The 57,671-nt window shown below is 40.9% G+C and carries 51 protein-coding genes (2 of these 51 only partly in view); 20 read left to right on the forward strand and 31 right to left on the reverse strand.

What is annotated here, in order from left to right:
* The 4 genes from G529_RS0105825 to G529_RS0105845 all read right to left on the reverse strand — a co-directional run.
* Positions 1-364, reverse strand: partial view of a DUF58 domain-containing protein gene (locus G529_RS0105825; RefSeq protein WP_026914647.1) — the 5' portion only. It extends 566 nt beyond the left edge of the window; only the first 364 of its 930 coding nucleotides appear in the window; it begins with the start codon at positions 362-364; its stop codon lies off the left edge, out of view.
* 79 nt (positions 365-443) lie between these two features.
* A complete protein-coding gene (trxA, locus tag G529_RS0105830; RefSeq protein WP_026914648.1) occupies positions 444-761 on the reverse strand; it encodes a thioredoxin in 318 nt (105 codons plus the stop codon).
* Positions 762-965: 204 nt separating this feature from the next.
* Positions 966-5,351 carry a DNA polymerase III subunit alpha gene (gene dnaE, locus G529_RS0105835; RefSeq protein ID WP_026914649.1) on the reverse strand — a complete coding sequence of 1,462 codons (4,386 nt, stop codon included), beginning with the start codon at positions 5,349-5,351 and terminating at the stop codon, positions 966-968.
* A gap of 270 nt (positions 5,352-5,621) precedes the next feature.
* The gene (locus G529_RS0105845; RefSeq protein ID WP_026914650.1) at positions 5,622-6,068 is read right to left on the reverse strand and encodes a ferritin-like domain-containing protein; all 447 of its coding nucleotides are present in this window, start codon (positions 6,066-6,068) and stop codon (positions 5,622-5,624) included.
* A gap of 261 nt (positions 6,069-6,329) precedes the next feature.
* On the opposite strand from G529_RS0105845, the gene G529_RS0105850 reads away from it, so the two are divergent.
* Positions 6,330-6,920 carry a 30S ribosomal protein S16 gene (locus G529_RS0105850; protein ID WP_026914651.1) on the forward strand — a complete coding sequence of 197 codons (591 nt, stop codon included), beginning with the start codon at positions 6,330-6,332 and terminating at the stop codon, positions 6,918-6,920.
* Between the two features lie 11 nt (positions 6,921-6,931).
* A complete protein-coding gene (gene rimM, locus G529_RS0105855; protein WP_026914652.1) occupies positions 6,932-7,459 on the forward strand; it encodes a ribosome maturation factor RimM in 528 nt (175 codons plus the stop codon).
* On the opposite strand, the gene ald is transcribed toward rimM, so the two are convergent.
* The 3 genes from ald to G529_RS0105870 all read right to left on the reverse strand — a co-directional run bounded on the left by ald (position 7,456) and on the right by G529_RS0105870 (position 12,545).
* Positions 7,456-8,556: an alanine dehydrogenase gene (ald, locus tag G529_RS0105860; RefSeq protein ID WP_026914653.1), complete on the reverse strand. Its 1,101-nt coding sequence runs from the start codon at positions 8,554-8,556 to the stop codon at positions 7,456-7,458. The genes rimM and ald overlap by 4 nt on opposite strands.
* Before the next feature lie 102 nt (positions 8,557-8,658).
* Positions 8,659-11,472 (reverse strand): leucine--tRNA ligase, encoded by a 2,814-nt coding sequence (gene leuS / locus G529_RS0105865; RefSeq protein ID WP_026914654.1) that lies wholly within the window; start codon positions 11,470-11,472, stop codon positions 8,659-8,661.
* A gap of 137 nt (positions 11,473-11,609) precedes the next feature.
* Entirely contained in the window at positions 11,610-12,545 is a 936-nt protein-coding gene (locus G529_RS0105870) for a ketopantoate reductase family protein (protein ID WP_026914655.1), read from the reverse strand.
* Between the two features lie 164 nt (positions 12,546-12,709).
* Here G529_RS0105870 and G529_RS0105875 point away from each other — a divergent pair, with 164 nt between their 5' ends.
* Genes G529_RS0105875 through G529_RS0105900 form a run of 6 tightly spaced genes read left to right on the forward strand, consistent with a single transcriptional unit; the run spans position 12,710 to position 16,692 of the window.
* Positions 12,710-13,588, forward strand: coding sequence for a cell division protein FtsX (locus tag G529_RS0105875; RefSeq protein ID WP_026914656.1), 879 nt, complete (start codon positions 12,710-12,712; stop codon positions 13,586-13,588).
* Positions 13,589-13,591: 3 nt separating this feature from the next.
* A complete protein-coding gene (locus tag G529_RS0105880) occupies positions 13,592-13,855 on the forward strand; it encodes a DUF3098 domain-containing protein (RefSeq protein ID WP_026914657.1) in 264 nt (87 codons plus the stop codon).
* Positions 13,856-13,861: 6 nt separating this feature from the next.
* Positions 13,862-14,656 carry an undecaprenyl-diphosphate phosphatase gene (locus G529_RS0105885; RefSeq protein ID WP_026914658.1) on the forward strand — a complete coding sequence of 265 codons (795 nt, stop codon included), beginning with the start codon at positions 13,862-13,864 and terminating at the stop codon, positions 14,654-14,656.
* The gene (truB, locus tag G529_RS0105890; RefSeq protein WP_026914659.1) at positions 14,646-15,362 is read left to right on the forward strand and encodes a tRNA pseudouridine(55) synthase TruB; all 717 of its coding nucleotides are present in this window, start codon (positions 14,646-14,648) and stop codon (positions 15,360-15,362) included. Before G529_RS0105885 ends, truB begins: the two co-directional genes overlap by 11 nt.
* 19 nt (positions 15,363-15,381) lie before the next feature.
* Positions 15,382-16,095, forward strand: a complete 714-nt coding sequence (locus G529_RS0105895; RefSeq protein WP_026914660.1) for a hypothetical protein — start codon at positions 15,382-15,384, stop codon at positions 16,093-16,095.
* A 3-nt stretch (positions 16,096-16,098) separates the two neighbouring features.
* Positions 16,099-16,692, forward strand: a complete 594-nt coding sequence (locus G529_RS0105900) for a DNA-3-methyladenine glycosylase I (protein ID WP_026914661.1) — start codon at positions 16,099-16,101, stop codon at positions 16,690-16,692.
* A 12-nt stretch (positions 16,693-16,704) separates the two neighbouring features.
* On the opposite strand, the gene aat is transcribed toward G529_RS0105900, so the two are convergent.
* From aat to G529_RS0105915, 3 genes are all read right to left on the reverse strand, one after another.
* Complete coding sequence (aat, locus tag G529_RS0105905) at positions 16,705-17,343, reverse strand: leucyl/phenylalanyl-tRNA--protein transferase (RefSeq protein WP_026914662.1); 639 nt, start codon at positions 17,341-17,343, stop codon at positions 16,705-16,707.
* Between the two features lie 79 nt (positions 17,344-17,422).
* The gene (locus tag G529_RS0105910) at positions 17,423-17,794 is read right to left on the reverse strand and encodes a DUF3127 domain-containing protein (protein ID WP_026914663.1); all 372 of its coding nucleotides are present in this window, start codon (positions 17,792-17,794) and stop codon (positions 17,423-17,425) included.
* 7 nt (positions 17,795-17,801) lie between these two features.
* Complete coding sequence (locus G529_RS0105915; protein ID WP_026914664.1) at positions 17,802-18,674, reverse strand: flavin reductase family protein; 873 nt, start codon at positions 18,672-18,674, stop codon at positions 17,802-17,804.
* 112 nt (positions 18,675-18,786) lie between these two features.
* Between G529_RS0105915 and G529_RS0105920 the strand changes: the two genes are divergently transcribed.
* A complete protein-coding gene (locus tag G529_RS0105920; RefSeq protein ID WP_026914665.1) occupies positions 18,787-19,935 on the forward strand; it encodes a sensor histidine kinase in 1,149 nt (382 codons plus the stop codon).
* On the opposite strand, the gene G529_RS0105925 is transcribed toward G529_RS0105920, so the two are convergent.
* The 3 genes from G529_RS0105925 to greA all read right to left on the reverse strand — a co-directional run bounded on the left by G529_RS0105925 (position 19,932) and on the right by greA (position 21,316).
* Positions 19,932-20,345, reverse strand: a complete 414-nt coding sequence (locus G529_RS0105925; protein WP_026914666.1) for an acyl-CoA thioesterase — start codon at positions 20,343-20,345, stop codon at positions 19,932-19,934. The genes G529_RS0105920 and G529_RS0105925 overlap by 4 nt on opposite strands.
* Positions 20,342-20,737, reverse strand: a complete 396-nt coding sequence (locus G529_RS0105930) for an HIT family protein (protein WP_026914667.1) — start codon at positions 20,735-20,737, stop codon at positions 20,342-20,344. The genes G529_RS0105925 and G529_RS0105930 overlap by 4 nt, the downstream gene beginning before the upstream one ends.
* Before the next feature lie 102 nt (positions 20,738-20,839).
* The gene (gene greA / locus G529_RS0105935) at positions 20,840-21,316 is read right to left on the reverse strand and encodes a transcription elongation factor GreA (RefSeq protein WP_026914668.1); all 477 of its coding nucleotides are present in this window, start codon (positions 21,314-21,316) and stop codon (positions 20,840-20,842) included.
* Between the two features lie 249 nt (positions 21,317-21,565).
* Here greA and G529_RS0105940 point away from each other — a divergent pair, with 249 nt between their 5' ends.
* Positions 21,566-21,994, forward strand: a complete 429-nt coding sequence (locus G529_RS0105940; protein ID WP_026914669.1) for a Rieske (2Fe-2S) protein — start codon at positions 21,566-21,568, stop codon at positions 21,992-21,994.
* A 64-nt stretch (positions 21,995-22,058) separates the two neighbouring features.
* Here G529_RS0105940 and G529_RS0105945 read toward each other — a convergent pair whose 3' ends face one another.
* The gene (locus tag G529_RS0105945) at positions 22,059-24,440 is read right to left on the reverse strand and encodes a TonB-dependent receptor (RefSeq protein ID WP_026914670.1); all 2,382 of its coding nucleotides are present in this window, start codon (positions 24,438-24,440) and stop codon (positions 22,059-22,061) included.
* Between the two features lie 280 nt (positions 24,441-24,720).
* Here G529_RS0105945 and G529_RS0105950 point away from each other — a divergent pair, with 280 nt between their 5' ends.
* On the forward strand, positions 24,721-27,156 hold the full coding sequence (locus G529_RS0105950) for a hybrid sensor histidine kinase/response regulator (protein WP_026914671.1): 2,436 nt from the start codon (positions 24,721-24,723) through the stop codon (positions 27,154-27,156).
* Here G529_RS0105950 and G529_RS0105955 read toward each other — a convergent pair.
* The 9 genes from G529_RS0105955 to G529_RS0106005 form a co-directional block, all read right to left on the reverse strand.
* Positions 27,146-28,504, reverse strand: a complete 1,359-nt coding sequence (locus G529_RS0105955) for a sigma-54-dependent transcriptional regulator (RefSeq protein WP_026914672.1) — start codon at positions 28,502-28,504, stop codon at positions 27,146-27,148. The genes G529_RS0105950 and G529_RS0105955 overlap by 11 nt on opposite strands.
* A gap of 315 nt (positions 28,505-28,819) precedes the next feature.
* Positions 28,820-29,155, reverse strand: a complete 336-nt coding sequence (locus G529_RS0105960; RefSeq protein ID WP_026914673.1) for a hypothetical protein — start codon at positions 29,153-29,155, stop codon at positions 28,820-28,822.
* Between the two features lie 455 nt (positions 29,156-29,610).
* On the reverse strand, positions 29,611-30,012 hold the full coding sequence (arfB, locus tag G529_RS0105970) for an alternative ribosome rescue aminoacyl-tRNA hydrolase ArfB (RefSeq protein WP_026914674.1): 402 nt from the start codon (positions 30,010-30,012) through the stop codon (positions 29,611-29,613).
* The gene (locus tag G529_RS0105975) at positions 30,012-31,550 is read right to left on the reverse strand and encodes a DUF4301 family protein (protein WP_026914675.1); all 1,539 of its coding nucleotides are present in this window, start codon (positions 31,548-31,550) and stop codon (positions 30,012-30,014) included. Before G529_RS0105975 ends, arfB begins: the two co-directional genes overlap by 1 nt.
* A complete protein-coding gene (locus G529_RS0105980) occupies positions 31,547-32,119 on the reverse strand; it encodes an AAA family ATPase (protein ID WP_026914676.1) in 573 nt (190 codons plus the stop codon). Before G529_RS0105980 ends, G529_RS0105975 begins: the two co-directional genes overlap by 4 nt.
* On the reverse strand, positions 32,080-32,712 hold the full coding sequence (pnuC, locus tag G529_RS0105985; RefSeq protein ID WP_026914677.1) for a nicotinamide riboside transporter PnuC: 633 nt from the start codon (positions 32,710-32,712) through the stop codon (positions 32,080-32,082). Before pnuC ends, G529_RS0105980 begins: the two co-directional genes overlap by 40 nt.
* Entirely contained in the window at positions 32,696-32,956 is a 261-nt protein-coding gene (locus G529_RS0105990; RefSeq protein WP_026914678.1) for a thiamine-binding protein, read from the reverse strand. Before G529_RS0105990 ends, pnuC begins: the two co-directional genes overlap by 17 nt.
* 501 nt (positions 32,957-33,457) lie before the next feature.
* A complete protein-coding gene (locus G529_RS0106000) occupies positions 33,458-34,159 on the reverse strand; it encodes a phosphoglycerol geranylgeranyltransferase (protein ID WP_026914680.1) in 702 nt (233 codons plus the stop codon).
* Positions 34,156-34,806, reverse strand: coding sequence for a 4'-phosphopantetheinyl transferase family protein (locus G529_RS0106005; RefSeq protein ID WP_026914681.1), 651 nt, complete (start codon positions 34,804-34,806; stop codon positions 34,156-34,158). Before G529_RS0106005 ends, G529_RS0106000 begins: the two co-directional genes overlap by 4 nt.
* A gap of 63 nt (positions 34,807-34,869) precedes the next feature.
* On the opposite strand from G529_RS0106005, the gene ahcY reads away from it, so the two are divergent.
* Together ahcY and G529_RS0106015 are read left to right on the forward strand one after the other, a co-directional pair.
* Positions 34,870-36,186, forward strand: coding sequence for an adenosylhomocysteinase (gene ahcY / locus G529_RS0106010; protein ID WP_026914682.1), 1,317 nt, complete (start codon positions 34,870-34,872; stop codon positions 36,184-36,186).
* A 200-nt stretch (positions 36,187-36,386) separates the two neighbouring features.
* Complete coding sequence (locus G529_RS0106015) at positions 36,387-37,406, forward strand: hypothetical protein (protein WP_026914683.1); 1,020 nt, start codon at positions 36,387-36,389, stop codon at positions 37,404-37,406.
* A gap of 73 nt (positions 37,407-37,479) precedes the next feature.
* Here the strand turns inward: G529_RS0106015 and G529_RS0106020 are convergent, their stop codons facing one another.
* The 4 genes from G529_RS0106020 to G529_RS16350 all read right to left on the reverse strand — a co-directional run bounded on the left by G529_RS0106020 (position 37,480) and on the right by G529_RS16350 (position 39,471).
* The gene (locus G529_RS0106020; RefSeq protein ID WP_026914684.1) at positions 37,480-37,887 is read right to left on the reverse strand and encodes a hypothetical protein; all 408 of its coding nucleotides are present in this window, start codon (positions 37,885-37,887) and stop codon (positions 37,480-37,482) included.
* A gap of 106 nt (positions 37,888-37,993) precedes the next feature.
* On the reverse strand, positions 37,994-38,227 hold the full coding sequence (locus tag G529_RS0106025) for a hypothetical protein (protein ID WP_026914685.1): 234 nt from the start codon (positions 38,225-38,227) through the stop codon (positions 37,994-37,996).
* Positions 38,228-38,311: 84 nt separating this feature from the next.
* On the reverse strand, positions 38,312-39,292 hold the full coding sequence (locus G529_RS0106030; RefSeq protein ID WP_245566896.1) for an HNH endonuclease: 981 nt from the start codon (positions 39,290-39,292) through the stop codon (positions 38,312-38,314).
* A complete protein-coding gene (locus G529_RS16350; protein ID WP_340139878.1) occupies positions 39,289-39,471 on the reverse strand; it encodes a hypothetical protein in 183 nt (60 codons plus the stop codon). The genes G529_RS0106030 and G529_RS16350 overlap by 4 nt, the downstream gene beginning before the upstream one ends.
* Before the next feature lie 220 nt (positions 39,472-39,691).
* Between G529_RS16350 and dinB the strand changes: the two genes are divergently transcribed.
* Both dinB and G529_RS0106045 read left to right on the forward strand, forming a co-directional pair.
* Positions 39,692-40,912: a DNA polymerase IV gene (gene dinB / locus G529_RS0106040; protein WP_026914687.1), complete on the forward strand. Its 1,221-nt coding sequence runs from the start codon at positions 39,692-39,694 to the stop codon at positions 40,910-40,912.
* 34 nt (positions 40,913-40,946) lie between these two features.
* Entirely contained in the window at positions 40,947-43,928 is a 2,982-nt protein-coding gene (locus tag G529_RS0106045) for a DNA polymerase III subunit alpha (RefSeq protein WP_035695686.1), read from the forward strand.
* A 108-nt stretch (positions 43,929-44,036) separates the two neighbouring features.
* On the opposite strand, the gene G529_RS0106050 is transcribed toward G529_RS0106045, so the two are convergent.
* Positions 44,037-45,614 carry an NAD(P)/FAD-dependent oxidoreductase gene (locus G529_RS0106050; protein ID WP_026914689.1) on the reverse strand — a complete coding sequence of 526 codons (1,578 nt, stop codon included), beginning with the start codon at positions 45,612-45,614 and terminating at the stop codon, positions 44,037-44,039.
* A 107-nt stretch (positions 45,615-45,721) separates the two neighbouring features.
* On the opposite strand from G529_RS0106050, the gene G529_RS0106055 reads away from it, so the two are divergent.
* Positions 45,722-46,156 carry a retropepsin-like aspartic protease gene (locus G529_RS0106055; RefSeq protein WP_026914690.1) on the forward strand — a complete coding sequence of 145 codons (435 nt, stop codon included), beginning with the start codon at positions 45,722-45,724 and terminating at the stop codon, positions 46,154-46,156.
* A 239-nt stretch (positions 46,157-46,395) separates the two neighbouring features.
* Here G529_RS0106055 and odhB read toward each other — a convergent pair whose 3' ends face one another.
* From odhB to G529_RS0106070, 3 genes are all read right to left on the reverse strand, one after another.
* A complete protein-coding gene (gene odhB, locus G529_RS0106060; RefSeq protein WP_026914691.1) occupies positions 46,396-47,679 on the reverse strand; it encodes a 2-oxoglutarate dehydrogenase complex dihydrolipoyllysine-residue succinyltransferase in 1,284 nt (427 codons plus the stop codon).
* A gap of 50 nt (positions 47,680-47,729) precedes the next feature.
* The gene (locus G529_RS0106065) at positions 47,730-50,501 is read right to left on the reverse strand and encodes a 2-oxoglutarate dehydrogenase E1 component (protein WP_026914692.1); all 2,772 of its coding nucleotides are present in this window, start codon (positions 50,499-50,501) and stop codon (positions 47,730-47,732) included.
* Between the two features lie 175 nt (positions 50,502-50,676).
* On the reverse strand, positions 50,677-51,651 hold the full coding sequence (locus G529_RS0106070) for a polyprenyl synthetase family protein (protein WP_026914693.1): 975 nt from the start codon (positions 51,649-51,651) through the stop codon (positions 50,677-50,679).
* 139 nt (positions 51,652-51,790) lie between these two features.
* Between G529_RS0106070 and G529_RS0106075 the strand changes: the two genes are divergently transcribed.
* The 4 genes in view from G529_RS0106075 to G529_RS0106090 are tightly spaced (at most 15 nt apart) and all read left to right on the forward strand, a layout consistent with a single transcriptional unit that may run on beyond the window.
* Positions 51,791-52,396 (forward strand): TetR/AcrR family transcriptional regulator, encoded by a 606-nt coding sequence (locus tag G529_RS0106075; protein WP_026914694.1) that lies wholly within the window; start codon positions 51,791-51,793, stop codon positions 52,394-52,396.
* Positions 52,386-53,819, forward strand: coding sequence for a TolC family protein (locus G529_RS0106080; RefSeq protein ID WP_026914695.1), 1,434 nt, complete (start codon positions 52,386-52,388; stop codon positions 53,817-53,819). The genes G529_RS0106075 and G529_RS0106080 overlap by 11 nt, the downstream gene beginning before the upstream one ends.
* 15 nt (positions 53,820-53,834) lie before the next feature.
* The gene (locus G529_RS0106085) at positions 53,835-55,001 is read left to right on the forward strand and encodes an efflux RND transporter periplasmic adaptor subunit (protein ID WP_026914696.1); all 1,167 of its coding nucleotides are present in this window, start codon (positions 53,835-53,837) and stop codon (positions 54,999-55,001) included.
* A gap of 6 nt (positions 55,002-55,007) precedes the next feature.
* Positions 55,008-57,671: the 5' portion of an efflux RND transporter permease subunit gene (locus G529_RS0106090; protein ID WP_026914697.1), read on the forward strand. 846 nt of this gene lie beyond the right edge of the window; only the first 2,664 of its 3,510 coding nucleotides appear in the window; the start codon lies at positions 55,008-55,010; the stop codon falls past the right edge of the window.

The following is a 57,671-nucleotide window of genomic DNA, read 5'->3' on the forward strand; positions in this document are numbered from 1 at the left end:
AAATCTCCATAAGACAGGCTGAAGCCAGCACAGAGAAGCCGATCTTATTCAGGTGATGCCTGTTCTGCTTTTCGATCCTGGGATAATGCATGGATGCTGAATTATCGATAATTAAATGACAACGCAGGTTAGTTTCCTCTTCATAGCGCCGGGTATACAGTTTCTCAGACTTCGCGAACAATTTCCAGTCAATATGCCGGGTACTCTCTCCATTATTATAGATCTTATGTTCTGCAAACTCTGCTGAGAATCCATGAAACGGACTCTTATGCATCCCTGAAATATAACCTTCAACCACCTGTTTGGCCAAAAGGTCAAGGTTTAAAAAACCTCCGGTGTTATGCAGCTCCTTCTTAATTTTCATTGCAGTCTGAAAGTAGGCATAGTTTTGCAATAAAAAAAGCCCCGCGATTGCGAGGCTTCAGTATATTGATCATTGCTTATTACAACAACTGGTCGATAGCATCAGCATAAGTTTGCTTTGGAGCAACACCTACCTGGCGACCTACCACTTCACCGTTTTGAAATACAAGTACGGTTGGGATATTTCGAACACCATACTTAGCAGCAAATTCCTGATTTGCATCTACATCAAGCTTACCAACAACAGCTTTCCCATCATATTCAGAGCTAATCTCATCGATGATTGGTCCAACCATTCTACAAGGTCCACACCATGCAGCCCAGAAGTCCACCATTACCGGCTTATCACTTTTTAGTACTTGTTCTTCGAAATTCGCATCGGTTATTTCAATAGCCATAATATCTTTAATTTTATTTGTTTAATATTCGATTCGTAAAAGTAGTCAATAATATAAAGAATCCTTACAGGCTCTATATTGCATTTGACTATAAGTATATTGTCTGGTTTTATAAGGGAGCCTCACGCTTGTCGCGTGACCGCGCTTTCGGCGCTACACGGTAGCTTGCCTCAATCGCTGGCTCAAAAACTCAAAAATACGAATCTAATTCAATTTATACATATACTGTTCTTTCTCAAGCTCCTCGATGAGTTCCTGGGAGATCTGCACTTTTCGTTTACGACTGGGCATTTTAAGTTTTACCTGCTCTGCCATATCATACACTATAAATTGTAATTGACAATCTCCTTTATGCGTGTTGAAAGTTTCGTTAAGCCACTGGATCTTTTCAGCTTTCAAATCCTGAACGTCAAGCTGGATAGTTAGTTTCTTCGCATTCTTATCCATGATATCATGCAGCAAACTAATATCCCGAAACTGTATTCTTGGCTCTCCTTTCTTGCCTGTATCTTTATTGGTCCAGCCCTCCTTAACAAATATCTTTAGATGAATAAAATTGTTAGGAACAAAGAAATGCTTCATTCGCAGGTATTCCTCTCCAAATATTTTGAACTCGTAGGACTCATCGTAATCCTCTACCGTAAATATTGCCCAACCCTTGCCATTTTTGGAAACCCGGTGTTGAACATCCACTACTACACAGCCAATGGTTAGTTCTCTGTTCACAATGTTTTCCAGTTCCCGGCAATCTGATAGTTTACCATTGCAGAAATAGCTCATTTCTATTCTAAAGTCATCCAGTGGATGACCAGAAATATAAATTCCAACCACTTCCTTTTCTCTTCGTAACTTCTCCATAGTTCCCCATTCACTACAAGGTGGAACTTCCGGCTCTGGAATCTGCACATCGCTTGCTTCCCCAAACAGACTTACCTGGGAGGAATTCTGACTCTCCTGGAATTTCTGAGCATACTTCACTACCTTTTCCAGGAAACTCATCCCGTTGCCATCGTCATGAAAATACTGAGCCCGGTGCGTGCCACCAAATCCATCGAATCCTCCGGCGAGGGCAAGATTTTCAAAAGCTTTTTTATTCGCAGCTCGAAGATCTATCCTTTTAGCCATGTCGAAAATAGAACGATATGGACCTTCCTTAGATTTACGGTTTTCTACAATGGTAGCAACTGCTCCAGATCCAACACCTTTGATGGCACCCATTCCAAATCTTACTGCGTTCTCTTTATTTACAGAGAACTTGTAATAGGATTCATTCACATCAGGTCCAAGAACATTCAGTTTCATTCTTTTGCATTCTTCCATAAAGAAAGTGACCTGCTTGATGTCATTCATATTATTAGATAGCACTGCTGCCATATATTCCGCAGGATAATGCGCTTTTAAATAAGCGGTTTGGTAGGCGATCCAGGCATAACAGGTAGAGTGAGATTTGTTGAACGCGTATGACGCAAAGGCTTCCCAGTCTTTCCAAATTTTCTCCAGCACCTCGGCCGGGTGACCTTTCGCATTCCCGCCATCAATAAATTTCGGTTTTAATTGCGCCAGTAAGGCAACCAGTTTTTTTCCCATCGCCTTTCGTAGCATATCAGCTTCACCCTTACTAAATCCTGCCAGCTTCTGGGATAGCAGCATTACTTGCTCCTGGTATACGGTAATCCCGTAAGTTTCTTCGAGATATTCTTCCATCTCCGGCAGGTCATAGGAAATTTCTTCATCTCCATGCTTCCTGGCAATGAAACTTGGAATATATTCCATTGGCCCGGGTCTGTAAAGAGCATTCATCGCGATAAGATCATCGAAAACGGTTGGCTTTAGGGCCTGCATGTGTTTTTGCATACCCGGAGATTCATACTGGAATATCCCAACAGTTTCTCCTCGCTGGAATAATTTATAGGTTTCTTCATCGTCTAGCGGGAAACTATCTGGATCAAGATCTATATCATGCCGGCCTTTAACGATCTTCACGGTATCCTTGATTAGCGTCAAAGTTTTGAGCCCCAGGAAATCCATTTTTAGAAGTCCGGCACTTTCTACTACAGAGTTATCGAACTGCGTGACATAAAGCTCCGAATCTTTAGCTACGGAAACCGGTACATAATTGGTAATATCGCCGGGAGTAATAATCACCCCGCAGGCGTGAATCCCTGTATTTCTAACCGAACCTTCGAGGATTCTGGCCTGGTTCACAGTTTCTGATTCCAGGTCGTCTCCTTCAGCAATATTTAGAAGCTCATTGATTTTCTCAATTTCATCTCCACGAAATTTAGACCGAATGGTCTTCTCATCCATGGCAAACAATTTTCCAAGCTTCGTATTCGGAATAAGTTTCGCGATCCTGTCTGAATCCATAAGCGGCAGATCCAATACCCTTGCGGTATCACGAATGGAGGATTTTGCGGCCATGGTTCCGTAGGTGATGATCTGCGCCACCTGGTTCGCACCATATTTTTCTATTACATAATCCATGACCCGACTTCGTCCTTCATCATCGAAATCAATATCAATATCGGGCATACTTACACGATCCGGGTTCAGGAATCTCTCAAAAAGCAGATCATACTTGATAGGATCTATATTGGTGATCCATAAACAATAAGCTACTACAGATCCCGCAGCAGACCCACGACCAGGTCCCACCGAAACACCCATGGCACGGGCGGCTCTTATAAAATCTTCCACAATAAGGAAATAACCCGGATAACCGGTGTTTTCGATGACCGACAGCTCAAAATTGAGACGCTCTTCTATTTCAGGAGTTATCTCTGGATATCTTTTTCTAGCTCCTTCAAAAGTGATGTGCTTTAAGAAAGCATTTTCCCCTCGCTTCCCTCCATCTACAAGATCTTCTTCGCTCTGAAACTCTTCTGGAATCTCAAATGCCGGAAGTAAAACGTCTCTTGCCAGTTCAAAAGGTTCAATTTTATCTACGATTTCCTGGATATTACTAATCGCATCGGGAAGATCCTTAAACAGTTTCTTCATTTCATCCCCGGACTTGAAGTAGTATTCTGTGTTAGGCAAACCATAACGATATCCTCTACCCCTACCAATAGGAGTGGATTGTTTCTCCCCGTCTTTTACACATAATAAAATATCATGCGCGTTGGCATCCTCCTGTTTCCAGTAATATGTATTATTGGTAGCGATCAATTTTACGTCGTGCTTCCTGGCAAATTCAACCAGAACCGGGTTCACCCTGTTCTCATCTTCCTGGTCATGGCGCATCAATTCGATATAAAGATCTTCACCAAATTCTTCTTTCCACCATAGCAAGGCTTCTTCCGCCTGTTTTTCACCAACATTCAGAATTTTACTGGGAACTTCTCCGTAAAGATTTCCGGTAAGTACGATGAGATCCTCCTTATATTGCTTAATTACTTCCTTATCTATACGAGGCACATAATAGAATCCATCGGTATAGGCTTTGGAGGACATCTTTGCCAAGTTATGGTAACCCTTTTTGTTCTTGGCCAGAATGACGACCTGGTACCCATTATCCTTTCTGCTCTTGTCCAGGTGGTTTTCACAAACAAAGAACTCACATCCAAGAATACCCTTTAATGGCTTTTTAATTTCATCGCCATTCTCTTCTGCTGTCGCATTATGCTCGGCGATCTTTTTATTGTAAGCTCCAATTTCTTTAACAAAGTGAAAAGCCCCCATCATGTTCGCATGATCGGTTAACGCAACAGCGCTCATATCTTCTTCTGCCGCAGCGGCGACCAGATCAGGTATGCTAATGGTAGATTGTAATACTGAAAACTGGGAGTGATTATGAAGATGAGCAAAACGTATTTCATCAAGCTTTTCAAGGTTCTCCTGAATTTCTTCATTTGAAATATCCTCTGTAGGCTGTTGCTTTTCCAGCCTCTTTCTTATTCGATCTGAAGCTTTTTTTAAGTTAATATGTTTCAGACCTATCAACTCTATCTTCGCCGGGTTCTCTTCTGAAAAATTTTCAAAATACCCTGCCGGAACATCCAGTTCATCCAGGGTATAGATTCTCTGCCTGATAAGCTCCAGGAAACAGCGCGTAGTAGCTTCAACATCTGCGGTGGCATTGTGCGCCTCGGCAAACGGTTCATCAAATAAAAATTCATGAAGTTCTGTAAGCGTAGGTAATTTAAATTTTCCTCCACGCCCACCAGGAATTTTGCACAGCTCAGCGGTTTTCTCGGTACAGGTATCCAGAACCGGCATCTCCTGTAGGGAATTTTCAAAACTCTTTCTAATGAATTCGGCTCCCATGATATTGAGATCGAAACCTACATTCTGACCAACGATAAATTTCGATTTCTTAATGGCAATATTGAACTTCTCCAGCACCTCATCCAGGGAAACTCCCTGCTCAATTGCGAGATCTGTTGAAATCCCATGAATTCTTTCAGAATCATAAGGAATATCAAAGCCTTCTGGCTGTATCAGATAATCCTGATTCTCGATAAGGTTTCCCATTTCATCATGCAACTGCCAGGCGATCTGTATACAGCGTGGCCAGTTATCAGAATCGGTTAATGGGGCATCCCATCGCTTAGGTAAACCGGTGGTTTCAGTGTCAAAAATCAGGTACATTCCTTGGTATTTAGAGCCTTAAAAGAAGATAATCAGTCGGTTGCTTTTCGCCAACCTTCCGCGCTAAATTAATGAACTTTGAGGCTGATAAAAAACTTTGTTTTAAGGAATTATTAACCATAAAAAAAGCCTCACAAAATTCTGAAAATACAGAAATTCTGTGAGGCCTGATACGAACACAAAAAACTACTACTACTTCAATCAAACATGGTTCGCATCATTATCTTCAACAAAAGATCAGACCGGTTCATTTCTGATCTTCAGTCATTCTTAGGCGATATCTTCTAACGCCTTTACTTCGTTAAGAGATGCTACGATCGCATTCTTTTGCTTCATCAATACATTTCCTGTACTTGCTGGAACTTCAGAATCTTTTAAGATCTCTTCATACTCTTCTACTGCAGCTTTTTCTCCTCTAATGGCTTCTTCAAGAACTGCCTCATCTTTATCTCCGGACAAGCTTGCTTTTAAATTCATCCATCCTCTATGCAGATCTCCCGCGATGCTGGTTCCTTTGTCTGGAGTTTCACCAAAATTGCTGATCTCAGCTTTCAATTCATGTCCAAAATCGTAACGTTCCTGAGCACGTGCAGAGAAAAAACTTTTTAATCGTTGGTTATTTACTTTTTCAGCTGCCAGTTTATATCCTTTCTCAGCGTCATAATTCTTTTCTAGTAACTCATTAAGTTTCTTAGATACATTTTCTGAATAACTCATTGCTTTATTTTTTTTCATATTAGTTACCCAAAGATATGCTGCGAAAACCTCGATAACAACCTATTTAACAGGGTTTAGCACTAATTAACCTCTTTTAACAGCAAACCTATTTTTTAACGAAAATTACTCCCAAATCAAGATTTTTACCACGCCAAATCAGCCATTTTAAATTATAGAGCTAAAGTATTCAGAATTAGAAAAATGTAGTATCTTTGCAGCCTTATTAATAATCGGGGTCGAGAACCTCAAAATTTAATTTTTATGCCAGTAAAAATAAGATTACAAAGACACGGTAAAAAAGGAAAACCTTTTTTCTGGATCGTAGCAGCGGATACACGCGCTAAAAGAGATGGTAAATTTCTTGACAAATTAGGAATTTACAATCCAAACACAAATCCTGCAACTATCGAATTAGATGTTGATGGAGCTGTAAAATGGCTACAGAACGGTGCTCAGCCAACTGACACTGCTCGTGCAATTCTTTCTTACAAAGGAGCTTTACTTAAGAAACACCTTGCAGGTGGAGTTAAGAAAGGTGCTTTAACTGAAGAGCAGGCTGAAGAGAAATTCAACGCCTGGTTGGAAGAGAAAGAAGGAAAAGTAGACGCAAAGAAAGATTCTTTGACGAAAGCTCAGGAAGCTGAAAAAGCGAAAGCTCTTGAAGCTGAAAAAGAAGTAAATGCCAAGCGTGAAGCAGAAGCTCAGGAAGCTGCAGATGCTGAAGCAAAAGCTGCTGCTGAAGCTGCTGCAACTGCAGAAGCTACAGACGAGGCAACTGTTGAAGCCGCTGAAGAAGAACTGGGAGCTGCAACTGCAGAAGAAGCTAATACTGAAGACAAGAAAGACGCTTAAAACAGTAGACGATGACGAAGGAAGAATGTTTCTACCTGGGGCGCATCGTCGCAAAATTTAGTTTTAAAGGTGAGGTGCTCATTAAACTGGACACCGATGAACCTGAACTTTACACAGAAATGGAATCGGTTTTCGTTGAATACAACGAAAACCTGGTTCCATTTTTTATTGAAAGATCTTATCTCCATAAAAGCACGCTATTAAGAGCCAAGATCGAAGACATCGATACCGAGCAGGATGCGGAAGATATGATTGGAGCAGAACTCTATCTGCCTCTCGAACAGTTACCAGAACTTCCCGACGATAAATTTTATTTCCATGAAATAATAGGTTATGATGTTATCGATCAACAGCATGGGAATATCGGAAAAATCGTTTCTATCAACGACTCCACAGCTCAGGCCCTATTCGAAATTGATCAAGCTGGCAAACAGATCCTGATCCCTATGAATGATGAATTTATCGACAAGGTAGATAAAAAGAACAAGGAAATCAGGGTCATCACGCCAGAAGGACTTGTAGCCCTTTACCTCGGCTAAGCATAGCTTTCATTCCAGCCAAAAGCCTCTAAGATTGGCTTATAAACCACATTCCCACCAACGATATTCAAACCTTTCGCCAGTAATTGATCTTCATCACATGCTTTTTTCCAACCGGCATCTGCCAATTTAAGAACATAAGGAAGGGTGACATTGGTTAAAGCAAGCGTAGAGGTATATGGAACCGCTCCTGGCATATTTGCCACGCAGTAATGCACGATATGATCGATAATGTATGCCGGATCCTCGTGGGTCGTGGGTCTCGTGGTTTCAATACACCCTCCCTGATCTACCGCTACATCCACGATTACCGAACCAGGTTGCATTGTCTTCAGCATATCTCTGGTAACCAGTTTTGGAGCCTTTGCTCCGGTAATAAGCACTCCGCCCACAACAAGATCTGTGGTTTTTAGATGCTTCCTGATATTGTATTCATTGGAAAATTCGGTCACCACATGGCTCGGCATGATATCATTCACATACCTCAACTTATGCATGTTCACGTCAAGAACAGTGACCTGGGCACCTAATCCCGCTGCCATCTTCGCTGCCTGTATCCCTACTACTCCAGCGCCAAGAACAAGAACCTTTCCCGGTGGGACACCCGGAACACCCCCAAGAAGCAGCCCTTTACCCTGTACAGGCTTTTCGAGATATTTGGCTCCCTGCTGAATAGCCATCCTTCCAGCTACCTCGCTCATAGGTGTTAATAATGGCAAAGTGCCGTCGCGATCCTCTACCGTTTCATAAGCAATACACACAGAATTACTTCGCATCATGGCTTCTGTGAGGTTCTGGTTGGAAGCAAAATGGAAATAGGTAAACACCACCTGCCCCTCTCTTATAAGATCATATTCCTGCTCGATGGGTTCTTTCACTTTTACGATCATGTCGCTCACCTCGTAAACCCGATCTATAGAAGGAAGTATGGTGGCACCAGCCGCATGATAATCCTTGTCATCAAAACCGCTGGAATCACCCGCAGCGGATTGCACATAGACCTGATGGCCCTTTTTGGAAAGTTCGAGCACCCCTGCTGGAGTTACTCCTACCCTGTTCTCATTATTTTTAATCTCCTTGGGAATTCCAATTTTCATAGTTGATAAATTAGTTTCCGAAAAATAAGAAAGAAAATAAAAAAAGGGGTGTAAAAAGTTATAAATAACTTTTTACACCCCTAACTAATAATTTAAAGGGGGTTATGTTACGATATTTACAATTTTACCTGGGACAACTATCACTTTTTTAGGGGTTGATCCTGAAAGTTGATTCTTTGTTCTTTCATCTTCAAGAACATTTTTCTCAATTTCATCCTTACTCAGGTCCATGGGCAGCTCGATCGTAAATCTCATTTTCCCGTTAAAAGATACCGGATAATTCTTCTTGCTTTCTACAAGATACTTTTCCTCAAATTCCGGATAATTCGCAGTTGTAATGGATTTATCATGACCAAGTTTTTGCCAAAGCTCTTCTGCTATATGCGGTGCATAAGGAGCGATCAATACGGCTAGCGGCTCAAGAACTTCCCTGCTGGAACATTTCTGTGCGGTTAACTCATTTACACAAATCATAAAGGTGGAAACTGAAGTATTGAAACTAAAGTCTTCGATATCTTCTGTTACTTTTTTGATGGTTTTGTGCAAGGACTTCAGAGAATCTGCAGAGGCCTTCTTAGCTGAAACCTGAAAATCTGCCCCATTATGGTACAGCTTCCAGAACTTCTTTAGAAAATTGTGTACACCCGTAATTCCAGCTGTATTCCAGGGCTTTGCCTGTTCCAGTGGTCCCAGGAACATTTCGTACATTCTTAGTGTATCTGCACCATATCTTTCACAGATCTCATCTGGATTCACCACATTATATTTGGACTTGGACATTTTCTCCACTTCCCTGCCCACGATGTAACGACCGTCTTCCAACACGAATTTGGCTTCTGCGAATTCCGGTCTCCATTTTTTGAAACCTTCCACGTCAAGCTCGTCTGAAGCATTCACCAATGATACATCCACATGAATTGGCTGCACATTATTACCCTTGATCTGGGTGGCGGAAATAAAAACATTCTCTCCTTCCAGCCTGTATACAAAAGCACTGGTTCCCAGGATCATTCCCTGGTTGATCAACTTTTTGAATGGCTCTTCAACACTCAGTTTTCCTCGATCGCTAAGAAATTTAGTCCAGAACCTGGAATACAGCAAGTGTCCCGTAGCGTGCTCACTCCCACCAATGTATAGATCGACATTCTCCCAGTACTGCTGAGCCTCTTCAGAAACAAATACATCTGGGTTACCAGCATCCATGTATCTAAAAAGATACCAGCTACTACCGGCCCATCCTGGCATGGTGTTCAATTCCAGCTGAAATACCGTTGAGTTATTGATCTTATCATTAGAAACTACCTCATTTTTTTCAGTATCCCACGCCCAGTTGGTAGCATTCCCTAAAGGTGGTTCGCCAGATTCAGTAGGAAGGTATTTTTCAACTTCTGGCAATCTCAATGGAAGATGCTCAAGATCTATCATTTTTGGCAGTCCATTCACGTAGTAAACAGGAAATGGCTCTCCCCAATATCTTTGTCGGCTAAAGACAGCGTCTCTAAGCCTGTAATTTGTTTTACCATAGCCCTGACCTGTTTTTTCAAGCTCAAGGATCACCCGGTTGAGTGCTTCTTTGTATTCCAGCCCGCTAAGAAAATCTGAATTTGCGATTACCGTTCCTTCTTTCCCCGCATGTGCTTCCTGCGAGACATCAACGTCTTTGAAAATATTAGTTATGGGAAGATCGAAATGCCTTGCAAAATCATGATCCCGCTGGTCCCCGCAAGGAACAGCCATCACGGCGCCGGTTCCATATCCTGCCAGCACATAATCCCCAATCCAGATTGGAATTGGCTCTTTTGTAAAAGGATGTTCTGCATAAGCTCCGGTGAAAGCACCACTAATGGTCTTTACATCTGCCATACGTTCCCGCTCACTTCGTTTCGCTGTAGCCTCGATATAAGCCTCTACTTCTTGCCGGCGATCTTCAGTAGTTATTTTAGATACAAGTTCATGTTCCGGAGCAAGTGTCATAAAATTGACTCCAAAAATGGTATCAGGTCTAGTAGTGAAAACTTCAAATTCTGCATCGCTGTTCATTACTTTGAACGCAACCTGGGCACCTACAGATTTCCCTATCCAGTTACGCTGACTCTCCTTCAGACTTTCGGTCCAGTCCAGTTTATTCAGATCCTGCAGCAATCTTTCAGCGAAAGCTGAGATTCTCATGCTCCACTGAGTCATTTTTTTTCGAATAACCGGGTAACCTCCTCTTTCAGAAACACCATTAACGATCTCGTCATTTGCCAGAACAGTTCCCAGTTGCGGGCACCAGTTCACTTCAGTTTCAGCAAGATAGGTTAGTCGGTATTTTAATAAGATCTGTTCTTTCTCATCTTCAGCATATTGAGCCCAGTCTTCCGCAGAAAATTCAGCAATATCAGCATCACAGGCAGCGTTCACCCGGGTATTCCCTTCCGAAGAAAATAGCTCCACAAGTTCAGACACCGGCCTGGATTTTTCAGCTTCCAGATCATACCAGCTCTCGAATAACTGGATAAATATCCATTGTGTCCATTTATAATAATCTGGCTCGCTGGTACGCACTTCCCGACTCCAGTCAAAGGAAAACCCGATCTTGTCAAGTTGTTCGCGATAACGGGCAATGTTATTTTGTGTTGTAAGCGCAGGATGCTGACCCGTCTGAATCGCATACTGCTCTGCCGGAAGCCCAAAACTGTCGTATCCCTGTGGATGCAACACGTTAAAGCCTTTGTGACGTTTATACCTTGCATAGATATCACTGGCGATATACCCGAGAGGATGCCCTACATGCAGACCTGCTCCGGAAGGATATGGAAACATATCGAGCACATAGTATTTTGGTTTCTCAGAAGTATTGAAAGCTTTGAACGTCTGGTTTTCTGCCCAGTATTTCTGCCATTTCTCCTCAATCTTATTAAAGTGGTAACTCATGTGATATTTGCTTAACTAAATTCTTATGGCCTGCCCGGGAAAGTTTATAAACCCGAGTCACAGACAGCGGGATCTCTCCTGCCATTTTTATATGGACGCAAAAATACAATTTTAAAGGACTTTTATAGCGCTATGAATTAACACTTAAGGGTTTTTCTTGCCTGCTCTTCCATAGGCTTCAGGCATTCGTAGATCATTTTATTCACAGGAGTTTCGATTCCCAGTCGCTCTCCTTCCCTAACGATAAAGCCATTGAAGTTTTCGATTTCTGAAGGTTTTCCCTCCATAATGTCTCTTTGAGTGGAAGCTGTAGTTCCTTCTGGCTGATTTTCGATGATCTGGAACTCTTTTTCAAGGTGCTCCTCATTAAGCGCAATTCCCCGGGCATTGGCAACCTTCCTGATCTCTTCGGAAGTTTTCTTCATAAGATCAAACAGGTAGTCATTACTTCGAATCTTGTCGATACTTACCCGCGTGAGCCCTCCAATCCCGCTGATGGTACAGATAAACAAAAACTTTTTCCAGATCTCCAGTTGAATATTTTCCGGATTAAGAAAATCGATCTTAGCCTCTGAAAACACAGAGCATAATTTCGAAACACGTTCAGACCTGCTGTTATCTGCTTCGCCAAAAACAATCCTTGGCTCAAAAGAGGCGTGTTTGATCTTCCCAGGTTTTTCAATAAAACTTACGATAAAACATAAACCGGCAAGTACATTTTCCTTCGGAAGTACCCTGGTCAATTTCTCGTAATTATCGGCTCCATTTTGTAAAGGCAGCACGATCGTGTCCTTAGTTATGATATTTTTTAATGCTGAAGCAACCTCTGGCAATTGCCAGCTTTTAACTCCCAGCAACACTAGATCGGGTGTTTCAGCTTCACTTACTTTGCTTGTAACTATTTTAGGATACACGGTAATATCACCATTAATGCTTTCCAATTGCAGGCCTGATTCTTTGATCGCCCGCATATGTTCACCACGAGCAATAAAACTTACCCTATGACCCGATTCTGCCAGTCTCGCACCAAAATAACCACCTACACCTCCTGCACCGTAAACTAAGATTTTCATAAATGTGTTTTGCTCAAATGTACTTATTTCAATGCAAGCTGAAAATTAGCCGGCACAAACCCTGAAGCCACTTCTACCACATCCAATATTTTTAAAAGTTTAAACGTTTTAAATATTGAGAAAGCTGAACTTTCTTATTTTTACAAAAAATCTGAAGTCACTATATGACCACATCTTTTGAAAGGTATCAAAAACGCCGACTCATATCCTCCTATTTCTCTGTTGTGATTAGTATTGCACTGGTTTTGTTTCTTTTGGGAATGCTGGGTCTTTTGGTATTGAACACCAAAAAAGTGGCAGATCACTTTAAAGAACAGATAGCGCTAACGGTCTATTTAAAAGACACCGCCAAAGAAGTAGAGATCGAGCAATTGAAGAAAAGCCTGGCGATGGCTGAATATACCAAGACTACTACCTATGTAAGCAAGGAAGATGCAGCGGCAGCTCATAGTGAAGAAATTGGAGAAGATTTCATGGAATTTCTTGGATACAATCCGCTACAGAATTCTATTGATGTCTATATGAATGCCGATTTCGTTTCTTCGGAACAGGTGGATGAAATCGCGGCGGAGCTAACTTCCAAAAATTTTGTAGACGAAGTCGTTTATGACAAGCCGTTGATCGCATTGCTGAACGATAACGTCAAAAAAATAAGTCTTTGGGTGTTAATTGCCAGTACGGTATTTACCTTTATAGCCGTTCTGCTTATAAATAGCAGTATCAGGCTTGCGGTTTATTCCAAACGATTTATCATCAAAACCATGCAAATGGTAGGTGCCACCAAAGGTTTTATACGCAGACCTTTTATCTGGCAAAGTGTAAAACTGGGACTTATCGGGGCAATTCTCGCACTTATAGGAATGGCCGCAGTTTTATACTATCTGGACAACAGTTTTCAGGAACTTAACCTGCTTGGAGATGTAAAAATGCTGGTTATTTTATTTTCCGGGATCTTTTTAATGGGTATCATCATTACCTGGATAAGCACTTTTTTCGCGACATCGCGTTTTCTCAATCTAAAAACAGACGAACTTTACTATTAGGACATGAAAAAAGAGAAAGAAATTCACCAGGGAGGAAGTTTTAATACCGGATTCGTTTTTGGTAAAAGAAATTATATGTTCATGTTTATTGGTCTTGCTGTGATTGCGCTTGGCTTTATATTAATGTCTGGTGGTGGCAGTGAAGATCCCAATGAATTTAATGATGCCATTTACAACTTTCAACGTATTAGACTCGCTCCAACCCTTGTACTCATAGGATTTGCGATCGAAGTTTACGCCATCCTGTTGAACCCACATAAAAAATAATCAAATTTGGATTTATTAGATGCGGTGATCCTCGGGATCATCCAGGGACTCACTGAATTTTTACCGGTTTCCTCAAGCGGACATTTAGAATTAGGAAAAGCCATTCTCGGGGACACCAGTGTTCCGGAAGAATCGCTTCTCTTCACCGTAGTTCTGCATTTCGCAACAGCATTAAGTACCCTGGTAATCTTCAGAAAAGATGTATTTGAGATTATCAAGGGACTTTTTAGTTTTAAATGGAACGACGAAACCCAGTTTTCACTTAAGATCGTTATATCCATGATCCCTGCAGTAATTGTAGGATTACTCTTTGAAGAGCAGCTGGAAGCGCTTTTTGGTGGCAACATTCTGTTTGTAGGCGTCATGCTTCTGGTAACAGCAGTGCTTTTGTGGCTGGCAGACAAAGCAAAGGATACCGGGAAAAAGGTTAGTTATTCCAATGCTTTTGTTATTGGAATAGCACAGGCCATTGCAATGCTCCCTGGAATATCAAGAAGTGGAGCTACCATTTCCACCTCAGTCTTACTGGGAAATGATAAAACCAAGGCCGCGAGATTTTCCTTTCTTATGGTGGTGCCTCTTATCTTCGGAAAAATCGCCAAGGATCTCCTGGGCGGGGAATTGACATCCAGCTCCACAGATCTTACAGCACTTGCCGTTGGTTTTATAGCGGCTTTTGTAGCGGGACTTATAGCCTGCACCTGGATGATAAGCCTGGTTAAAAAAAGTAAGCTTTCCTGGTTCGCTATTTATTGTTTTATAGTGGGAATCGCTGCAATCATATTCTCCTATGCAGGATAAGCAATTCACAGCAGAAGAATTCAAAGCGGGACAAGTACTGCTTTTCGACAAACCATTGAACTGGACCTCTTTCCAGCTGGTCAACAAAGTAAGATGGCTTATAAGAAAGAGCTGCAATATTAAAAAGATTAAAGTTGGTCACGCAGGAACTCTTGATCCCCTTGCTACCGGACTTTTGATTATTTGCACGGGGAAATTCACCAAAACCATTCCCGATCTACAGGGACAGATCAAAGAATACACGGGAACCATTAGTCTTGGTGCCACAACTCCTTCTTTTGATCTCGAAACCGAATTTGATGCAACTTTTGAAACTGCTCATATTACGGAAGAAAAGTTGCTGGAAACCAGCAAAAAATTTATTGGAAAGATCGAACAGACACCTCCTGTTTTTTCAGCTTTGAAAAAAGATGGAAAGCGACTTTATGAATATGCACGGGAAGGGGAAAAAGTTGAAGTCAAAAAGCGACAGATCGAAATAGCTGCGTTTGATATTGAAAATGGTCATTTTCCCGATATAGACTTCAGGGTAGTTTGCAGCAAAGGAACATACATTCGCAGCCTGGCTCACGAGTTCGGGATGGCACTGGATAGCGGAGCACATCTTTCCGCATTGAGAAGAACCGGAATCGGAGACTATTCCGTAGAAAATGCCATGGACATCGAATCTTTCGAAAAATGTTTACCTTCACGGGAGAACAGTTGATAGAGGAAACTCTCGTCCCATGGATTTTTTTGACAAACACAAGGCTTTAATTATTACTTCGCTGCTATTTGCCGTACTTTTCCTCGCGCTGTACAATCTCAACATGGCTAACAAACAAAAAAGAGCCGGAGAAATGCTAGTGGATCTCGAGCAATTTCAAAAGGAAAAAGCTCCGGAAGAAAAACCTGAACAGCAGGAAGAACCACCTCAGCAAAAACAAAGAAATATCCAGACCAACAAGGCTTACAATGAAGATAAGGAAGCGCGGGACGCAGACATGAAAAACAAACTGGATGAGATTTTCCAAAAGAATAGTGCCAGCCAGGAAGCCGAGGAAAGCGAAGACACCCAGGGCGACGGAAATTACCAGGTAAGTAAGAAAACTGCAGATAAAAAGAAAGAGGCTTCTACCGGTGACGATTCCTCTGAAGAGAGCTCTCAGAGATCTGCAGTGTATGACTATAGCAGTATCTCTTTCTCCTTAAAGGGTCGTCGCGCAGTAAAGATCCCAAATCCTGTGTACACCTGTGATGTTGCAGGCAAGATCGTGATCAACATTCAAGTGGATGCGAATGGTTATGTTATTGACACCAGCCTGAATAAGGGCAGTTCTACTTCAGGTAATGAATGCCTGGTGGAAAGAGCGATGGAATATGCGGCTGGCGCAAGGTTTAGCAAGCTTGCAGGCAAGAACGAGCAGCCGGGAACCATCACATACTATTTTAGATCTTAGAATATGGATGAATTAAAACGATGTGGCTGGTGTGTAGGAGATGCACTTTATGAAGCTTATCATGACCAGGAATGGGGAGTCCCGGTTCTGGACGACCGTAATTTATTTGAATTTCTTACTCTGGAAACCTTCCAGGCCGGATTGAGCTGGATTACCGTTTTACGAAAAAGGCAGAATTTCAGGGAAGCCTTCGATGATTTCGATTACAGGAAGATCGCTTTGTACGAAGAACCTAAGATCTCAGAACTAATGGAAAATACCGGGATCATCCGAAACCAGTTAAAAATAAGGGCTGCCGTAAACAATGCGCGGCAGTTCATAAGAATTCAGGATGAGTTCGGAAGCTTTAGCGCCTATAACTGGAATTTCGTAGAGGGCACTCCCGTTCAAAATAAGGTTGAAGATTACAAGCAGGCGCCGGCGACTACAGCTATAAGTGACCAGTTATCAAAAGACCTGAAGAAACGTGGTTTTAAATTTACCGGCTCCACCGTGATGTACGCCCATATGCAGGCAACCGGGATGGTAAACGATCATGAAATTGATTGTTTTCGTTATGATGAAATCAGGAAACTGGGTGAAAAGATGAAGATTTAAAACACCTTCCTATTACTTCAGGTACTCGAGAAACTCTTCTCTAGGGATCTCCTCTGCTCCAAGACTGGATAAATGATCTGTATAAACCTGGCAATCTATCAAACGCACGCCTTCATTCTGAAGTTTTTGCACCATTTTAATTAACCCGAACTTGGAAGCGTTACTTGCCCTGGCAAACATACTCTCTCCGCAGAAAATTTTCTTATCCCGAAGGTAAATTCCGTAAAGACCTCCAACGAGATCATTATTATCCCATACTTCAGCTGAAATGGCTATACCCATTTGATGTAATTCCAGGTAAGACCTTTTGATGTCGGGAGAAATCCAGGTGCCATCCTGACCTTTTCTGAATACTTTTCCGCAGTGATCAATAACCGCTTCAAAATCCTGGTTGAAAGTGACCTGGAATTTGTTTTTGTTCAGATAAGGCCGCATGCTTTTTGATATTTTAAGCTTTTCAGGAAACAGGACCATGCGGGGATCTGGCGACCACCATAGAACCGGCTGACCTTCACTGTACCAGGGAAAGATTCCTGAATGATAAGCTTCCAGAATACGCTTGATCGTTAACTCGCGGGTAACAGCCAGGAAACCATCTTCATCTGCAAGCTCTACCGGCGGAAATTTATCATCTGGACCTATAAAATACACCTTGTTGAAATTGAATTGGACAAATTAAAAAAGTCCGATGAAAAAATCACCGGACTTTTAATTTTTATAAGACTACTGCTTAGAATGGCAGATCATCATAATCTTCTTCATTCAAATCGCTAGCTGGCTCAAACTGGTCTGGTGGTGGAACGTTACCACCTGAAGGTTGCTGAGCGGCGAGGTTCTCAATTCTCCAACCCTGTACAGAATTAAAGTATTTGGTCTCCCCTTGTGGGCTCACCCATTCTCTACCTCTTAGATTGATACCAACCTTAACCGGCTGACCTACTTTAAAAGCATCCAAAAGACTGCATTTATCCTGAACAAATTCGATCATGATATGCTGTGGATACTGCTCTTCTGTTGTTACAACCATCTCTCTCTTCTGAAATCCATTATTTCCGAAGGTTTTGGTCTCACCTATTAATTTGATTTTTCCCTGTACTTCCATTTTATCTCTATTTTGCTAATAATAATTTCCAGGCTTTCAATGGCTCATCCTGTTCAAGATAGCGTTGCGCCTGTTTGTGTATTTTTTCCTGTTCCCTGCTTTCAACTAATTCAGCTACCCCAGCTTCGTGCTGTTTAAAGTTTTCCACCTCAGCATCATCTGGCAGCGCTTCTACATTGCCAAGTTTTCCAAGATCGTTACCTGTTAGTACAGTGCTATTCCTAATCTTTTCTGGCATGGCATCCACGCCAATGCCTAAAGTAGAAAGCGGCTTCGGAACTTCGAACATTCCCGTTCTGGCTCTTGAATACCAATTGCCACCCATACGGGCTACCTGATCTATTTTGTACTGGTCGATATAGCCGTTGTCATCCAAAACTTCTTCCTTTACATGGATCTTCACCACGTGACAGATCACAAGATTTCCTGCTCCACCTTCAGTTCCGGTTTCGATGATATCAACGATTTTACATTCCATTTGAACCGGAGATTCCGCCACGCGGAATGGCTTCACCAGATCAGATTTCAGCATTGTGAGACCTGCTTTCTCAAACTCATTAACGCCTTCCCCATACTCGGTACTGGAAAGAGACATTTGCTGAACAATGTCATAATTTACAACATTGATCACCACCTCATCTACTTTTTTAGCGTTCTCAAAAGTATGTTTGGTCGTATTGTCCCGTCCCCTCCTGGCAGGAGAAAATATAAGAACCGGTGGGTTTGCACCGAATACGTTGAAAAAGCTGAAAGGAGAAAGATTTGGATTGCCTTCCTCATCAATCGTACTAGCAAAAGCTATGGGTCTTGGTCCTATGGACCCCAGTAAATACTGGTGTAATTTACCTGTTCCTATATCTTTTGGCTCTATGCTGAACATATATACTATTTTCGTCAAAGATAAAGAAATGCAGAGGGAATGAAAAGCCAAAGCATTACAATAAAAATCATTTTAAAACGCTTATATTTATTCTATAAAGCCGTAGTAATACATGAATCTACCCGACGAACGCAGCTTTAACCGCTGGTTTATCATTCTTTCCTGTCTTGTGGTTACCGCGCTGGTCCTTTGGAACACCAGCATCTTTTTTCAACGGCTTAAGGAAGACGAAAGAGCAAAGATGAATATATGGGCACAGGCGCAGGAAGAACTAAGTGCTGCTCCTGAAGATGCAGATCTTAGCCTGATTCTCGAAATACTGAATAACAACACGACCATTCCCATCATACACACCAATGAAGATGGCGCGATCGCTTACACGACGAATATTGACCCTGTGATTCTGGAAGATCGCGAAAGATTAGAAGATTACCTCATTGAGTTAAAGGAAGAAAATGAACCTATTGCCGTAGATCTTGGCGAAGGGCAGATCCAGAATCTATACTACGGAAATTCACCCGCACTTAATAAACTTAAATACTACCCAATAGGGCTTACGCTTATAGGCTTCCTATTTATTGGAGTCGTTTATTTTTTCTATACCACTACCAAAAACAGTGAACAAAATAAGTTATGGGCGGGAATGGCGAAGGAAACTGCGCATCAAATCGGGACTCCGCTAAGCTCATTAATCGGCTGGACTGAAATTTTAAAATCTGAAGATGTGGATCCTTCTTATATCAAAGAGATGGAAAAGGATATCGACCGTTTACAAACCATTACTGAAAGATTCTCCAAAATTGGATCGGCTCCCAATCTCAAGGAGATCAATATCGTAGAAGCCACACGGGAAAGCTTTGATTATCTTAAACTGAGAAGTTCCAATCTTATAGACTTCAGTATTCAAACTCCAAGGCAACCCATCTGGGTCATGCTCAATGAACAGCTTTATAGCTGGACCATAGAAAACCTGGTGAAAAATGCGATCGATGCCATGCGGGGCAAAGGGGAACTTATGATCGAGATCAAGCAGGACATCAAGCAGGCCCATATTTATATTACAGATACCGGGAAAGGAATAGACAAGAACAAGTTCAAAGTGATCTTCGAACCTGGACAAACTACTAAAAAACGAGGTTGGGGATTAGGCCTCTCCCTGGCAAGAAGAATTATCGAAGAATATCACCAGGGAAAGATCAGGGTAGCCAGAAGTGAGATAGGTAAAGGCACAACCTTCCAGATTAGCCTTAAAAAGATCTAGAAACTGCTCATTGTATCTTTTAACCAATCTGGTACAGGGGAAGTAGCGTTTTTGTTAAAGTCATACCATACCACAGTATCCAGACCTTCAGCACATATTTGACGCGCGTCGTCCACTACCAGGTGTTTTAGAGAAAAACTGGTATTCCCAATTTTATTCAGCTTCGTTAAAACCCGTGCGGTTCCCGGGTACCCTAAAGGTCTTTTAAAATCACAATTGGTGGAAACGAGCATGGTTCCCACATTTGTTTTCTGGTAGAAATCGTGTATACCTGTAGCCTCCCAGAAATTTACCCTTCCACTTTGCAGAAATCGCATAAATGTAAGATTATTCACGTGCTGGTACATATCCAGATCGCTCCAGTCAATTCGGAGTTCCAAACTCAGTTTAAAATCACGGATGTTTTTCAAAGCTCTACGTTCGCATGAATTTTATCTGCAAGTTCCTGAAATTCCTCTTCAGTCATTTTAACCTTATTAGAGAAGTTCATTTCGTCCATGGTGTTCAACGGAATAAGATGTACATGCGTATGTGGCACCTCAAGACCTATGACGGCCATTCCGACTCTCTTACAGGGAACGGTCTTTTCCAATGCCAGAGCAACACTTCTGGAGAAACGCATTAGCTCCTGGTAGACTTCTTCCTCAAGATCCCAGATCTTATCCACTTCCTTTTTGGGAATGCAGAGCGTATGACCTTTTCCGTTAGGATTCACATCGAGAAACGCAAGAAACTGACTGTTCTCTGCTACTTTGTAAGCTGGCACTTCTCCTCTAACTATTTTTGTAAATAATGTTGACATAATTATGGGTGTGGTTGGTTAGCCTTAAAATTAAAAAATCCTTTTCTCAAATCTTAAGAATAAGATGAAAGAAAAGGATCATATTTTAACTGTAATGAACTTTTATTCTCTCCAGATCTCGATCACGTCGAAAGTAACGGTACCGTTTGGCACTTGAATTTCAGCAGTGTCACCTACCTTTTTACCGAGCAGACCCTTACCAATTGGAGAGTCTACAGAGATCTTTCCAGATTTAAGATCGGCTTCGCTTTGTGCAACCAGCTTGTAGGTCATCTCAGCGCCATTGGTCTGGTTCTTAATTTTCACATGAGAATGCACTAAAACTTTTGAGGTGTCTAATTGAGATTCGTCGATTACTCTTGCGTTGGCTACCACTTCCTCCAGTTTCGAAATCTTTAACTCCAGTAATCCCTGTGCTTCTTTGGCAGCGTCGTATTCTGCATTTTCACTAAGGTCGCCCTTATCCCTGGCTTCGGCGATGGCATTTGATGCTTTTGGTCTTTCTACATCTTTTAAATGGTTAAGCTCATCTCTGAGTTTTTTCAAGCCTTCAGGGGTGTAATAAGATACTTTACTCATAACTTTATCGTTTTAAAATTCCTCGGAAACAACTCAAGGTTGGATTCCGGAATTAATAGCTTAATGATCTGGTAATTTTTATATTTCCACGACGTGGAAAAGCCCGGATCTACAAAATTTTAGTGCTCCGGGTTTAACTAATGTCTTTTAAATTGAAAAAATCCCATGATTAGCGGGATTTCTTTAAACAAATGTAAGAAATTTAATCTTTTAGCGCAATTATATTATTTTCGCCTCAACGCAAATTCTATGAAAAAAATCCTGAGTCTACTCGCTGTATATCTACTACTTACGTCCTGTTCAGGGACCGATGATTCATTTAACAACAACCCTAATCTGGCTGATTTGAATTTCAGGTTCCAGGTAAATTTATCCTTACCAGAATACAACAATCTTCAGTTCCCCGGAAATGCATATGCAACCTACAATTATGGAGTAAAAGGAGTGGTCATCTATAATATCAACAACGATCAATTTGTAGCCTTCGAACTAAGCGATCCAAACCATCCACCAAAATCCTGCTCTGCGATGAGCCTGAATGGAGTGATTGCAAACTGCAATTGTGATGATAATTCTTATAATGTGATCACCGGGCAACTTTCAGAAGGAGAAGGTGAATACGGTATGAAACCTTACAGGGTTGAGCGATCTGGCAATGTATTGCAGATATTCAACTAAAAAAAGCCTCCTCTTCAAACCCCTACAATTTGAAAAGAAGGCTGCAAAAATACATGGAAGCTGGTTAGAACTTCAATGTAAGACCCAATAAGAAATTTGTTGTAGCCTGTGGATAATACCCGGCTCCATCAAGCGTCTGCACTCCAGAAGGATTTGTATCACTACCAATATCGTAGGTAAAATAGTATCCATTGGAAACATATTCTTCTCCAAAGACATTATTTACCAGTCCGGTTAGCACGACCTCACGGAACATCCAGGCCTTGTTCCAGGTGTACTGTACATTAAAATCGTTTACGAAATAGCTGTCCAGTTTAGAATTTTCAGCTTCGACATTACTCATAAACTGATCGCCAACATACTTAGAGAGAAATTTAAGTTCGAGCCCGTCAACCGGTGAATATTCCAGCATGTTCGCAGCTACGATCTCTGGAGAATACGAAATATCTGTATCTCCATAGGATACCAGTTCTCCATCAAACGGAGAGACGAAGTCCACATTCTTATTTCGGCTTAAGGCGATATTTGGTCGAATATTGAATTTATCTGTTACTCTAACTGTTGCATCTACCTCTAGACCAAGTCTGTAGGAATTACCACTATTCTGGCGTATAAATGCACCCACATCATCAAGGCCACCGGTTAGTACCAGCTGATTCTGGTAATCCATAAAATACAGGTTCGTATTCAGGATAAAATTACTGCTTTGATGTCTCCACCCAAGTTCAAAATCATTCAATTCTTCTGGCTCCGGATCTCCATTTTCGTAGTCACCACGGCTTGGCTCTCGATGGGCCCGGGCGTAAGAAAGATAGAACTGGTCACCTTCGTTCAATTGATAGGTTAATCCAGCCTTTGGATTAAAGAAACTGAAGTTGTCATCATTTAAAAATCGGGTCTGGTCATCCAGAAGTCCATCGGTTTCATAACTCACAGTTCTTAATTGTAGATCCAGATATCCTCCAAGTTTTTCAGAAATCGCAAAGTTTGCTTTTCCGTAGATATTAAAGTCGGTTTTATCTGCCTGGTTGAAATAGTATGGTTCATAAGGATTGTTGTTTCGGGCGAACCTGGTATAGATCACCTCGCCATAATGATCGCCATCGTACTTGTTCCATCCTCCACCAAGGGTAAGATCCCAGTTAGTGGTTTCATAGTTCACGCTAAAAACAGTTCCGTAGAAATGATTATCCAGCCACTTGGTTCCTACAAGATCTGAAGAGGTAATTTCTTCTCCATTAGACATGAAAAGAGGCAGTCCAAATTCCTGGAGGTCTGCATCTTCTTCATATTCCTCGTAATATCCACGACCGTAGGTATAATGAAGGGCAAGGTTTGTAGACCAGTTAGAACCAAAATCCTGGTTCCACAACAACTGGTAGTGATCTTGCTTGTAATTATCTGTCTGCCCATCATAGAACTTCGTGTTTCCATCCTCGTCTGTATAGATCCCGGCAGGATTAAAAGTTCGATCGGTTTCAAGTGTTTCAGCATCAATCCCATACCAGGCTTGATATGTTCTTTCGCTACCACCAAAAGTAAGTGCTTTAATAAGTGTATTATCATCTACAAATGATCCCTGTAAAAAATACGATTTAAGATCACTACTTGCGCGGTCTATATAACCATCACTTCTAATTTTTGATGCACGTCCCGTAAAACTGAAATGATCATTAATAAGACCAGTGCTAAATTTAACGGTGTGCTTAAAGGTGTTATAGGACCCGATACTGTTCGCAATCTCAGCCTGGGCTTCTTCATTATATGCATCTGTAAGAATGTTAAGACTCGCGCCAAAAGCACCGGCTCCATTCGTGGAGGTACCCACACCACGCTGTAGCTGTAAATTTTCTACGGAAGATGCAAAGTCCCCAAGGTTTACCCAGAAAGTTCCCTGACTTTCGGAATCATTATAAGGCACCCCGTTGATGGTCACATTCACCCTGGTGGCATCACTACCACGCACCCGAATTCCCGTGTAACCAACACCGTTCCCGGCATCTGTGGTGGTAACAACATTGGGCATATAGCTCATAAGTACCGGAATATCCTGTCCCAGATTCCTGTCGGCAATTTCTTCATTGCTTAAATTGCTATAGGTAATTGGAGATTCATCGGTCACCCTTACTGAAGAAAGAAAAACTTCGTCCAGAGATTCCTGTGCACCGGCAAGATCAACATCTAAAGTCATGTCCTCGGTGAGATTTACCGTCCTGCTCTTCTGATTTCCGAAGGAAAATATTAGCGTATATTTTCCTTCTGAAAGTTGAAGCTCGTAATAACCATTTTCATTGGTAATGGTTCCAGATCCTGTACTTTGCAGGTAAACTGAAGCTCCATCAATTGGTGCTCCATTTTCAGTAACGGTACCGCTGAGTTTGTAATCCTGTGCATAGGCTTGAAGAGAAATTGCCAGCAGCGCCACAAAAGATAATAAATGTTTCATTCGCAAAATTTTCTACGAATAAAAGGGGCAATTATTCTTTCTTGATTTAGTTATAAAATAAAAAATCCTGAGATCACCAATACTGGCAAAAACAGGAGTACATACACCGCAGTTTCGTGCGTATCCCTTGGCAGCATTACCTGCCCAGGTTCATTGGGTATGATCTCAGCCCGTGAAGGCACCCCTTATGAGATTATGGCGCAAATGTAATATGCTTTTTTAGAAATGCAATACATTTGGAGAAAATTGGGAATAAAGTTTTAAAGGACACGGGAAGTTTATGCTAAATACAAAACGCTCTTTAACAGTAAAGGTTGTTGCAGGATATGTAATTGTTTCCATTCTCGCCGGGCTTGCTGTCTGGTATATTTATAACCAGGTACTTACCTATTCTGAAATTGCCCAGACAAATACTGAAAATACGCAGCAGCTCATCCTGGTATCTGAGATCTCCACCAACCTTAACGAATCTGAAAATACAAGCCGGCGTTTGATACAAACCGGAAACGAGGAAGAACTGCAGCTTTATAATTCCCAGATCGATAGCATCAAATCCAAGATCGATGAACTGGAGAAAAGTTATACGGAGCTTGATTTTGAAGACGAAGCCGATAGTATCTACCAACTTCTGGAACAAAAGACCGAAAACCTGAAGGAACTGGTTGCTTTACGAGATACCGACAGGAATACCAATTATTACCGTAAAGCACTTGGAGAACTTCGGAATATTGACCAGTCTTTTCAGGATTATAATTACGAGAACAGATTCAGGAACTTAAAATCATACCAGAAGGATGTACTGGTAAAATGGCTGGAATATTCAAGAGAAGACAATGCTGAGAATATTACTACTCAGCGCCTGGATTCGCTGGTCAAATCTGTTAAAAGAGTACTTACCGACCTGGAATTTGCCAACAGGCAGTTTCAGAACGAAGTGGTGCAAAAAGAAAATGAACTGCTTAATAATGATATGATCCTGAATCAGCAATTGCAGGGATTACTCTCCAATTTAGAAAAAAGCGAACGAGAAAATTCTCTGGAAAGGGCTGAGACATTCCAGAACATGCTGGACAAAACTTCCACGATCATTCTAATTGGGAGCTGTATCATCATACTCATCATTCTCTATTTTATCATCAATATTATTGGTGATATTACCAGGAGTCAGCGATACAGGGTGCAGCTGGAAGAAGCCAAGAATTTTGCAGAATCATTACTGGCCAGCAGGGAACAATTTATGGCCGCGATCACTCATGATCTTCGTAGTCCACTAACCACCGTAATGGGATATACAGATCTTATTCAAAAAACCGATCTTGATGAAAAGCAGGCTTATTACTTAAAGCAGATTAAAAAATCTTCAGAATTTATCCTGAGACTGGTGAATGATCTACTGGATCTCTCCAAACTCGAAGCGGGAAAAATGCTAATAGAGAAACTCGCATTTCAGCCCGAGAAGCTCATCGAGGATACCGTAAATAATATCATTCCTGCGGAAAGAACCAAGAATGTCTCCATTGAAATAAATGTTGCTCCGGAAGCGCAGGTACAGCTGGTAAGCGATCCCTTCCGGATAAAACAGATCCTGGCAAACCTGATCTCTAATGCCTGGAAATTCACTGAAGAAGGAAGCATTGTCATCGCTGCAAGTCTCATAAAACCAAAGAAGAATCAGGAAATTCTTGAACTAAGAGTCAGGGATTCGGGTATCGGGATCTCTAAAGAAAAACAGGATAGTATTTTCGAGGAATTCTCCCAGGAAGATAATAGCATTGAAAAGAAATTTGGTGGCACCGGTCTTGGACTTGCCATCACGAAGAGACTGGCGCATTTATTAGAAGGTGATATAAGAGTAGAAAGTGAACCCGGAGAAGGAAGTGAATTCATCATTAACATTCCTGTAGAAAAATACCAGGCTTCCAATGAAGTCCTAGAAGAATCTGCTCATATAATTGCAGAAAAAAATTATGCTGCTTCAGGATTAAAAGCGCTTGTTGTAGATGACGAACCCGGACAGTTATCGCTTACTGTGGAGCTATCAAAATCTATGGGATTTGAAATTGACACGGCTGCAAATGGCAAGATCGCGCTGGAAAAAATCAATGAGAAAGAGTATGATCTTATTCTAACAGATATACAGATGCCGGTTCTGGATGGTTTTGAACTTATCAAAAGGATTCGCAGTACCGATGAAATCATGCATCTTCCCGTCATCGCATTATCGGGGCGTACAGATCTTGAGAAACAGGTCTATATGGACGCTGGATTTGACGATAAGCTCCTGAAACCCTACAAATCTGCCACGCTGAAACATACAATCGCGGAAGTGCTTGATCTGGAACATCAGGAACAAATATCCGGCAGCGAACCGCTTGGATCTAAAGCACCACAAACCGGTTTCTATGACCTTTCTGAGATTTACGAATTTGCAAGCAAAGATGATGATGCCTTTAAGGAAATTATCAGGGCGTTTATCGAAGGAACCAGGGAAAGTATGAACCAGTTACAACGGGCCTGGGAGAGCACGGATAAGGACAGTTTAGGTAAAACTGCTCATAGAATGCTGCCTATGCTTAAACAGATGCAGGCACAGAGCGTTACTCAGGACCTTCTCATACTTGAAGAGAGAAAAAACATAGATGAGACAAGCTTTACCAACCTTATGGAAAAGCTCGAAAAACTGATACAGGAAATTGAAGAAGAAATTAAAGTTTAATCCCGTACTGCTTCAGCTTATTGTAAAGTGTTTTTCTATCTATCGATAGCATTCTGGCAGCCTTGCTTTTATTGCCATCGGTTTTCTCAAGAGCATCAAGAATTAGTTGTTCTTCGTTTTTATTCTTGAACAATCCGTAATCATTTTCCGTAGAACGACTGGAAGTCGCGATCTCATGAGGTAAAACTTTTAGCGGAATTAGATCTTCCTGGGTTAGCAATACTGCTCTTTTCACCATGTTCCGAAGTTCACGAAGATTACCAGGCCAGTTATAATTCTTGAAAGCATCAATAGCCTTATCTGTAAAGCCAAGCACATTTTTCTCCAGGTCATTGTTCGCTTCTTCGAGAAAATGATTGGCAAAGAGCATCAAATCTTCCTTACGCTCGCGAAGTGCAGGAATTTTTATAGAAAACTCATTAAGTCTGTGATAGAGATCTTCTCGAAAATCTCCTTCTTTTACCGCGTTCGACAGATCTTCATTGGTTGCTGTGACCACTCGAATATCTACTTCTATTTCGGTATTGCTCCCTACAGGTTTTACACGTCTTTCCTGAAGTGCACGTAATAACTGAACCTGAAGTTCATAACTTAGATTCCCGATTTCATCCAGAAACAATGTTCCACCGTTAGCGGCTTCGAAATGGCCTGTTTTGTCATTAATCGCCCCGGTAAAGGAACCTTTAATATGCCCAAAGAATTCACTGGAAGCTATTTCTTTAGGAATAGCTCCACAATCTACGGCTATAAAGGGTGCCGCATGTCTTTTACTTTCCAGGTGAATGCTTTTCGCGACCTGCTCCTTTCCAGTACCACTTTCACCAGTGATCAACACAGACATATTTGTGGGAGACACAAGCTCTACATAATCGGCAAGTCTTCGGGAAGGTTCACTAACCCCCTCTACAAGATCAAGTCTTTGTGTTGTTGAATTGGCTTTGCTGGCTTTCTTCGCTGGTTTCGAAGCAACTTCTTTTGGTGCTACGACCTTGGTTCTTAATGCATTTTCTATAGTCTGTAAGATGGATTCTGGTCGAAATGGCTTTGAAACATAATCGAAGGCTCCTTCTTTCATGGCATTTACCGCCATACTTATTTCAGCATAACTGGTCATCACTATAACCTGGGTCGCGGCATCCTTTGCCTTAACTCTTTTCAGAATTTCAAGACCATCATGATCTGGCAGGCGAACGTCGGTAAGTACAAGTTCAAAATTGCTTTTTTCAATTTTATTGAATGCTTCTGAAGCAGAAAATACCAGCTCAACCTTATACTCTCTTTTTTCAAGAAAGGTTGTAAGCATAGTACCGAAGGCAACATCGTCTTCAACGACCAGAACTTTAGACATAGAATAACTTTAGTGAGCTGCAAAGGTAAGAATCTTTAACTCATATGGTTTTAAAAGAAAGCATAAAAAAAGAGGCTTTAAAAAAGCCTCTTTTGGTAGCCTGCAAAATTTCAACTTTGCAAGTAACTGGTTTCCATTTGATCAGATCTTCATCATGAACTTTTAAATTTACAGAAATGGATCTGGTGTTAGTTGTTACGGTAGTTCCATCCGGATGGAGCCGACTGCTGCCAATTCTGTAAACCTTAAGTTTTCAATCTTCATAGGTGATCCAATTTGTCTTGAGTTGGGATCTCATATAACAGACAGTACTTACTAATCAATATCTTCCTCTTTTAGCCAGTTCCCATCGGCATCTATAAATACTTCTTCATGCTCTCCTTTAACGTCCAGTTTAAGCTTATAGACTTTCGTTTCATCCTCTTTGGTCATCACCCATGCTTCGCTGGCTACTGCGTCATTATAATCTGTCATGACCGCATCTTTGATATTTTGTGGTAAAGAAATGACATCGATAGACTCAAACTCATTTGCTTCCTGTTCCATTTCCACTTCTGTTTCCACCTCTATCTCTTCATCCTGTGCATGTAAATTTCCTGTCGTAAAGAATAGAGCTGCAATAGTCGCGGTACTTAGAATAAACTTTTTCATAATGATTGTTTTGTGGTTATGGAAAGCTTAGAGTCAAAATCATACCAAACTCAGTGTATTAAATACAAGTTTCTGGTTTTCAATTCAATAGAGTACTTCGTGATCGAGCTTTCACATTTAATTATGTAGATATTCTGTGATGTTTATGAATGAGGTGTGGAAAACTGGAATCAACCAGTTCGGGAATTATCAAAAAACAGAAAGGGCTCCCGAGGGAGCCCTTTCAATCCGAAAATCTAAATTATAAAACAAAATAAATTAAGTGTAACTCATTTTGTTCCCAATACTAACCTATCTTCTTAATAGTAATAATTGTACCAAACTCTAAAACTCTGTTCATATCCCTTAAACTCCAGTAATACAGGAGTATATAATAATTTGAGTCTCTAACATCAAGATGCCAAGCGCGAAATAAACGTGGAATCTACATAAAAACTGAGGAATTAATACCCAGATTACTTCAACGGATCTCTTCTATTTGCCTTGATCTCTGATCTTTTTTTCTTTGAGTGCAACCTTTTAAGCTTGGAAGCACGAGAAGGTTTCGTCTTTTTGCGAGGTTTCTGTTTCTTTAAAGCAGACTTCAGTAAATCCAGAAAATTTTGGATGACGATCTCGCGGTTGGAATGCTGACTCCTGGAATCCTCACTCGACATTTTCAAAAAGCCTTCCCGGTTGATCCTGTTGGCGAGCTTCCTTTGTATTCTGCTTTTCTCGGTTTCTGAAAGCCCTTTTGAATCTTCCACATGCCAGCTAAGTTCCACCTTCGTGGCTGTTTTGTTAGCATGTTGTCCTCCGGGACCAGAACTCCTCACGGCTTTAAACTCAAGCTCTGTTTCAATTTGATGTTGATCCATTAAGCCGGTTGGTGAGAATCTTTTAAAAGATCGGCAACCGTTTTTACAGGATTGAAGGTTTCCACAGGAACTTCTACAAAGATCGTATTCCACCGTGCCATCCCGCCATTCCACAATCCAGGTCTCTCCAAAGCTTTTAATTCCTTTCCATCCTTTGTTTTATCTGCAATAAAACTCATTTCTTGGTCTACATATTCATTGAGATCATAAGCTTCTCCTTTGTGGTCTTTGAGTCCGCACACAATATCCACTGGATTAAAATGGGTGGATTCACGCGCTGTTTTAGCCTGTTCAGGATTGTTGTTATCGATCTGTGCCCCTTCGATTATTTGCAGAGAATTATTCCCATCACTGTCTTTCACCAGGAAAGGGCCACCGCCAGGTTCTCCTTCATTTTTAACCATCCCGCACACACGTAATGGCCGGCGAAGTTTATGTTTTAGATTTTCCACAAACATATCGCCATCGCTCCCAGACTTTATAAATAGTTCATCATTCAGAAAAGACTGGATCTCATCCAGCTTGTCATGAGAAACGTTACCCTCGTCGAGGATAGTAAGATATTCATATACTTTATTCTGAACCTTCAGCAGTTTTCCTCCCAGCAATTTTTTATGATCGGCCACATTCTGAACATTGTCTTCAGTAACCACATTATCGATATTTTTTACAAAAACGACATCTGCATCCAACTGATTCATATTTTCAATAAGCGCACCGTGACCTCCCGGCCTGAAAAACAAAGAATCTTCCTTAGTTCTAAAAGGTTCGAATTCATTGGTGACCGCAATGGTATCTGTTTTTGGGTCCTGGTAGGAATAACTAATTTCAAATTTTACACCTGTGGACTTTTCAACCCGATCCTTCACATCCTTCCACTCAGCTTCAAATTTCTCCCGATCACCTTCAGCTACGGTGAAATGTAGCCTGGCGACTCCATTTACTGTAATGTATTGCGCAGCCTCGAACAAATGCTCTTCAAAGGCAGTTGAAATATGGCTATCATATTTATGGAATGGAACAAGGCCTTTAGGCAGATTGCTTAAATAAAGACCATCCTGATCTAAAATAGTATGTACCAGAATCGAGTGCTGGTGATTATGAGACAGATCCTCATAATCCGGGTGAATCTTTCTGGCTTTGTTCACCGCATGATCGTAGAATGGCAATTTATCTATATGGTTGAAAAATCTTTGAAGATCTGCATCGCCCGTTTTGTCAAGATATGTTCTTAGGTCATCATTTTCCGGATCGAATTCTTCGGAAAATTTATGCAAAGCCTTGAACATTCTGGAGGCTGCACCAGAGGCCGGTACGAATTTTAGTATGTTATGTTTCGATTTTTCAGAATTGTAAAAATCTATGAGCTCATGTTTTTCTGAAGTTTCGATCCTGCTTATTCCATTTCCTACCGTAGCGGCTTCAGTGATATTTACTTTAAGATTGCCTCGCTTAAAAATGGCGATCTGGTCTTCTACTTCATCTTTGCTTATTCCTTTTTTCTCAATCTGAAGGATATCTTTTTCGTTAAAATTCACTGGTTATGAGTTTTTAATAGTTGGTCAATCTTTTTTACTGCGGAATTTAATCGGGTTTGCCGATCACCTTTCAGAATCATATATGGTTTTTGATACTTATCGAGCGTTTCCTGAAATCTCTCAAACATTCCCTCACGGTCGTGAGGTTTATCCCTTAGATCATCTGGTGTCCACGGAACATCAATATACGTTAAAAAGTAGAGAGCGTATTCGTTGTTTAACGCATGTTTAAGAAGTTGCGGATCTACGAAGTTGTCGTAATATGCTTCAGAATAAACCTTTATTTCCAGTAGATCGGTATCACATATTAAAATCCTGTCTGCCTGCATGGATTTCTCATTTTCCAAACGCATCTGTCCCCGGGCAATGGGTAAAATATCACGTGGTTCGCAAATCCTGTGTTCCTTGTCCCATACTTTTTGAAGGTATTGCCTCATGAATTCTGGCACCAGCGGTTCAGCATAGTAATTGGAAAGATCTTCAGAAAGCGTGGTTTTTCCTGTGGATTCGGGTCCAAAAAGGACTATTTTCAGGCAGGACGAAGGTCGTTGCGTAAGTTTTTCTTCCATGCTAGATAACCGTAAATGGCAATAATGGTAAATAATAGATATTGTAAGCTGGTTAAAGTTAAGCCTTTATAAAAATACAGCGGTACAGAAATGATATCTCCAATGATCCAGTAGATCCAGTTTTCGATCTTCTTTCGCGCCATAAGCCACATTCCCACAAAGAATATTGCCGTTGTGACCGTATCTACATAAGCCGTCCAGTTATTCCATTTATCGAACCATTCATAGATACCAAAAACCAAGAGCAGTGTTGCAATAAATATGATAAAAGATAGAAGCTTTTCTTTTCTGGTGGTAGAAGTAATTGGTGTAAAGTGATCATCGTCTACTTTCCTGGTCCATACGTACCAGCCATAAATACTCATGGAAAAGTAATAGGCATTGATCATCATATCGCCTAGCAATTCCCATTGCCATAGCAGGTACACGAAGATCATCGTACTTACGATACCGGTTGGGTACACAAGAATGTTGTTTTGCTTGGAATACCAGACAGAAAGAAAACCAAAGATCACAGCAATGATCTCCAGAACGATGTAAAGTGTAGGATATTCTGAGTATTGACTAAACAGGTAATCAAAAATGGGCTGCATAGTCGGAGCGATCAGATTTTACAATTTTTACGTACATGAGTCCGCGGTCGATCGCTTCAAAGGCATTTTTAATCTCTTTATGGAGTAATCCCATCACCTCATCATAATGACCGTATACCTGAGTGCTTAGCGGATTTTCTTTGATGGTGAGTCCCGAATCACGCATTTTTTTTATGAAGTTGATGATCGCCGGTTCGTAATCATCCTGAATTGGGGTGAGTGTAAGTTCTACTGAAATGTTCATAATGACGGTTTGGATTTCAAAGTTAGCCATTATCAAAAGCTTTAACTGAAGTCACCAATTTTTTTTCTGAAATTCATAAATATTAAAGAGTTGGACTATTGCCTTATCAGGTATTTTACCAAATGTGAAATTCCTAAAATGAACAATGTACCACAAATGAATAGTTTGATAATATCTGCTGTATCATCAAATTGAATCTCTTGAAACGTCAGAATCAAACCTATCGTTCCCAAAATAGTATAAAGAACAGATCTTGGTAAAGTCATTTTATGCATTGCCATAAATTTATGTTCGTTACTTGTTATACTATTAATATCTGAATCTTTCTCATTGCGCCTGTCGAAGTGCTGCACTGAGCTTGTCGAAGTGCTGCTCTTCAACCAACAATCTTTTCATACTGTACTATTGAACCTGTCGAAATGCCACACTGAGCCTGTCGAAGTGCAATATTCAGAATAGATAATTGAGCACAGACATTCCAAAGCATATTCCCAAAAGATATCAGTTTTCAAAAGCAGTTCCCATGACCACCATGGTCGCACCAGATTGATAAGCATTGTTCATTTGCTGCCGGTTGCGAATGCCTCCACCCACAATGATGGGGATTTCAAGACTGCTGGCTACCGCCCTGATAATTTGCGAGGAAACCGGAAAATTTGCGCCGCTTCCCGCTTCAAGATAGATCAATTGTTTTCCAGAATATTGTCCTGCCAGCGCTGTATTTACAACCTGTTTTACCTCCTTCTGATCTATAGGAATGGTATTACTTACTTTTTGAACTGATGTTTCCCTGCCACCATCGATAAGGATGTAACCCGTTGGGATCACTTCAAGATCTGAATTTTTAATTTTCTCTACAGAGCGCACCTGTTGCCCTATCAAAAATTCAGGATTTCTACCTGAAATAAGACTTAAAAAAAGTAAAGCATCTGCTTCCGTAGAAATTTGCGAATGATCGCCTGGAAACAGAACCACTGGTAAACTACAACAGTTCTTAATAGCTTTTACCACAGCACAGGTTTCACCCTCTTTCACGGTACTTCCACCCACAAAAATATGCGTGGTCTCTTTTGGTATTTTTTGAAAGAATTCTGAAGCTCTGGCAACATCGAATTTATCTGGATCTACCAGAATAGACAGTAATTTACGCTCTTCAAAAGCTGCCTGCCTGATCTCCTCCAGGTAAGATTGTACCTGAATCATTCAGCTACAGATTCAGAAATTGAAGGCACAGCATACACACAGGTGAAATTCTCAAATTCAAGGAAATCGATATCATACCACGCATCCAGTTCTTGATATCCCACACGAGCGGTTGTTTTCGAATCTTCAAAATCAAAGTCGGTCACATTGATATGCTGTAAAAAACCAACTCCAGGCCTGGCAATCAATTTGTAGACAGATTCCTTGGCACCCCACACAATGGTAAGCTTTCTGATCAAAGCTTCCTCATTCGCCAGGGTATGATATTCGCTAAGCGGAGTAAATTTGTTCGCAATTTTCAGGATCTTCTCGCGCTGCTTCTCTATATCGATCCCTACATCACGATTACTAATGATGATCGCGGTGAAATTGAAGGAATGCGTAATTGAAATATACTTATCGTCCTTTAAATGTGGTTTACCATGATCATCATAATAAAGATCGTGATCTGTATACCCGGCTTCAGCCAATAAATGCCTTATACTCATAAAGCCACGACGGTGAATTTCAGATTTCATACCGTCCACTCTCTTTTGACAATGAGCTGTAAGATCGATCCCATTTACCAGCCAGTCAAATGACTCTTCCACCTTCCAAATGAAGACTTTAGTACGTTCATCAACTGTTATTGTTTTATAAAGAGGCATATATTTTCTAAGCTTTTCCCTATTTTTGCGACATTAAAATTGCTAATATTCAAATATAATAATATGTCAACTAAAACAGTACCGTATACCGCCTATAAAGTCAAAGATATTGAGCTAGCCGAATATGGCCGTCTTGAAATTGAACTTGCTGAAGCAGAAATGCCGGGACTTATGGCATTGCGTAAAGAGTTTGGGGAATCCAAGCCTTTAAAAGGTGCCAGAATTGCGGGTTGTTTACATATGACGATCCAGACTGCAGTGCTTATCGAAACTCTGGTAGAACTTGGAGCAGATGTAACCTGGAGTTCCTGTAATATCTTTTCTACTCAGGATCATGCTGCTGCTGCTATAGCTGCTGCCGGGATTCCTGTGTATGCATGGAAAGGAATGACCGAGGAAGAATTTAACTGGTGTATCGAGCAAACACTTTTCTTCGGGGAAGAGCGTAAGCCGCTAAATATGATCCTGGACGATGGTGGAGATCTTACCAATATGGTGCTTGATGAATACCCTGAACTTGCTGAAGGTATTAAAGGACTTTCAGAAGAAACAACTACAGGAGTTCATAGACTTTATGAAAGAATGAAGAACGGAACATTGCCAATGCCGGCGATCAACGTAAATGACTCTGTAACCAAATCTAAATTTGATAACAAATACGGTTGTCGCGAGAGTGCAGTAGATGCGATTCGTCGTGCTACAGATGTGATGCTGGCCGGTAAGAGAGTAGTTGTTTGTGGATATGGTGATGTTGGGAAAGGAACTGCTCAATCTTTTAAAGGTGCTGGTTCTATTGTAACTGTTACTGAAATTGATCCAATTTGTGCATTACAGGCTGCCATGGATGGTTTTGAAGTGAAGAAGCTTGAAACTGTGCTTCCAAAGGCAGACATCGTCATTACGACTACCGGAAACAAGGACATCGTACGTGGAGAGCATTTTGAAGCAATGAAGGATAAAACGATCGTAGCCAATATTGGTCACTTTGATAATGAGATCGCTGTTGCCTGGTTAAATGACAACCATGGAAGCACTAAAGTAGAGATCAAACCTCAGGTAGACAGATATACTATTAATGGTAAAGATATTATTCTTCTTGCTGAAGGTCGTTTAGTAAATTTAGGATGTGCTACAGGACATCCTAGCTTTGTAATGAGTAACTCATTTACAAACCAGACCCTCGCCCAGATGGAACTTTGGAATAATACAGACAAATATGAGAATGAAGTGTATATGTTACCAAAACATCTTGATGAGAAAGTTGCCAAGCTTCACCTGGAAAGAATTGGTGTTGAACTTACTGAACTTAAACAGGATCAGGCAGAATATATTGGGGTAACGGTTGAAGGACCATACAAGCCGGAATACTACAGATACTAGGAATATTTTCCGATCGGTAAAAAAAGCCTCTGCCCTCACAGAGGCTTTTTTATTTGTTAATTCTAGGCTTAATTTAATCTCACCTTAACATTGGCTCGTTAAAATCTTTAAGCTTGAGTTAAAAAATTCTCTTCTGAAAACCGGAGTTGCTATGTTTCGTAAGTATTAACGTAATCAATAATCAATTAAAAAAATTATCTATGAAAATTTTGAAAAAACCTTTACTGTTTATGGCGATGACCGCTATGTTAGGATTCACTTCATGTTCAGATGATGACGATGATGTGACAGATGATATCGTAGAGATGGATTCTGCCATGTTATATGCTACCACTCATTCTGGATCTGTAGTTCAGTATAATCTTGACGATGGTACTTCATATACAGTAAATACTTCTTCCACAGATGCGGAAGGAATTTTTTATGATGAAGATGACAACTCTTTAATCGTAGCCTCCAGAGATCCTAAACAAATTCAGTTTTACGGAAATGTAGATATGTGGGATGGATCAATGTCTACAGTATCTGCAGATTTTATGAGTGCTAATGATCTAATGAGCCCAAGAGATGTTGCCGTGAACGGTGACCTAATTGTAGTTGCAGATAATGCTGATGTAGATGGTGATGACACCACAGCAGATGGAAGATTTTATATCTATAGCAAAGAAGACAATGGATTTACTTTAAGAAACACGGTAACCGTAGATTTTAAGGTTTGGGGTATCGAGTTTGTTGGAAACACCTTGTATGCAATTGTAGATACCACAAACATGCTGGCTAGTTTTGATAACTTCCTGTCTAATAATACAGATGGAATGGTAAGCGCTACAAAAACTGTTATGGTAGAAGGAATTGTGAGAACTCATGGTCTTGACTATGATGGTGGAACAATGGTGCTTTCAGATATTGGAGATGCAGGATCTGACGCTGATGGTGGACTTCATGTAATTACCGATTTTGACAGTAAATTTAATAATACCATGGATGCTGGAACTTTAGCGCTTTCAGATCAAATGAGAATTTCCGGAGCAGCTACTTTATTAGGTAACCCGGTAAATGTTGCTTATGATGCAGATTCTGATATGATCTATGTTGCTGAACTTGCCAATGGTGGCGGTAGAGTACTGGCTTTTGACGATGTGTCAAACGCGAGTGGAAATGCAACTCCAGCTGTAAACAATATGCTTTCTGGAGTATCTGCAGTATATTTTGAAGACTAATTTAGTTTTTTAGTTTCAAAAGAAAAGCCCGGTCAAATTGACCGGGCTTTTTGCTTTTATTGATTTTGAGTGGTTATTCAGGAATCACTACCGCAGTTTCTTCAGAAAATACGTTCTGGCCTTTTAACCACTCCTGGAAACCCGCTTCTCCCATACGGGCTTTCATTGCTTTAGTGCTTACAGCAGTACCTTCTACGGTCACTCCAGAAACGAAAGGATAGCTGGTGTATCTCACCACACCATCAATTAGCATGTCGTACTCCGGGCCTGCTTCTTCCAATGCTTCATCCATAGCATCTTTAATGTTCCACCCAATTCCAAGGAAATAAGATTTCTTACCCTCGGTTTTTACACCCTGAGCTCTGTCGATGTCAAGGTTTACATTTTTAGAACTAATTACGGTAAAGTCAACCAGCCTAAAAGAGCAACTGGATAATGTCATTGCAGCGATGGCAATGATTAGTAAAGTTTTAAACTTCATTTGGTTAGATTAAGTGTTTCCCCTACTCTCAGGATTTTCGGGTTCCTCCATACAAACGAAGATAGTATTTTTTATTTTATGTCTAAGAGTTAATTTTTATAAGCGCTTAATTTAAGGATAGATTAAATTTTCTCATCATTTTATAGATACAACGAAAGACGGGTTTGGTCGCTTTATCTGAATCTGAATTATCAAATCTGAATTTTATAATCTTTGATCCAGGTTCTTCGGAAGAATTGCTAAAACCGGTGCCATCCAGAACAAACCTGGTTTTTTCAGAAAAGATAAAATCTGTAGCATATTTTTTTATGAGTCCGCGTTTTCCTGAAGAACTTTTCATAATCCTGGGTATTAATGAATTATTAAGTTACGAAAAAAATAGATTGATTATAATCTCGATCAAATTTTTACGAAATATCGGTTGTTATAGTTGAAAGACTTCTTTGTTATGCCACCTTAAAGATTGTAGAGATGGAAACCAACGTTCTTCTCTAGGAAGCATAATTTGATTACCATCGAATTGGGTGATTGAAAACTCTGAGTTTTGATCGTCTACGGTTGGTGAAACTCGAACTATATAATCTGAATTAATTGTGATCAGCCCTCGATCAAAAGCTCTATGCATCGTTGGAGACAATGCGATACCATTAGGAACTGTGTCATCACTAGAAAGGCTGAATGGATAAATATGGCAGGCATCAACCATTTGAACATTATTACTGGTCTCAATCTTAAGTCCAGAAATGCAACAGGTATATTCGTATATTTTTGGAATTGTTCTTTTGAACAGCCCGCCCCGAACGAAAATTTCCTCCTCGAATTCGTCATCTTTTAGGCGTTCTCTTAAGCTGGAAATCTGATTCTTATAAATCTCGGATGATCCATTCAGAATGGAATTTTCGATACTAGTTTCGTCACTGGTTTTTTGTTGTACTGAATATTGATTCTTTGTTGAAGCAAAATATTGATCCAAAATAAATTGTTCAAACAATGTTTTTGAGATAGGATTGTGTAATAGAACATACAACTCCTTGTCAATCTCAGCATATGCCAAATTCTCTTTTAGATACTTGAAGCTTTTAATACTTTTTGATTTTGTAACTAATAGTTTACCACCAGCTTTGGGAATTAAGTACCAAAAGGGTTCAGATTTCAAATGAAAAAAAGGAAGTGAGAAATTAGCGGTGTGACCAGTATCAACAAGCTGCTTCCAATTTCTTTTGAAGGTCAAGATTAATTCTGGAGTGATAAATATCTTATTGGAGTTAATACTTCCATCTTGAATCAACTGAAGAACTGAAAGCAGTAAAATTGGTTTATGCGGAGCACGACCAAGATTCTTGGAATAACCACGGTTCAACTTCTTGAAGTAATTTAAATATTTTACAATAGATTCTTCAATCATAAGTCAAGTTTACCAACAGCTAATTTCTGACGCTCTTTTAAAATAAACGGTGGCATAGGCTCCTCTAATTTCCATTCAATATTCATAGGTTTCTCACCTGAATGACTTTGAAATATTGCCTCCCCCAAAAACACACAACCCATCGTAAATCCATATTCATCCTTAGCTTGTTCTCTCACAAATAATAGAACATTTTTTTCACTTTGAATATACGCTTTTACCTTTGGTGTATTAGGAGATGCACTATTTTGAGTTTGCTAAGTACATGGATTTCAAATTACAGGATTAATTCAACAATTTTTCCAAAGTTCTCATTTCTTTTAACGCTCCCTCAACATCAAAAACCAGAATAAATTTATAATTTTGGAATTATTCCTATTTAATGGATTTATTCCTATTATGAAATTAGAGAAATCAATAATACATCTCGATCTTGACACCTTCTTTGTTTCCGCAGAGAGGCGCCTGGATTCTAAATTGATCGATAAACCCCTTATTGTAGGTGGACTGGGAGATCGTGGTGTAGTGGCAGCCTGCAGCTATGAAACTCGTAAGTTTGGGGTGCATTCCGGAATGTCCATGAAAGTCGCCAGGCAACTCTGCCCACAGTCTATCGTGATCAAAGGGAATGCTTCCACCTACACCAAATTCTCCCACGAGGTCACCGAAGTTATTCGCAGTAAAGTCCCTTCATTTGAAAAGGCCAGCGTAGATGAATTCTATGCAGATCTTACGGGAATGGATCGGTTTTTCGGGATTACCCAGTTTGCGAAAGAACTTCAGGAAACCATCAAAAAGGAAACTTATTTACCAATTTCCTTCGGACTTTCGACCAATAAAGTCGTTTCAAAAATTGCTACCGGCGAAGGCAAACCGTATGCTCAGAAAGTGATCGAAGCAGGTTCAGAAAAATCATTTCTTGCTCCGCTTGCAGTGAACAAGATCCCGATGATTGGAAATAAAACCTTTCAGAAATTATTAAATCTCGGCGTTCGCAGGATCGAGACGATTCAGAAGATGCCTGTAGAGGTTTTGGAGAGCGTTCTGGGAAAGAATGGCCGTACTATATGGAAACGTGCTCACGGGATCGATAACCCTCCTATTATTCCGTTTCACGAGCGCAAGTCCATTTCAACTGAGAGAACCTTTAACCGCGATACCATCGATATGATTCGTTTACACGGTACGCTGGTTGCCATGGCAGAAAGTCTCGCCTACCAGCTTCGCCGGGGAAATAAGCTCGTTTCCACAGTGAGTGTGAAGATCAGGTATTCAGATTTTCAAACCTACAGCAAACAGGTACGAATACCGTATACCAGTGCAGATCATATCCTAATTCCCAAGGTGGAAGAGCTTTTTAAACAACTATACAGCAGGCGCCTGCTTATCAGGTTGATTGGGGTAAAGTTTAGCGGACTCGTGGGTGGTCACTACCAGATCAATCTTTTTGATGATTCTGAAGATATGCTGAATCTCTACAATTCCCTGGATAAGATCAAAAATCGTTTTGGGGAACATGCGGTGATGCGTGCTGCGGCGATGGATGCTAAAACCATTGGCAGAATGAAGAATCCTTTTAACGGGGAACCACCTATCGTTCTTGCTCATAGAAAACAATAGCGATGACTATTCTGAAGTATAAAAAGCTGAATTGATGTATCTAAACTGCCACACATACTATTCGCTACGATATGGAACTTTTCCCATCAGGGAGTTGTGCGAACTCGCCTATTCCAACGATATCTGGCAGTTCGCTATCACAGACATCAATAATACTTCAGCCTGCCTGGAATTTCTAAGGCTTACCAATGGAACTAAAATCAAGCCGGTGCTGGGAATTGACTTTAGGAATGCTGCCGAGCAACAATATATTGGCCTAGCAAAAAACAATACTGGATTTCTTCAGCTAAACGATCATCTTTCAAATCACCTGCATGAAAAGAAAGATTTTGAAACGGTAGCTCCACCACTACCTGATTGTTTTATCATTTATCCCTTCGGAAATGTGGCGAAACAGAAACGTAAAAACTTCAGAAGTAATGAATATATAGGGGTTTCCAAAGAGGAGATCGGGAAATTAAGGTTTTCAGAATATAGAAATCTGAAGGACAAACTGGTCATTCTACAAACAGTGAGCTTTCGGAATAAAAAAGACTTTAATGCCCACCGCTTACTCCGGGCGATCGACAATAATTTACTGCTAAGCAAGCTTCCGGAAAGCCAGCAGGGCAAGTTTTCTCATAAAATGTATCCCAAAAAGGAAATGGAAACTGCTTTTGAAGACTTTCCTCATATTCTGGAAAATACACAGCAAATGCTGGACGCCTGCCGGGTGCATTATGACTTTGGAAAGGGACAGAATCGAAATTTAAAGGTCTACCGGAATACGATCGAAGAGGATGCAGATATGATACGGAGGCTCACTTACGAGAAACTTCCTGAAAAATATCCCGAAGCAGATCGTGAAGTTTATACGCGGGTTGAAAAAGAGCTGGAATCTATCATCAGGCTTGAGTTCGTTTCTTATTTCCTTATCAACCTGGGAATTGTGGATTATGCGCGTTCACAAAATTATCCTTTTGTAGGACGCGGTAGTGGTGCGAATTCTATCGTTGCCTATATTCTTGGCATCACCAATGTGGATCCTATAGAACTTGATCTTTATTTTGAGCGATTTATAAATCCCAACCGAAAATCTCCACCAGATTTTGACCTTGATTTTTCCTGGAAGGACCGTAATGACATTACAGATTATATTTTCAGGACTTATGAGAATACGGCGCTTATGGGGACCTATGTGACTTTTAAAGAGCGTGCGGTAGCCCGGGAACTGGGAAAGGTATTTGGTTTGCCCAAGGAAAATATCGATAAGCTCGCTTCTGGCTTCTATTCCTATCAGAATCTGGATCACCTGGAGAAACTGGTGATCCGGTACAGCAAACTCATAGAAGGATTTCCTAATTATTTGAGTGTTCATTCCGGCGGAATTTTGATCCTGAACGATTCGGTTCACAACTATGCTGCTACGTTTTTACCTCCCAAAGGCTTCCGGACGATGCAGATAGATATGAACATTGCTGAAGAAGTGGGCATTCATAAATTTGATATTCTTGCCCAACGCGGACTCTCGAAAATCACCGATACCATCGAGATCGTAAAACAGAATCGGCCGGATGCTCACCTGGAGGATATCGAGAATATTAAAAAGTTTAAGGAAGATCCTGCTATTAACGAGTTGCTCACCACCGGCGATTGCATGGGAGTATTTTATGTGGAATCTCCAGCCATGCGAGGTTTACTAACAAAACTGCAAACCCGGGATTACCTGAACCTGGTTGCAGCAAGTTCTGTAATTAGACCGGGAATTTCCAGCGCGGGAATGAAAGATGAATTCATTTTAAGACATCGCTTTCCTGAAAAAAGAAAGGAAGCTCACCCGGTCATGTACGAGATCATGCCCGATACTTATGGTGTGATGGTTTACCAGGAAGATGTGATGAAAGTCGCTTATCATTTTGCCGGTTTAAGCCTGGACGATGCAGATGTACTGCGAAGAGGGATGAGCGGAAAAAAAACTTCCCGGGGACAAATGCAAAAGATCGAGAATACCTTCCGCGAGAACTGTAATACCAAAGGCTACGAACCAAAATTAATCGATGAAGTCTGGGAGCAGATCTCCTCCTTTGCCGGCTATGCATTTCCAAAGGGACATTCGGCTTCCTACGCCGTGGAAAGCTACCAGAGTTTGTACCTGAAGAAATATTTCCCACTGGAGTTTATGGTCTCGGCGATCAACAATGGAGGTGGTTTCTATGATCTGCAAACCTATATTCAGGAGATAAGACGTTGGGGTGGCACGATCCACGCTCCCTGCATTAATAAAAGTGACCACCCCAATGTCATCTACGGAAAAAACATTTACCTGGGCTTTGGATACATTAAGGAACTGGAAGTAAAAACTATTCAGCAAATACTGGAAAACAGGCAATTCTTTGGAGAATTTAGTTCGCTGGATGATTTTATAGACCGTATCCATATTTCTATTGAGCAACTTAGCTTATTACTGAAGATCAACGCCTTCAGGTTTACGGGCATAGACAAACACGAACTTTTATGGAAAGCTTATTTCAAACTGGATAAGAATAAACCAAAAACGAATCAGCCGCTACTCTTCAAACCAAAGCATAAAGATTTTGAATTGCCAGAATTTGAAGCTTCTAAAATGATCGAAGCTTACGACCAGATGGAACTCCTGGGGTTTCCACTATGCAGCCATTTTGAATTACTGAAGGACCCTTTAAAGGATGATGTGGTCACAGCTTCGCATTTGAAAGATTATATTGGCAAAAATGTGGAAATTTATGGTAACCTGGTAAATTCAAAAAAAACCGGAACTTCTAATGGCAAATACATGTATTTCGGGACTTTCTATGATCCTGAAGGAGTGATTTTTGATGTGGTTCTTTTCCCTTCAGTAGCTGAAAAATATCCTATAAGATCTAAAGGAATCTACCTGTGCTATGGTGAAGTGGTTTCCAATCTTGGTTATATCTCCATAAGCATCATAACACTCACCAGGCAGGCTACCCAAACCGATCCCAGACTCGTGGGAACTAATTTTAAGTTTGCTGTATAGGTTTTTATTCAAAGCACAGCTGTATAACGCAAGAAAATAAACCAGATTCACCTCATTAATAATAATCCCCTTCAGTAAGGTAAAATCCAGGCTTCAAAATGCAATTATCTACTTGCTGTCCTCAGCCTGAGTTGCCTCATACTTCTTAGCAATCGCATCCACACAGTTAATTCCATCGATGGCTGCGGAAATGATTCCGCCTGCATAACCAGCTCCTTCTCCACAGGGGTAGAATCCTTTCACTTCTATATGTTCCAAAGTCGTCGGGTCACGCGGAATTAGAATTGGCGAAGAAGTCCTGCTTTCCGGAGCATGCAACACCGCCTCGTTGGTATAATAACCTTTCAGTTTTTTTCCGAATTTCACAAAAGCCTTTCTCAGTCTTCTTGCGATAAGATCTGGCAAAACCTTATTTAAATCTACACTTACAATACCAGGCTGATAGCTCGTCTTTGGAAAATCCTTCGAAATTTTTCCTTCGACAAAATCTTTCATTCTCTGGGCCGGAACCTGCTGAGTTTTGCCAGCTGCTTCCCAGCAGTTTCTCTCAACCATCTTCTGAAAGTCCAGACATACGAATGGATCATTCTCTTTATAACCTGGCAGATCTGTAGGTTCTATACTTACCACTATTCCTGAGTTGGAATATGGATTGTTCCGTTTGCTGGGACTCCAGCCATTGGTAACGACTTCTTCCTGCTCTGTAGCACATGGTGCAATAATACCTCCCGGACACATACAGAAGGAATACACCCCAAGTCCATCTACCTGTTCTACCAGGCTATACGAAGCCGGTGGCAAATAGGGGTTTTCATCATCTCCATGATACTGGATATGGTCTATCAATTTCTGCTGATGCTCAATTCGAACTCCCAGTGCGAAAGGCTTGGCCTCTATCTTTATATTTTGCTCGTGCAGCAAATAGAATATATCCCTCGCCGAATGTCCAGTCGCAAGTATTACCTCATCGAAGTTTAACCAGTTCTGTTTGTTGATTTCGATGGCTACGATCTTATCGCCTTCCAGCTTAAGATCTGTTAGTTTAGAATTAAAATGCACTTCACCCCCAGCCTTCACGATCGCTTCCCGCATAGCGGTAATGATCTTAGGTAGTTTGTTGGTCCCAATATGAGGATGTGCATCTACAAGAATATCTGGATCTGCCCCAAATTCTACGAACCATTCCAGCGCTTTTAAAACATTTCCCCGCTTTTTGGAGCGAGTATACAATTTGCCATCTGAGTATGTCCCGGCTCCTCCTTCTCCAAAGCAGTAATTGGACTCCGGATTTACGGTTTGCTCCTTATTGATTTTGGCCAGGTCATGGCGTCTGGCTCTCACATCTTTTCCACGTTCAAAGACCACAGGTTTCAATCCTGCTTCCACAGCTCTGAGTGCTGCATACAATCCAGCAGGGCCAGCTCCAATAATTGCTATTTCCTTTGCTTCGGAAACATCCTGAAGGGATAAAGAAGGCCTGGCATTTCGTAATTCTCCGTGTTTCCATATCTCAATCTGTAAATTCAGTTTAACCGGTTTTTTACGGGCATCGATAGAACGCTTCCTAATACTCCAGTCTCTGATATCATCCTTTCTGATATTCGATTTATTGACTGCTCTATTCAGAAGCAAATGATGATCTTCAAGCTCCCGGGGTAAGGCTGTAATTTGAACCAATGTGCTCATAGACGCCAAAGATAAGATGTATTTTTGCTAAAATTTAATTTAAATAGCGATTGAAGGTCCTGATGTTTCCCGCTACATCAAGGAATTATATATTTGTGGAAAAAAGAATGTCTTTAAAAGAGTTGCTTCAGGAAAAAGGATACCATCGTATCAAATTAAAATACACTAAAACAAATCATTTCGAACTCAAGGCTGAAATTAATGGGATTGAAGGAAGTTTTATTTTGGATACCGGCGCTTCAAGTACTTGTGTAGGCATAGATGCCATAGAACATTTTGATCTGCTTTCAGAAGACAGCGATATCAAAGCGGCTGGTGCAGGTGCAACGAACATGCTGACCCAGGTTTCAGCCAAAAATATCGTCAAGATTGGAAACTGGAAAAAGAAAAAAATTGACCTGGTTCTTTTCGATCTCAAACATGTGAATGAAGCTCTGGAAAATCATCACGCTGAAAAGGTACAGGGAATCATTGGAGCCGATATTCTAAAAAAAGGTAAAGCAGTGATCGATTACAAAGGAAAAGCGCTGTTCCTGAAATAGGGGAAAAACACCCTTTTGCCAGGAAAGATCTCACCCTATATTTGGGTTAATCTAACCAATAATCTTTAGGTCATTAAACTTCGAATATCTTCACATTTGGCTTTTTACATCATCACCATCCTGGTGATAGCCGTTTTAAGCCTGAATATATTCAGGTTGTTAGTTTTGTTTTAATTTTGTTCAAGTAAAAAAGGGTACGCTTTCGCGTACCCTTTTTCTTATTTTGAATGGAAATGCTACTACAATTCCAAAGCTCTCTTGATATCACCACCCATAAGTAATTCTTCAGGGTTTTCCAGTGCTTCTTTTACAGCAACCAGGAATCCAACAGATTCTTTACCGTCAATGATCCTGTGATCATAAGACAAGGCCACGTACATGATTGGCCTTATCTCTACATGCCCATCTATTGCTACTGGTCTTTCCACGATATTATGCATTCCAAGAATAGCAGATTGTGGTGGATTGATGATTGGAGTTGATAACATAGAACCAAATACTCCGCCATTCGTAATCGTAAAAGTACCTCCTGTCATCTCATCTACAGTGATCTTACCATCCCTTGCTCTAATTGCTAGTCTTTTCACTTCAGACTCGACTCCTCTAAAGCTAAGGTTCTCAGCATTTCTAATTACTGGCACTGTAAGTCCTTTAGGACCAGACACAGCAATACTAATATCCTTGAAATCGTAGCTCACCTGATAATCTCCATCGATCATGGAGTTTACAGCCGGATACTCGTCCAGAGCACGAATCACTGCCAGAGTGAAAAATGACATAAAGCCAAGACTTACTCCGTGCTTCTCTTTAAACTCTTCCTTGTATTTTTTTCTTAACGCAAAAATTGGAGACATGTCTACCTCGTTAAAAGTAGTCAGCATCGCCGTGTCATTTTTAGCGCTAACCAGGCGTTCCGCTAATTTTCTACGGAACATCGACATCTTCTTGCGTTCTTCTCCTCTACTACCTGTGCCCGGAGTTCCCATAGAAGCTTTGGCCTCTACAGCATCTTCTTTCGTAACACGACCATTTCTGCCAGAACCTTTTACATCCTTACTATCAATTCCCTTTTCATCCAGAATTTTTCTAGCTGCAGGTGAAGGAGAACCGGTTGCATAGGTATCATCCTGTTTCTGGCTTGGTGTGCTGGATTTTGAAGGATCTTCAGTTTTAGCTTCAGCCTTATCACTGTCTTTTTTATTTTCAGTACTTTCCTGGCGCTCTTTTTCCTCGGCTTCAGCAGACTTTTCATCTTTGCTTTCACTATCGTCGCTGCCAGGCTTTGCAGCGTCGGTATCGATCAAACAGACTACTTCTCCAACTTCTACTACGTCTCCTTCTTCAGCTTTTAAAGTAATAATCCCGCTAGCTTCTGCAGGAAGTTCCAAAGTTGCTTTGTCGCTATCCACTTCGGCTACTGCCTGATCTTTTTCAACGTAATCACCATCTTCTACTAACCACTGAGCTATTTCAACTTCTGTGATCGATTCGCCGGGTGAAGGAACTTTCATTTCTAAGGCCATGATTGTAATTTATTTTGGTTCCTGATTTCAGGAATATTGGTTCTTTATTTTTAATCTTCTTTTAAATCTTTGTCAAATACGCTGGCGATCACTTTTTCATGACGCTTTTTAAATCTAACTGAGCTACCTGCAGCAGGTGCTCCGTAGAATTTACGACTGCATACTCTAAACTGTCTTGCTTCCTCGAAGTGCAGTAACATGTGCCCGTAAGCTCCCATGTTTCTAGGCTCTTCCTGAGCCCAAACCACATCTTCAGCGTTCTTATATTTGCTCAACATCTCTCTCATGATGCTTACTGGAAGTGGGAATAACTGCTCTATTCTTACCAGCGCCACATCATCACGATTGTTCTCTTCTTTATGGCTTAGCAGGTCATAGTAAAATTTACCGGTACAGAACACCAGGCTTTTTACTGAATCTGCCTTTGCATCTGGATCATCCAAAACGGGTTGGAAAGAACCATTTGCGAATTCTTCTTTTGTAGAGATCACTTTGGAATGACGGAGCAAACTTTTCGGGGTGAATATGATCAGTGGTTTTCTGAATTTCCCTTTCATTTGCTTCCGAAGCATATGGAACATGTTCGCTGGAGTTGTAATATCTGCCACATACATGTTATCCTTGGCACAAAGCTGAAGGAATCTCTCCATTCTACCGGAAGAGTGTTCTGCTCCCTGACCTTCATAACCATGTGGTAACAACATTACCAGACCATTCTGAAGTTTCCATTTGTCTTCCGCAGCAGAAATGTACTGGTCTATCATGATTTGTGCACCATTCACAAAATCACCGAATTGTGCTTCCCAGATCGTTAGTGTTGTTGGACTTGCCATGGCGTAACCATAATCAAAACCAACAACTCCATATTCAGATAACAGGGAATTGTAGATAAAAAAGTCTCCGTCTCTGTCCTCAATATTGTTGTGAAGAATGATCTCTTCCTCACTATCCTCCACTTTCACGACTGCATGACGGTGTGAAAACGTTCCACGCTCCACATCCTGTCCGGTTATTCTAACATTATAACCTTCGGTCATCAAAGATCCATAAGCAAGATGCTCGGCCATAGACCAGTCCAGCTTGTTATTTTCGAAATACATTTGCTTGCGCCCATCGATGATCTTCTGGATTTTTCTCATGAACTTTTTGCCCTCCGGCAGTTCTGAAATCGCTTTGGCAACCTTGTCAAGCTTGTCAAGATCGAAAGTCGTATCGATCTCCTTCATCATCTCATCCTCCTGGACATTCTCAAAACCTTCCCATTCGTCCTGCATAAACGGAGTAATGCGAGTAGTTTCTTCTTTTCTGGAATCTTCCAGTTTTTCTTCAAGTGATGATTTATAATCTTCTTCTAACTTTTTAAGGTAACTATCATCAATAACACCACTCTCTTTTAGCTTTTCAGCATAAATATCTCTGGCGTTTTCATGTTTTGAAATTGCTTTATAAAGCTTAGGCTGAGTAAAACGTGGCTCATCACCTTCGTTGTGACCGTATTTTCTGTAACCCAGTAGATCAATAAATACGTCCCTTTTAAACTTCATTCTAAAGTCCAAAGCGAATAAAATGGAGTGGACAACGGCTTCCGCATCATCTGCATTCACGTGTAAGATTGGTGAAAGAGTTACTTTCCCCACATCTGTACAATAGGTTGAACTTCTGGCGTCCAGGTAGTTGGTGGTAAATCCAATCTGGTTATTTACTACGATATGAATCGTTCCTCCAGTCTGGTAACCCTCCAGATTAGCCATTTGAACCAACTCATACACGAGGCCCTGACCTGCGATTGCAGCATCACCATGAACCAGGATGGGTAGAATTTTGGAGTTATCTCCGTTGTATCTACGATCCATTTTTGCTCTTGAAATTCCTTCTACCACCGCGCCAACGGTTTCAAGGTGAGAAGGGTTTGGAGCTATATTGATATTAATATCTTTTCCACTATCTGTAGTGCGACAGGATGTCCAGCCAAGGTGATATTTTACATCCCCGTCAAAAATATCCTGTTCGTAATCCTTCCCGTCAAATTCACTAAAAATGTCCTTCGCGTTCTTTCCGAAGATATTAGTAAGGGTATTTAAGCGACCACGGTGAGCCATTCCCATCACAAAATCCTCCACACCAAGTTCAGCAGCTTTTTCAATTAGCGCGTCCAGTGCTGGAATGAGGCTTTCTCCACCTTCCAGTGAAAATCGCTTCTGCCCAACATACTTTGTGTGTAGAAAAGATTCGAAGGAAACTGCTTCATTCAGTTTTTTCAGGATCTGTTTCTTTCGGGTATCGTCAAAATCTGGATGATTATCGTTGATATTCAGTCGATTCTGAATCCACTCAATTTCTTCCGGTTTCCGAATATACATGTATTCTATCCCGATGGAATCACAATACACCATTTCAAGATGCTTGATGATCTCTTCCAGGCTCGATGGTCCAATCCCGAGAATATCACCCGCATTGAAAGTAGTCTGCAGATCTTTTTTCTCAAGTCCGAAATTCTCCAGATCCAGAGTTGGAACATATTTTCTACGTTCTCTTACAGGGTTTGTTTTGGTAAATAAATGTCCTCTGGTACGATAGCCATCAATTAATCGAATTACCTGAAATTCTTTAACTACGTGTGTGGGTATCTCACCTTCTGAAAAATCTACAGGAGCTTCTTGCAATACATCTTCAGACACACCATCTTGTTGCATTCCGAAGTCAAATCCTTGAAAAAAAGCCCTCCAACTGGGCTCTACACTATCAGGATATTTTAGATATTGATCGTAAAGTTCTGCGAAGTATGCAGTATGAGCGGCATTTAGAAATGAAAATTTTTCCATAAAATTGAAACAACAGTTTCTTTTGTTCTTAAAAACATTAGCAAAAATACAATATTTAAAAAAAACAGCTTGCAGGCATTATGATAATTCTCTATAGGATTATAAGAATTTTAACAGCCCCTGAAATTCAATGATATGGCGTGCAGATTTCTACAATATTCAAAGGAAAGTAAACTTATACCTGTCTTTCCATAAGCATGGTACCAAAACTTTTTAAAGGCTTCTTCTTTTCCTCTGGCATATCAATCCTGTCCAGCACCTCAAAAGCCATGGCCGTATATTTTTCGATTTCCTTTCTGGTAAGTTCTGCCGCACCACTGCTTTCAAACAGGTTTTTTACCGCTTCTATCTTGCCTGAGTTTTCCATTGGGCTAATGGAATACAAATGTTCCAGTTGCCTGGCCTCCCCCGGGCTGGCGAGCTCAAGACTTTTTAAATAAAGAAATGTCTTTTTATTTTCAATAATGTCGCCGCCAGGTTGTTTTCCAAAAGTAGCAGGATCCCCAAAAGCGTCTAGGTAATCATCCTGAAGCTGAAATGCAATCCCAAGCAATCTTCCGTATTGATAAATTGCCGACTTGCACGCTGAAGAAGTTTCTGCAACAATGGCTCCCATTTGCAAAGATGCTCCTACCAGAACAGCAGTTTTATATTCGATCATCAATAGATAATCTTCAATACTTACATTATCACGGGTTTCAAAATCTATATCATATTGCTGTCCCTCACAAACTTCAATAGCTGTTTTGGTAAAAAGCTTTGACAGTTCTTTAAATACATCACCCTCGTAATTTTCGAATAACTGGTAGGCATTAATTAGCATCGCGTCGCCAGACAGAATACCAGTATTGATGTCCCATTTTTCATGCACGGTTTTCTTTCCTCTACGTATGGGCGCGTCGTCCATAATATCATCATGAACCAATGAAAAATTGTGAAAAACCTCAATGGCCAGAGCGGCGTCCAGCGCTTTTTTGTGATCGCAATCAAATATTTCAGCAGCCATTAAAACCAGTACTGGTCTTAAACGCTTACCACCCTGCTCGAGGATATAAACCATTGGCTCATATAGATTTACCGGATCTTTGACCTGTATCTTTGCATGAAGATAATCGACAATGGCCTCTCGATATTCCGCAATGGTGTGCATGGATTGAAATTTTTTGCGCTAAAATACCATAATTAAGACTATTTCAAATTTTAAGCGAATGTTAAAACTAGGTAAACTAAAGAAACTTTTTTTGTTTCTAAAGTTTCCGAAGCTTACTTTTGCATAAAATTTACAGGAAGTGAGGGAGAAAATTTTAAATAGTGCTGCAGAGATGTTCCTGTCTTATGGTTTTAAGAGTGTAACCATGGACGACATTGCCGAGAGGATCGGGATTTCGAAAAAGACAATTTACACCCATTTTTCTACCAAAAATAAACTGGTCGCAGCTGCTGGTTTACAGGTGATTCAGAACATGGGTTGTGGGATTGGTAAAATTCAGGATAAAAATCAAAATCCTATTAAGGAGAATTATGAGATCAAGCGTTATATCGCCCAGCATCTGAAAGGAGAAAAATTCTCTCCTCATTATCAGCTTCAGAAGTATTACCCGAAAGTTTATGAGAGTCTGAAGGAAAAGCAATATAAGCTTCTGGAAAATTGTATGCAGGAAAATCTCAAACGCGGGATTGAAAGCGGCTACTATCGAAAGGAAATCAATGTTGATTTTATAAGCCGGATCCATTTCGTTGGGATTATGGGCATCAAGGATACAGATCTTTTTACTCCTGAAAAATATACTCAGCCAGTCTTAATGGATCATTTTCTGGAATACCACCTACGTGCTATTTGCACTCAAAAAGGAATAAAAACTTTAGAAGATTTAATTGAATTAGATGAAAAGTAGCATAGCAATTTTAATGATGCTGGTTTTTAGCCTGCATAGTTTTTCGCAGCAGGATACTACCAGAACCTATCGTTTCTCCCTTATGGAAGCGATAGAATTTGGACTGGAAAACAATTACCAGTCACAAATAGCACAAAAGGATGTAGAGATCGCCTTACAACAAAAATGGGAGATCATTGCACAGGGATTGCCTCAAATAAGCGCTGGCGTAGATTACCAGAATTATTTGAAGCAACCGGTTACCCTACTTCCCGCCAGTGCATTTGATAATACGCAAAGCACCGTGAACATCGTGGAACAGTATTTCGATAATGTGAACAGGAATGATGTCCCGGTAAATACTCCGGAAGGATTTATCCCGGTACAATTTGGTACTCAGCAAAGCGTGAATGCCACAGCTACCTGGAATCAGTTAATTTTCGACGGCTCCTATATCGTGGGAATTCAGTCTGTAAAAACACTACTGCAAATTTCCAAGAATGCCAAGACCAAAACAGATCTGGAGATCAAGAAGGGAATTATCAACGCTTATGGTAATGTTTTACTGGCAGAAGAAAGCGTACAGATATTTGAAAAGAACCTCGGGACTGTTGAAAAGAACTTCAACGATACCCAGAAAATCTTTGAAAACGGCCTTACGGAACAGGAAGATGTAGAGCAATTGGAAATTACCAAGCTCAACCTGGAGAATGATTTGGCCAGAAGCAGAAGAATGCTGGATATCGCATACGATATGCTGAACATAAGCCTGGGCATACCCGTAGAGAAGAACGTGGTAGCGACCGATGATCTCAATGAGCTGGCGCTTCAATACTTCGATCTTTCCTTATTGTCTGAAACCATTCCAGTGGAAGAAAATATCGATTATCGTATCGCTAAAAATACAGCAGAAGCCGCAGAGATCCAGATAAAACTTCAGCAGGCCAAAGCCCTTCCTACTTTAAGTGCCTTTGTGAATTACGGCTACCAGGGCTTTAGTGATGAGTTTACTTTCCTAAATGGCAACCAGGAATATTTTGGACAGTCCATATTAGGAGTGAGTTTGAACATACCAATTTTCAGCAGCGGGATGCGTAGCGCGAAAACACAGCAGCGCAAACTCGAATACGAACAGGCCATGCTCGATCTGGAACAAACCGAAAGCCAGGTAAAAAGCGATATCAATAGTGCCAAAAGTGAATACCAGTTTAGCCTTGACAACTACAGAAACGCTACCAAGAATTTGGAACTGGCAGAAAGAATTGAGAACAAGAATCAGGTAAAGTTCTTCGAAGGGATTGCCAGCAGTTTCGAACTTAGTGAAGCACAGCGACAGTTATACACGGCACAACAAAATTATTTACAGGCCATGTTACAGGTGATCACTGCCAAAGTAGAACTGGAAAACCTTTTAGATACCCGCACTTATACATCAGATAATTAGAAACAACTTCAGAAAATGAGAAAACTAGTATATATTTTATCGTTCAGCACTTTGCTAGCTGCCTGTGGTGGCGGTTCAGAAAAATCTACGGAAGAAATTCTGGAAAGTAATGATATTGAAACTATTCAGAAGAAAAGGGATGAACTTACCGCTCAACAATCTGAGCTGGAAGCTGAAATTAAAAAACTGGATTCCAGGCTGAAGGAAATTAACCCGGAAAGAAATATTCCCCTGGTGACATCCTTTGCTGTGGAAGCTGAACATTTCGATCACTTTCTTGAACTTCAGGGAAGCGTGGAGACCAGAAAAAATGTGGTCTTAAATGCTGAAATGAGTGGAGTTCTTCAGAAGATCTATGTGGAGGAAGGCCAGAAGGTATCAAAAGGACAAACCCTGGCGAAGATCGATGATGGTGGATTGAGCCAGCAACTCGCACAAATGGAAATTCAGCTGGATCTAGCCAAAACAACTTTTGAAAGACAGAAACGTCTCTGGGAACAGCAAATTGGTAGCGAAATCGAATATTTACAGGCCAAATCCAATTATGAAGGACAGGTAAATGCTGTCAAACAAATGAAAAGTCAGCTTTCCAAGTCTGTGGTAAGCGCACCATTTTCAGGAACGATCGATGAAATCATTACTGAGCAGGGAAACGTGGTTTCGCCCGGCCAGACGCAAATCCTTAGGATCGTAAACCTTGATGACATGTACATCAAGACCGACGTGCCTGAGAACTATCTTACGAATGTGACCCAGGGAAAACCAGTGGAAGTTACTTTTCCTGTGCTTGGAAAGACAGTAGATACCAAAGTTAAACAGGTTGGTAGTTATATTAATCCCAACAACAGGACTTTTACCGCCGAGATCGACGTTCCCAATAAGGATAAGGAGATCAAGCCAAATCTTACTGCACGAGTAAGAATTAACGATTACACCAGTGAAAATGCGATTCTGGTTCCACAGAACATTCTTTCTGAAAATGCAGAAGGAGAGCAGTACCTGTATATTCTTGAAGAGGTGGAAGGTGAGAAAGCGGTCGCCAAAAGAATGATCGTGAAAACCGGAAAGTCTGAAGGTGATGCGATCGAAATCCTGGAAGGCCTGAAGGATGGTGACCTGATCATCGAAGATGGTGCACGTAGTGTAAAAGAGGGACAAACCGTCAAAATAATGAATTACTAAGCAGTTATGGCGAAAGAAAAAAACAGCCTGGATAAAGAGTTTGCACTCTCATCCTGGGCAATAAAAAATAAAACGACCATTTACGTGGCGATGGCGCTTATCCTGTTCTTCGGGATATCAGCATATTTCAGCATGCCCCGTGAAAGTTTTCCTGAAGTCAAAGAAACCAAGATCTATATAAGCTCGGTTTATCCCGGGAATACTGCGGAAGATATAGAGAAGTTGCTTACGAACCCTCTGGAAGACAAGCTAAAGACGGTTAGCAACGTGGTGGAGATCACCTCGACCTCCCAGGAAGATTACTCCATGATCGTGGTAGAATTTGACGAAGGAATTTCAGTTGAATTAGCCAAACAAAAAGTAAAGGATGAAATAGATTCTGAAACTTCAGGCGAGGACTGGCCAACCTTTAATGGCGCGAAAGTAGAACCTAATGTTTTCGAATTAAGCCTTTCAGAAGAAATACCAATTCTGAATATCAATATTTCCGGAGATTACCCGGTGATGAAGCTGAAGGAATTTGGAGAATATCTACAGGATGAAATTGAAAATCTTCCTGAGATCAAGAAAGTAGATATTCGAGGAGCACAGGATAAAGAAATTGAAGTAGCGGTGGATATCTATAAAATGATGGCTTCTTCGGTAAGTTTCAACGATATCACCAGTGCAATTTCGAATGGTAACATGACCATGAGTGCCGGTAATTATGTGACCAGCGGGCAACGAAGAACCATAAGGATTCTTGGAGAAATCCAGGAACCTTCAGAATTGAACAATTTTGTAGTTAAATCTGAAGATGGTGCAGATGTTTACCTGAAGGATATCGCTGATATTACTTTCAAAGAAAAGGAAAAGACCACTTATGCCCGTGAATTTGGTGAGCAGGTGGTCATGCTGGATGTAAAGAAGCGTTCAGGTAAGAACATGGTTGCCGCAGCCGAGCAGATCGAGCTTATCGTCGAAAAAGCAAAAGCTGAAGTTTTCCCAACAAACCTGGAGGTAAGCATCACCAACGACCAGTCTTCCAAAACCATTGGCCAGGTAGATGACCTGGTGAACAATATCATTTTCGGGATCATTCTGGTAGTCACAGTTCTTATGTTCTTTTTAGGATTTAAGAATGCACTATTTGTTGGATTTGCGATCCCTATGTCTATGTTTATGTCCTTGATGATCCTGAACCAACTGGGCTATACCATGAATACCATGATCCTTTTTGGATTGATCATGGGTCTGGGAATGCTTGTTGATAACGGGATCGTGGTAGTCGAAAACGTTTACCGACTTATGGATGAGGAAGGAATGAGCCGGGTGGATGCTGCAAAAGAAGGAATTGGTGAAATAGCATTCCCAATTATCATTTCGACTGCAACTACGGTTGCCGCATTTATACCGCTTGGACTTTGGCCAGGTTTAATGGGGCAGTTCATGATCTATTTTCCCATCACCCTATCGGTCGTACTCGGGTCTTCCCTGGTCGTGGCGATCTTCTTCAACTCGGTGCTGGTTTCCCAGTTCATGAAAACTGAAGACAAAAACATGCCGTTAAAAACCATTATCAGGGTTTCATCCATTATTGCAGGAATCGGCCTGCTCATATTTTTGTTTGGTGGCCAATACGCTGCTTTAGGATCCCTAATGATCTTTACTGCGATCATGATATGGATCTACAGGTTGTTTCTTCGTAAGATGGCTAATAAGTTTCAAAAAAGTTCATTGGTTAAACTGGAGAACTGGTACGAAAGACGCCTTACCGCTGCTTTTAAAAACAAGCGTCCTTACTGGATCGTTGGAGCTACCTTTTTGATGTTGATTATCGCTTTTGTAGGTTTTGGTGCTTCACTGGGATCTCAAAGAACCAAAGTTGAATTCTTTCCCGACAATAAACCGAACCAGATTATTGTATATATCGAATACCCTGAAGGAACCGACATTGAAAAAACCAATGCGATCACCAAAGAGATCGAACAAAGGGTTTACAAAGTACTCAACAGTGATGAGTACATGGATGACGGTTACAACTTTTTGGTAGAAAGCGCTGTTTCACAGGTTGGAGAAGGTGCAGGAAATCCTCAAACAGATGGGGGTTCTGCAGCAGAAATGCCTCATAAAGGTAAGATCACAGCTTCCATGAGGGAATACAAATATCGCCGTGGAAAGGACAGTGAGGTTTTACGACAGAAAGTTCAGGAGTCTCTGGATGGCGTGTACCCGGGAGTTTTGATTTCCGTAGAAAAAGATCAGAATGGTCCACCCGCCGGACCTCCAATTAATATCGAACTGGAAGGTGAAGATTATGATCAATTGATCGCCACTGCAGAGCAGATGCGGGAGTACATCAACACCAAAAACATCCCTGCTATTGATGAGCTGAAGATCGATGTAAACAAGGACAAACCATCCATGCTGGTTGAGGTAGACCGCGAGAAAGCGGGTGAATTAGGAGTGAGTGCAGGACAGGTGGGTCAACAACTTAGAAACTCGATCTTTGGAACCAAAGCCGGTGTTTATAAGGAAGGCGGCGAAGATTATGATATTTATGTAAGATTCGATGAGGATTCCAGGTATGATAATAGCGCATTATTTAATCAAACGATCACTTTCAGGAACAACAAAGGTCAGTTAAGAGAAATCCCGGTTTCGGCAGTAACTACAAAAAGCAATAAATCT

The sequence above is a fragment of the Christiangramia portivictoriae DSM 23547 genome (assembly GCF_000423045.1).
GTDB lineage: Bacteria > Bacteroidota > Bacteroidia > Flavobacteriales > Flavobacteriaceae > Christiangramia > Christiangramia portivictoriae.

What these genes read in the sequence shown, in the direction of transcription:
- trxA (WP_026914648.1), bottom strand. Translation starts at nt 761, where the DNA reads ATGGCTATTGAAATAACCGATGCGAATTTCGAAGAACAAGTACTAAAA.
- dnaE (WP_026914649.1), bottom strand. Translation starts at nt 5,351, where the DNA reads ATGTACCTGATTTTTGACACTGAAACCACCGGTTTACCTAAGCGATGG.
- G529_RS0105845 (WP_026914650.1), bottom strand. Translation starts at nt 6,068, where the DNA reads ATGAGTTATTCAGAAAATGTATCTAAGAAACTTAATGAGTTACTAGAA.
- G529_RS0105850 (WP_026914651.1), top strand. Translation starts at nt 6,330, where the DNA reads ATGCCAGTAAAAATAAGATTACAAAGACACGGTAAAAAAGGAAAACCT.
- rimM (WP_026914652.1), top strand. Translation starts at nt 6,932, where the DNA reads ATGACGAAGGAAGAATGTTTCTACCTGGGGCGCATCGTCGCAAAATTT.
- ald (WP_026914653.1), bottom strand. Translation starts at nt 8,556, where the DNA reads ATGAAAATTGGAATTCCCAAGGAGATTAAAAATAATGAGAACAGGGTA.
- leuS (WP_026914654.1), bottom strand. Translation starts at nt 11,472, where the DNA reads ATGAGTTACCACTTTAATAAGATTGAGGAGAAATGGCAGAAATACTGG.
- G529_RS0105870 (WP_026914655.1), bottom strand. Translation starts at nt 12,545, where the DNA reads ATGAAAATCTTAGTTTACGGTGCAGGAGGTGTAGGTGGTTATTTTGGT.
- G529_RS0105875 (WP_026914656.1), top strand. Translation starts at nt 12,710, where the DNA reads ATGACCACATCTTTTGAAAGGTATCAAAAACGCCGACTCATATCCTCC.
- G529_RS0105880 (WP_026914657.1), top strand. Translation starts at nt 13,592, where the DNA reads ATGAAAAAAGAGAAAGAAATTCACCAGGGAGGAAGTTTTAATACCGGA.
- truB (WP_026914659.1), top strand. Translation starts at nt 14,646, where the DNA reads ATGCAGGATAAGCAATTCACAGCAGAAGAATTCAAAGCGGGACAAGTA.
- G529_RS0105895 (WP_026914660.1), top strand. Translation starts at nt 15,382, where the DNA reads ATGGATTTTTTTGACAAACACAAGGCTTTAATTATTACTTCGCTGCTA.
- G529_RS0105900 (WP_026914661.1), top strand. Translation starts at nt 16,099, where the DNA reads ATGGATGAATTAAAACGATGTGGCTGGTGTGTAGGAGATGCACTTTAT.
- G529_RS0105910 (WP_026914663.1), bottom strand. Translation starts at nt 17,794, where the DNA reads ATGGAAGTACAGGGAAAAATCAAATTAATAGGTGAGACCAAAACCTTC.
- G529_RS0105915 (WP_026914664.1), bottom strand. Translation starts at nt 18,674, where the DNA reads ATGTTCAGCATAGAGCCAAAAGATATAGGAACAGGTAAATTACACCAG.
- G529_RS0105920 (WP_026914665.1), top strand. Translation starts at nt 18,787, where the DNA reads ATGAATCTACCCGACGAACGCAGCTTTAACCGCTGGTTTATCATTCTT.
- G529_RS0105930 (WP_026914667.1), bottom strand. Translation starts at nt 20,737, where the DNA reads ATGTCAACATTATTTACAAAAATAGTTAGAGGAGAAGTGCCAGCTTAC.
- greA (WP_026914668.1), bottom strand. Translation starts at nt 21,316, where the DNA reads ATGAGTAAAGTATCTTATTACACCCCTGAAGGCTTGAAAAAACTCAGA.
- G529_RS0105940 (WP_026914669.1), top strand. Translation starts at nt 21,566, where the DNA reads ATGAAAAAAATCCTGAGTCTACTCGCTGTATATCTACTACTTACGTCC.
- G529_RS0105945 (WP_026914670.1), bottom strand. Translation starts at nt 24,440, where the DNA reads ATGAAACATTTATTATCTTTTGTGGCGCTGCTGGCAATTTCTCTTCAA.
- G529_RS0105950 (WP_026914671.1), top strand. Translation starts at nt 24,721, where the DNA reads ATGCTAAATACAAAACGCTCTTTAACAGTAAAGGTTGTTGCAGGATAT.
- G529_RS0105955 (WP_026914672.1), bottom strand. Translation starts at nt 28,504, where the DNA reads ATGTCTAAAGTTCTGGTCGTTGAAGACGATGTTGCCTTCGGTACTATG.
- G529_RS0105960 (WP_026914673.1), bottom strand. Translation starts at nt 29,155, where the DNA reads ATGAAAAAGTTTATTCTAAGTACCGCGACTATTGCAGCTCTATTCTTT.
- arfB (WP_026914674.1), bottom strand. Translation starts at nt 30,012, where the DNA reads ATGGATCAACATCAAATTGAAACAGAGCTTGAGTTTAAAGCCGTGAGG.
- G529_RS0105980 (WP_026914676.1), bottom strand. Translation starts at nt 32,119, where the DNA reads ATGGAAGAAAAACTTACGCAACGACCTTCGTCCTGCCTGAAAATAGTC.
- pnuC (WP_026914677.1), bottom strand. Translation starts at nt 32,712, where the DNA reads ATGCAGCCCATTTTTGATTACCTGTTTAGTCAATACTCAGAATATCCT.
- G529_RS0105990 (WP_026914678.1), bottom strand. Translation starts at nt 32,956, where the DNA reads ATGAACATTTCAGTAGAACTTACACTCACCCCAATTCAGGATGATTAC.
- G529_RS0106000 (WP_026914680.1), bottom strand. Translation starts at nt 34,159, where the DNA reads ATGATTCAGGTACAATCTTACCTGGAGGAGATCAGGCAGGCAGCTTTT.
- G529_RS0106005 (WP_026914681.1), bottom strand. Translation starts at nt 34,806, where the DNA reads ATGCCTCTTTATAAAACAATAACAGTTGATGAACGTACTAAAGTCTTC.
- ahcY (WP_026914682.1), top strand. Translation starts at nt 34,870, where the DNA reads ATGTCAACTAAAACAGTACCGTATACCGCCTATAAAGTCAAAGATATT.
- G529_RS0106015 (WP_026914683.1), top strand. Translation starts at nt 36,387, where the DNA reads ATGAAAATTTTGAAAAAACCTTTACTGTTTATGGCGATGACCGCTATG.
- G529_RS0106020 (WP_026914684.1), bottom strand. Translation starts at nt 37,887, where the DNA reads ATGAAGTTTAAAACTTTACTAATCATTGCCATCGCTGCAATGACATTA.
- G529_RS0106025 (WP_026914685.1), bottom strand. Translation starts at nt 38,227, where the DNA reads ATGAAAAGTTCTTCAGGAAAACGCGGACTCATAAAAAAATATGCTACA.
- G529_RS0106030 (WP_245566896.1), bottom strand. Translation starts at nt 39,292, where the DNA reads ATGATTGAAGAATCTATTGTAAAATATTTAAATTACTTCAAGAAGTTG.
- dinB (WP_026914687.1), top strand. Translation starts at nt 39,692, where the DNA reads ATGAAATTAGAGAAATCAATAATACATCTCGATCTTGACACCTTCTTT.
- G529_RS0106045 (WP_035695686.1), top strand. Translation starts at nt 40,947, where the DNA reads ATGTATCTAAACTGCCACACATACTATTCGCTACGATATGGAACTTTT.
- G529_RS0106050 (WP_026914689.1), bottom strand. Translation starts at nt 45,614, where the DNA reads ATGAGCACATTGGTTCAAATTACAGCCTTACCCCGGGAGCTTGAAGAT.
- G529_RS0106055 (WP_026914690.1), top strand. Translation starts at nt 45,722, where the DNA reads ATGTCTTTAAAAGAGTTGCTTCAGGAAAAAGGATACCATCGTATCAAA.
- odhB (WP_026914691.1), bottom strand. Translation starts at nt 47,679, where the DNA reads ATGGCCTTAGAAATGAAAGTTCCTTCACCCGGCGAATCGATCACAGAA.
- G529_RS0106065 (WP_026914692.1), bottom strand. Translation starts at nt 50,501, where the DNA reads ATGGAAAAATTTTCATTTCTAAATGCCGCTCATACTGCATACTTCGCA.
- G529_RS0106070 (WP_026914693.1), bottom strand. Translation starts at nt 51,651, where the DNA reads ATGCACACCATTGCGGAATATCGAGAGGCCATTGTCGATTATCTTCAT.
- G529_RS0106080 (WP_026914695.1), top strand. Translation starts at nt 52,386, where the DNA reads ATGAAAAGTAGCATAGCAATTTTAATGATGCTGGTTTTTAGCCTGCAT.
- G529_RS0106085 (WP_026914696.1), top strand. Translation starts at nt 53,835, where the DNA reads ATGAGAAAACTAGTATATATTTTATCGTTCAGCACTTTGCTAGCTGCC.